General features: G+C 63.6%; 54 protein-coding genes, 1 tRNA gene, 2 rRNA genes and 1 pseudogene (2 of these 58 cut by a window edge). 29 read left to right on the forward strand and 29 right to left on the reverse strand.

The features are described 5' to 3' along the window. The 12 genes from LB519_RS13005 to LB519_RS13060 all read left to right on the forward strand — a co-directional run. A 23S ribosomal RNA gene (locus LB519_RS13005) occupies nucleotides 1–1005 on the forward strand (it extends 1817 nt beyond the left edge of the window). A gap of 266 nt (nucleotides 1006–1271) precedes the next feature. Continuing rightward, nucleotides 1272–1386: ribosomal RNA gene (rrf, locus tag LB519_RS13010) — 5S ribosomal RNA — on the forward strand. A 154-nt stretch (nucleotides 1387–1540) separates the two neighbouring features. Next, nucleotides 1541–1617: transfer RNA gene (locus tag LB519_RS13015), tRNA-Met, on the forward strand. Between the two features lie 671 nt (nucleotides 1618–2288). Then, nucleotides 2289–3320: a substrate-binding domain-containing protein gene (locus LB519_RS13020; RefSeq protein ID WP_013529471.1), complete on the forward strand. Its 1032-nt coding sequence runs from the start codon at nucleotides 2289–2291 to the stop codon at nucleotides 3318–3320. Nucleotides 3321–3413: 93 nt separating this feature from the next. After that, nucleotides 3414–4949, forward strand: coding sequence for a sugar ABC transporter ATP-binding protein (locus tag LB519_RS13025; protein ID WP_224620187.1), 1536 nt, complete (start codon nucleotides 3414–3416; stop codon nucleotides 4947–4949). Between the two features lie 76 nt (nucleotides 4950–5025). Continuing rightward, nucleotides 5026–5949, forward strand: coding sequence for an ABC transporter permease (locus LB519_RS13030; protein WP_224620220.1), 924 nt, complete (start codon nucleotides 5026–5028; stop codon nucleotides 5947–5949). Nucleotides 5950–5974: 25 nt separating this feature from the next. Next, nucleotides 5975–6955, forward strand: coding sequence for a sugar-binding transcriptional regulator (locus LB519_RS13035; RefSeq protein ID WP_027161268.1), 981 nt, complete (start codon nucleotides 5975–5977; stop codon nucleotides 6953–6955). Beyond that, entirely contained in the window at nucleotides 6952–7947 is a 996-nt protein-coding gene (locus tag LB519_RS13040; RefSeq protein ID WP_013529475.1) for an aldo/keto reductase, read from the forward strand. Before LB519_RS13035 ends, LB519_RS13040 begins: the two co-directional genes overlap by 4 nt. A gap of 20 nt (nucleotides 7948–7967) precedes the next feature. Further along, nucleotides 7968–9665 (forward strand): glycerol-3-phosphate dehydrogenase/oxidase, encoded by a 1698-nt coding sequence (locus LB519_RS13045; RefSeq protein ID WP_224620188.1) that lies wholly within the window; start codon nucleotides 7968–7970, stop codon nucleotides 9663–9665. Between the two features lie 14 nt (nucleotides 9666–9679). Then, on the forward strand, nucleotides 9680–10498 hold the full coding sequence (locus LB519_RS13050; RefSeq protein ID WP_024504448.1) for a class I fructose-bisphosphate aldolase: 819 nt from the start codon (nucleotides 9680–9682) through the stop codon (nucleotides 10496–10498). Between the two features lie 22 nt (nucleotides 10499–10520). Beyond that, on the forward strand, nucleotides 10521–12035 hold the full coding sequence (locus tag LB519_RS13055; RefSeq protein ID WP_224620189.1) for an FGGY-family carbohydrate kinase: 1515 nt from the start codon (nucleotides 10521–10523) through the stop codon (nucleotides 12033–12035). Then, nucleotides 12032–13648: a GMC family oxidoreductase gene (locus LB519_RS13060; protein ID WP_224620190.1), complete on the forward strand. Its 1617-nt coding sequence runs from the start codon at nucleotides 12032–12034 to the stop codon at nucleotides 13646–13648. Before LB519_RS13055 ends, LB519_RS13060 begins: the two co-directional genes overlap by 4 nt. Before the next feature lie 12 nt (nucleotides 13649–13660). On the opposite strand, the gene LB519_RS13065 is transcribed toward LB519_RS13060, so the two are convergent. Beyond that, nucleotides 13661–14578, reverse strand: a complete 918-nt coding sequence (locus LB519_RS13065; RefSeq protein ID WP_224620221.1) for a LysR family transcriptional regulator — start codon at nucleotides 14576–14578, stop codon at nucleotides 13661–13663. 135 nt (nucleotides 14579–14713) lie between these two features. Here LB519_RS13065 and LB519_RS13070 point away from each other — a divergent pair, with 135 nt between their 5' ends. Together LB519_RS13070 and LB519_RS13075 are read left to right on the forward strand one after the other, a co-directional pair. Beyond that, a complete protein-coding gene (locus LB519_RS13070) occupies nucleotides 14714–15352 on the forward strand; it encodes a DsbA family protein (RefSeq protein WP_224620191.1) in 639 nt (212 codons plus the stop codon). Between the two features lie 37 nt (nucleotides 15353–15389). Continuing rightward, on the forward strand, nucleotides 15390–16001 hold the full coding sequence (locus LB519_RS13075; protein ID WP_224620192.1) for an NAD(P)-dependent oxidoreductase: 612 nt from the start codon (nucleotides 15390–15392) through the stop codon (nucleotides 15999–16001). A 25-nt stretch (nucleotides 16002–16026) separates the two neighbouring features. On the opposite strand, the gene LB519_RS13080 is transcribed toward LB519_RS13075, so the two are convergent. From LB519_RS13080 to LB519_RS13100, 5 genes are all read right to left on the reverse strand, one after another. After that, a complete protein-coding gene (locus LB519_RS13080) occupies nucleotides 16027–16827 on the reverse strand; it encodes an ABC transporter ATP-binding protein (protein ID WP_013529483.1) in 801 nt (266 codons plus the stop codon). Continuing rightward, entirely contained in the window at nucleotides 16824–17726 is a 903-nt protein-coding gene (locus tag LB519_RS13085; RefSeq protein ID WP_224620193.1) for an ABC transporter ATP-binding protein, read from the reverse strand. The genes LB519_RS13080 and LB519_RS13085 overlap by 4 nt, the downstream gene beginning before the upstream one ends. Beyond that, entirely contained in the window at nucleotides 17723–18553 is an 831-nt protein-coding gene (locus LB519_RS13090; RefSeq protein ID WP_127365902.1) for an ABC transporter permease, read from the reverse strand. Before LB519_RS13090 ends, LB519_RS13085 begins: the two co-directional genes overlap by 4 nt. Beyond that, the gene (locus tag LB519_RS13095) at nucleotides 18550–19536 is read right to left on the reverse strand and encodes an ABC transporter permease (protein ID WP_224620194.1); all 987 of its coding nucleotides are present in this window, start codon (nucleotides 19534–19536) and stop codon (nucleotides 18550–18552) included. Before LB519_RS13095 ends, LB519_RS13090 begins: the two co-directional genes overlap by 4 nt. A gap of 252 nt (nucleotides 19537–19788) precedes the next feature. After that, complete coding sequence (locus LB519_RS13100) at nucleotides 19789–21399, reverse strand: ABC transporter substrate-binding protein (RefSeq protein WP_224620195.1); 1611 nt, start codon at nucleotides 21397–21399, stop codon at nucleotides 19789–19791. 90 nt (nucleotides 21400–21489) lie between these two features. Between LB519_RS13100 and LB519_RS13105 the strand changes: the two genes are divergently transcribed. Beyond that, nucleotides 21490–21711, forward strand: a complete 222-nt coding sequence (locus LB519_RS13105) for a hypothetical protein (protein WP_224620196.1) — start codon at nucleotides 21490–21492, stop codon at nucleotides 21709–21711. Nucleotides 21712–21773: 62 nt separating this feature from the next. Next, on the forward strand, nucleotides 21774–22964 hold the full coding sequence (locus LB519_RS13110; protein ID WP_224620197.1) for a M24 family metallopeptidase: 1191 nt from the start codon (nucleotides 21774–21776) through the stop codon (nucleotides 22962–22964). A 110-nt stretch (nucleotides 22965–23074) separates the two neighbouring features. On the opposite strand, the gene LB519_RS13115 is transcribed toward LB519_RS13110, so the two are convergent. From LB519_RS13115 to LB519_RS13125, 3 genes are read right to left on the reverse strand one after another with little or no spacing between them, the layout of a single operon-like run. After that, the gene (locus LB519_RS13115; protein ID WP_013529490.1) at nucleotides 23075–23491 is read right to left on the reverse strand and encodes a cupin domain-containing protein; all 417 of its coding nucleotides are present in this window, start codon (nucleotides 23489–23491) and stop codon (nucleotides 23075–23077) included. A gap of 5 nt (nucleotides 23492–23496) precedes the next feature. After that, entirely contained in the window at nucleotides 23497–24363 is an 867-nt protein-coding gene (locus tag LB519_RS13120; RefSeq protein ID WP_224620198.1) for a phosphoenolpyruvate hydrolase family protein, read from the reverse strand. A 14-nt stretch (nucleotides 24364–24377) separates the two neighbouring features. Next, the gene (locus LB519_RS13125) at nucleotides 24378–25574 is read right to left on the reverse strand and encodes a Tm-1-like ATP-binding domain-containing protein (RefSeq protein WP_013529492.1); all 1197 of its coding nucleotides are present in this window, start codon (nucleotides 25572–25574) and stop codon (nucleotides 24378–24380) included. A gap of 109 nt (nucleotides 25575–25683) precedes the next feature. Between LB519_RS13125 and LB519_RS13130 the strand changes: the two genes are divergently transcribed. The 7 genes from LB519_RS13130 to LB519_RS13160 all read left to right on the forward strand — a co-directional run bounded on the left by LB519_RS13130 (nucleotide 25684) and on the right by LB519_RS13160 (nucleotide 32390). Then, entirely contained in the window at nucleotides 25684–26379 is a 696-nt protein-coding gene (locus LB519_RS13130) for a TetR/AcrR family transcriptional regulator (RefSeq protein WP_013529493.1), read from the forward strand. Between the two features lie 359 nt (nucleotides 26380–26738). After that, nucleotides 26739–28055: an ABC transporter substrate-binding protein gene (locus LB519_RS13135; RefSeq protein ID WP_013529494.1), complete on the forward strand. Its 1317-nt coding sequence runs from the start codon at nucleotides 26739–26741 to the stop codon at nucleotides 28053–28055. Between the two features lie 65 nt (nucleotides 28056–28120). Then, entirely contained in the window at nucleotides 28121–29026 is a 906-nt protein-coding gene (locus LB519_RS13140; protein ID WP_013529495.1) for a carbohydrate ABC transporter permease, read from the forward strand. A 1-nt stretch (nucleotide 29027) separates the two neighbouring features. Next, nucleotides 29028–29987, forward strand: coding sequence for a carbohydrate ABC transporter permease (locus tag LB519_RS13145; protein WP_013529496.1), 960 nt, complete (start codon nucleotides 29028–29030; stop codon nucleotides 29985–29987). Continuing rightward, nucleotides 29984–30205, forward strand: coding sequence for a hypothetical protein (locus tag LB519_RS13150; protein WP_013529497.1), 222 nt, complete (start codon nucleotides 29984–29986; stop codon nucleotides 30203–30205). Before LB519_RS13145 ends, LB519_RS13150 begins: the two co-directional genes overlap by 4 nt. Further along, nucleotides 30202–31305, forward strand: coding sequence for an ABC transporter ATP-binding protein (locus LB519_RS13155; protein ID WP_224620199.1), 1104 nt, complete (start codon nucleotides 30202–30204; stop codon nucleotides 31303–31305). Before LB519_RS13150 ends, LB519_RS13155 begins: the two co-directional genes overlap by 4 nt. Next, nucleotides 31305–32390, forward strand: a complete 1086-nt coding sequence (locus LB519_RS13160; RefSeq protein WP_013529499.1) for an ABC transporter ATP-binding protein — start codon at nucleotides 31305–31307, stop codon at nucleotides 32388–32390. The genes LB519_RS13155 and LB519_RS13160 overlap by 1 nt, the downstream gene beginning before the upstream one ends. 12 nt (nucleotides 32391–32402) lie before the next feature. Here LB519_RS13160 and LB519_RS13165 read toward each other — a convergent pair whose 3' ends face one another. After that, a complete protein-coding gene (locus LB519_RS13165) occupies nucleotides 32403–32834 on the reverse strand; it encodes a DUF4437 domain-containing protein (RefSeq protein WP_013529500.1) in 432 nt (143 codons plus the stop codon). A gap of 139 nt (nucleotides 32835–32973) precedes the next feature. Between LB519_RS13165 and LB519_RS13170 the strand changes: the two are divergent. Then, nucleotides 32974–33765 (forward strand): annotated as a pseudogene (locus LB519_RS13170) (MFS transporter); the annotation flags it as partial. 96 nt (nucleotides 33766–33861) lie between these two features. Here LB519_RS13170 and LB519_RS13175 read toward each other — a convergent pair. Then, a complete protein-coding gene (locus LB519_RS13175; RefSeq protein ID WP_224620200.1) occupies nucleotides 33862–34209 on the reverse strand; it encodes a GFA family protein in 348 nt (115 codons plus the stop codon). A gap of 119 nt (nucleotides 34210–34328) precedes the next feature. Here LB519_RS13175 and LB519_RS13180 point away from each other — a divergent pair, with 119 nt between their 5' ends. After that, on the forward strand, nucleotides 34329–35624 hold the full coding sequence (locus LB519_RS13180; RefSeq protein ID WP_224620201.1) for an amidase: 1296 nt from the start codon (nucleotides 34329–34331) through the stop codon (nucleotides 35622–35624). Nucleotides 35625–35642: 18 nt separating this feature from the next. Here LB519_RS13180 and LB519_RS13185 read toward each other — a convergent pair whose 3' ends face one another. Genes LB519_RS13185 through LB519_RS13205 form a run of 5 tightly spaced genes read right to left on the reverse strand, consistent with a single transcriptional unit; the run spans nucleotide 35643 to nucleotide 39893 of the window. Continuing rightward, entirely contained in the window at nucleotides 35643–36029 is a 387-nt protein-coding gene (locus LB519_RS13185) for a hypothetical protein (protein WP_224620202.1), read from the reverse strand. A gap of 42 nt (nucleotides 36030–36071) precedes the next feature. Further along, nucleotides 36072–37052, reverse strand: a complete 981-nt coding sequence (locus LB519_RS13190; protein ID WP_224620203.1) for a hydroxyacid dehydrogenase — start codon at nucleotides 37050–37052, stop codon at nucleotides 36072–36074. 5 nt (nucleotides 37053–37057) lie between these two features. After that, nucleotides 37058–37774 (reverse strand): FadR/GntR family transcriptional regulator, encoded by a 717-nt coding sequence (locus tag LB519_RS13195; RefSeq protein ID WP_013529506.1) that lies wholly within the window; start codon nucleotides 37772–37774, stop codon nucleotides 37058–37060. Between the two features lie 2 nt (nucleotides 37775–37776). Then, nucleotides 37777–38946 (reverse strand): mandelate racemase/muconate lactonizing enzyme family protein, encoded by a 1170-nt coding sequence (locus LB519_RS13200; RefSeq protein ID WP_023812460.1) that lies wholly within the window; start codon nucleotides 38944–38946, stop codon nucleotides 37777–37779. A gap of 59 nt (nucleotides 38947–39005) precedes the next feature. Continuing rightward, complete coding sequence (locus LB519_RS13205; protein WP_013529508.1) at nucleotides 39006–39893, reverse strand: sugar phosphate isomerase/epimerase family protein; 888 nt, start codon at nucleotides 39891–39893, stop codon at nucleotides 39006–39008. A gap of 400 nt (nucleotides 39894–40293) precedes the next feature. Between LB519_RS13205 and LB519_RS13210 the strand changes: the two genes are divergently transcribed. From LB519_RS13210 to LB519_RS13225, 4 genes are all read left to right on the forward strand, one after another. Then, nucleotides 40294–41349 carry a sugar phosphate isomerase/epimerase family protein gene (locus LB519_RS13210; RefSeq protein WP_224620204.1) on the forward strand — a complete coding sequence of 352 codons (1056 nt, stop codon included), beginning with the start codon at nucleotides 40294–40296 and terminating at the stop codon, nucleotides 41347–41349. Nucleotides 41350–41493: 144 nt separating this feature from the next. Next, nucleotides 41494–42681: a Gfo/Idh/MocA family protein gene (locus LB519_RS13215; protein ID WP_224620205.1), complete on the forward strand. Its 1188-nt coding sequence runs from the start codon at nucleotides 41494–41496 to the stop codon at nucleotides 42679–42681. A gap of 224 nt (nucleotides 42682–42905) precedes the next feature. Next, on the forward strand, nucleotides 42906–43757 hold the full coding sequence (locus LB519_RS13220) for a sugar phosphate isomerase/epimerase family protein (protein WP_224620206.1): 852 nt from the start codon (nucleotides 42906–42908) through the stop codon (nucleotides 43755–43757). Nucleotides 43758–44031: 274 nt separating this feature from the next. Beyond that, the gene (locus LB519_RS13225) at nucleotides 44032–44970 is read left to right on the forward strand and encodes an IS110 family transposase (protein ID WP_063172372.1); all 939 of its coding nucleotides are present in this window, start codon (nucleotides 44032–44034) and stop codon (nucleotides 44968–44970) included. 213 nt (nucleotides 44971–45183) lie between these two features. Here the strand turns inward: LB519_RS13225 and phnE (LB519_RS13230) are convergent, their stop codons facing one another. The 13 genes from phnE (LB519_RS13230) to phnG all read right to left on the reverse strand — a co-directional run. Continuing rightward, nucleotides 45184–46551: a phosphonate ABC transporter, permease protein PhnE gene (gene phnE, locus LB519_RS13230; protein WP_224620207.1), complete on the reverse strand. Its 1368-nt coding sequence runs from the start codon at nucleotides 46549–46551 to the stop codon at nucleotides 45184–45186. A 2-nt stretch (nucleotides 46552–46553) separates the two neighbouring features. Further along, complete coding sequence (phnE, locus tag LB519_RS13235; protein WP_224620208.1) at nucleotides 46554–47510, reverse strand: phosphonate ABC transporter, permease protein PhnE; 957 nt, start codon at nucleotides 47508–47510, stop codon at nucleotides 46554–46556. Between the two features lie 57 nt (nucleotides 47511–47567). Further along, nucleotides 47568–48476, reverse strand: a complete 909-nt coding sequence (gene phnD / locus LB519_RS13240; RefSeq protein WP_224620209.1) for a phosphonate ABC transporter substrate-binding protein — start codon at nucleotides 48474–48476, stop codon at nucleotides 47568–47570. A gap of 92 nt (nucleotides 48477–48568) precedes the next feature. After that, nucleotides 48569–49426, reverse strand: coding sequence for a phosphonate ABC transporter ATP-binding protein (phnC, locus tag LB519_RS13245; RefSeq protein WP_063173113.1), 858 nt, complete (start codon nucleotides 49424–49426; stop codon nucleotides 48569–48571). 373 nt (nucleotides 49427–49799) lie between these two features. Then, nucleotides 49800–50417, reverse strand: coding sequence for a DapH/DapD/GlmU-related protein (locus LB519_RS13250; RefSeq protein WP_224620210.1), 618 nt, complete (start codon nucleotides 50415–50417; stop codon nucleotides 49800–49802). Beyond that, nucleotides 50414–51121 (reverse strand): phosphonate C-P lyase system protein PhnL, encoded by a 708-nt coding sequence (gene phnL, locus LB519_RS13255; RefSeq protein ID WP_224620211.1) that lies wholly within the window; start codon nucleotides 51119–51121, stop codon nucleotides 50414–50416. The genes LB519_RS13250 and phnL overlap by 4 nt, the downstream gene beginning before the upstream one ends. 208 nt (nucleotides 51122–51329) lie before the next feature. Then, nucleotides 51330–52106 (reverse strand): phosphonate C-P lyase system protein PhnK, encoded by a 777-nt coding sequence (gene phnK / locus LB519_RS13260; RefSeq protein WP_224620212.1) that lies wholly within the window; start codon nucleotides 52104–52106, stop codon nucleotides 51330–51332. Further along, nucleotides 52103–53002: an alpha-D-ribose 1-methylphosphonate 5-phosphate C-P-lyase PhnJ gene (locus tag LB519_RS13265; RefSeq protein ID WP_224620213.1), complete on the reverse strand. Its 900-nt coding sequence runs from the start codon at nucleotides 53000–53002 to the stop codon at nucleotides 52103–52105. Before LB519_RS13265 ends, phnK begins: the two co-directional genes overlap by 4 nt. A 5-nt stretch (nucleotides 53003–53007) precedes the next feature. Further along, on the reverse strand, nucleotides 53008–53283 hold the full coding sequence (locus LB519_RS13270) for a hypothetical protein (RefSeq protein ID WP_224620214.1): 276 nt from the start codon (nucleotides 53281–53283) through the stop codon (nucleotides 53008–53010). Beyond that, complete coding sequence (gene fosX, locus LB519_RS13275; RefSeq protein ID WP_013529521.1) at nucleotides 53280–53699, reverse strand: FosX/FosE/FosI family fosfomycin resistance hydrolase; 420 nt, start codon at nucleotides 53697–53699, stop codon at nucleotides 53280–53282. Before fosX ends, LB519_RS13270 begins: the two co-directional genes overlap by 4 nt. Next, nucleotides 53696–54808: a carbon-phosphorus lyase complex subunit PhnI gene (locus LB519_RS13280; RefSeq protein WP_224620215.1), complete on the reverse strand. Its 1113-nt coding sequence runs from the start codon at nucleotides 54806–54808 to the stop codon at nucleotides 53696–53698. The genes fosX and LB519_RS13280 overlap by 4 nt, the downstream gene beginning before the upstream one ends. 1 nt (nucleotide 54809) lies before the next feature. Continuing rightward, nucleotides 54810–55421 carry a phosphonate C-P lyase system protein PhnH gene (phnH, locus tag LB519_RS13285; RefSeq protein WP_063173108.1) on the reverse strand — a complete coding sequence of 204 codons (612 nt, stop codon included), beginning with the start codon at nucleotides 55419–55421 and terminating at the stop codon, nucleotides 54810–54812. Next, nucleotides 55421–55881: the 3' portion of a phosphonate C-P lyase system protein PhnG gene (phnG, locus tag LB519_RS13290; protein ID WP_063173107.1), read on the reverse strand. It continues 1 nt past the right edge of the window; the window shows 461 of its 462 coding nt (coding positions 2–462); the start codon is cut by the window's right edge — 2 of its three bases fall inside, at nucleotides 55880–55881; the stop codon is at nucleotides 55421–55423. The genes phnH and phnG overlap by 1 nt, the downstream gene beginning before the upstream one ends.

The raw sequence follows: 55881 nt of genomic DNA on the forward strand, positions 1-55881 counted from the left end.
TGAATCGAAGCCCCAGTAAACGGCGGCCGTAACTATAACGGTCCTAAGGTAGCGAAATTCCTTGTCGGGTAAGTTCCGACCTGCACGAATGGCGTAACGACTTCCCCGCTGTCTCCAGCATAGACTCAGTGAAATTGAATTCCCCGTGAAGATGCGGGGTTCCTGCGGTTAGACGGAAAGACCCCGTGCACCTTTACTATAGCTTTACATTGGCATTCGTAGTGGCATGTGTAGGATAGGTGGTAGGCTTTGAAACCTGGGCGCCAGCTCAGGTGGAGCCACCCTTGAAATACCACCCTTATTACTATGGATGTCTAACCGCGGCCCGTTATCCGGGTCCGGGACAATGTATGGTGGGTAGTTTGACTGGGGCGGTCGCCTCCTAAAGAGTAACGGAGGCGCGCGATGGTGGGCTCAGAACGGTCGGAAATCGTTCGCTGAGTGCAATGGCATAAGCCTGCCTGACTGCGAGACTGACAAGTCGAGCAGAGACGAAAGTCGGTCATAGTGATCCGGTGGTCCCGCGTGGAAGGGCCATCGCTCAACGGATAAAAGGTACGCCGGGGATAACAGGCTGATGACCCCCAAGAGTCCATATCGACGGGGTTGTTTGGCACCTCGATGTCGACTCATCGCATCCTGGGGCTGGAGCAGGTCCCAAGGGTATGGCTGTTCGCCATTTAAAGCGGTACGTGAGTTGGGTTCAGAACGTCGTGAGACAGTTCGGTCCCTATCTGCCGTGGGTGTAGGAATATTGAAAGGATCTGTCCCTAGTACGAGAGGACCGGGATGGACGGATCTCTGGTGGACCTGTTGTGGCGCCAGCCGCATAGCAGGGTAGCTATATCCGGACGGGATAACCGCTGAAGGCATCTAAGCGGGAAACCCACCTTAAAACGAGTATTCCCTGAGAACCGTGGAAGACGACCACGTTGATAGGCCGGGTGTGGAAGAGCGGCAACGCTTGAAGCTTACCGGTACTAATAGTTCGATCGGCTTGATCGTTCTCATTCCTTATGCCCATCTGACAAAGTCAGATGGTCTGTTCTTACTCACGCTTGTTCCGCCCTGCGGGCGGCGCTACGTGAGTGCGGCGCATCAGCGCCGACGGTCGACCTTGCGAAGCTTCGCTTCGAAAGGCGCCAGACCAAGAACCGTAAAGGCACACAAAGACCAGCGAACAGCCCCGAGAGGCACCCGACAGCTCCGCTGCCGATGTCTCTTTGTGCGCCTTCGCTCAAAAGCTTCTCGAACAACGTGCGTTTTGCCGACCTGGTGGTTATGGCGGAGCGGCTGCACCCGATCCCATTCCGAACTCGGCCGTGAAACGCTCCAGCGCTGATGGTACTTCGTCTCAAGACGCGGGAGAGTAGGTCGCTGCCAGGTCTGCCAAACGCACGTTGATCTCACATCCAAATCGGATGGAGAGAAATCTTCTCTTTATGAAATGGCCCGCCAAGGGATCACGGGCCGCGTAAGCGGCCCTTTCATTTGGTCAGCCATATACCTATCTGTAGGCCTCGGCTTACACAAAAATTGACGCGGGGTGGAGCAGCCCGGTAGCTCGTCAGGCTCATAACCTGAAGGTCACAGGTTCAAATCCTGTCCCCGCAACCAAATTCAAAAAAGCCCGCCATCGTGCGGGCTCTTTTGTATTGTGCCGTGGCGCCGGCGATCTAACCTGTCATCAGGCGCCCGCAACCAGCCAAGCCAAGCCGCCAGACAGAAAACAAATCCTCTCCCCAAAACCAAACTTCAAAAACAGCCCGCCAGCCACAAATGCCCGCGCGCCGTTTTGATATGCGGCTGGGGTGGCCATCGATCTGCCCAGGCTCAGGCCCCCGAAAGCGAAGCCGAAGCTGCAGCCGACTTTCTGGCCAAGCGGACATATGGAGAGCGTCACGCTGCGCCCGGAACAGATCTATCAAAGACAGGATCGGGGGCTTCAGGCGATAAAGACGCGGCCGGCGGGAGGGTACCATGCGAGCCCCCGTGCGGATACTCCACCACCCTCTCCGGTTTCGCGGCCAAAGGCCGGTAAGGCCTTGCCCAGCCCGTACGGCATCTTGGCGGCCGCGACCAGCCTCGTCGACCGGAGCGTAGAAATCCCCTTGAAGGAGACTATGAAATATATTTCACTATGTGAATTATATTGACAATGCGCGCCCGGGCTGTAATGTCCCGATCGTCGGCTTTCGGAGGAAGGTCGGCATCATCAAATCCATACGGCAGCGCTCACTGAGTGCCTGCGACGGTCATTGAGGATGGCTTCGGCCAAGGGAGGAAACTTGCGCAAATTTCTGAGCACGCTCGCAATCGCGGCGGCTGCATCGACCTGCTTTGGGTCGATGCAGGTACGCGCCGAAACCCCTAACCCGTTCAAATGCGAGCCGGGTGAAAAATACGTCATGAACGTGATGGTCTCGGGCGTCGAATACTGGTTCCCGGTCTATGAAATGTTCAAGCAGGCCGGCCAGCAATTCGGCTGCGAGACCGCCTATACGGGTACGCCGGAATACGACGTCAACAAGCAGATCGCCACCTTCGACCAGGCGCTGGCGCAGAAGCCTGCCGGCATACTGGTACACCCGATGAACTCCGATCCGTTCATCGAGCCGATCAACCGCGCCATCGAGCAGGGCACCGCGGTGGTGACCTTCGCCGCCGACTCGCCGAATTCCAAGCGCGTCTCCTACATCACCTCCGACAACAATGCCGAAGGCACCTATGCCGCCGACGCCGTTGCCAAGGCGATGGATGGCAAGGGCGAATATGCGGTGCTGGAGAATCCCGGTCAGGACAACCACGACAAGCGCGTCAACGCCTTCGTTGCCCGCATGGAAGCCAAATGGCCTGACATGAAGCTCGTCGGCCGCGCCGCTTCGAACCAGGATCCGACCAAGGCCTATCAGGCGGTTCTGAGCCTGGCGCAGGCGCATCCGGACCTCGGCGCCGTGTTCATGCCGGAGGCCAACTCGGCCATCGGTGCTGCCCAGGCCGCCAAGGAAGGCGGCGGCAAGATCCGCGTCATGCTCGCCGACGTCAACGCCAAGATCCTCGACATGATCAAGGCCGGCGAGATCTTCGGCTCGGTCAATCCCAACCAGGGCATGCAGGGCTATATGGGCTTCATGCTGTTGTGGATGGCCAAGCATCCCGGCCTGATCGATCCGATGAACGACGCCAAGCGTTCGGGTTTCAACCCGATGAGCGTGCCCTTCGTCGACAATGGCTTCTCCATCGTCTCCAAGGACAATGCGGACGACTTCTACTGGGACAAGTACCTCAAGCGTCGCGGCACCAAGGGCATCGAGGAATAGTCTCGATCGCCGCCCCGGCCTCCACAAGGCCGGACCAACCGGGAAGGAGGCTTCGGCCTCCTTCCTCCCCCGCAAGCATCGCAGGAGCATGGCGTGACCCAGGCGCCCATTCTTGAAATCCGCGGCCTGTCCAAGGCGTTCGGCCCGGTCAAGGCACTGAGCGACGTGCGGTTCGAGCTGCGGCGCGGCGAAATCCATGCGCTGTGCGGCGAGAACGGCGCCGGCAAGTCGACGCTGATGAACATGATCGCCGGTGTATTGCAGCCCGACGAGGGCGACATCCTGATCGATGGTGAGCGCATTTCGATTCACTCGCCTGCGGCCGCCCAACGTCTCGGCATCGCGCTCGTCCACCAGGAGATCGCGCTGTGTCAGGACGCCACGGTTGCCGAAAACATCTACATGGCCGCGATCAACTGCCGGCGCGCGCCGCTGATGAATTTCCAGAAGCTCTACGCTGACGCCCAGAAGGTCATGGACCTGCTCGCGCCCATTCCGGTGCGCACCAGGGTCGCCGACCTCTCCATTTCCAACCAGCAGCTCGTCGAGATCGCCAAGGCGCTGACGCTCGACTGCAAGGTGCTGATGCTCGACGAGCCGACCGCCGCACTCACCGAAAGCGAAGCGCAACGCCTGTTCTCGATCGTGCGCGGGCTTAGGGAACGTGGCATTTCGGTGGTCTATATCAGCCACCGCATGGCCGAGATATTCTCGCTCTGCGACCGCGTCACCGTCTTCCGCGACGGCCGCTACGTGGCGACCGATGCGATAGCCGCCGTTTCACCCGACGATGTCGTGCGCAAGATGGTCGGCCGCGAAATCACCCAGCTCTATCCCGACAAGCTGGCGTCGCAAGAGCCGGGGCGTCTGCTCCTGTCGGTCAAGGGGCTTTCCGATGGGCGCCGCTTCGCCGACGTCGATCTGCAGCTTCGCGACGGCGAAATTCTGGGCATAGGCGGCCTGATCGGCGCCGGCCGCAGCGAGATCGCACAGACGGTCTGCGGCCTCAGGCCAATGACCTCTGGAACCGTCGCGCTCGACGGAAAGCAGCTGCGGCTGCGCAGTTATGGCGATGCGGTCAAGGCGGGGCTGGTCTATCTCTCTGAGGATCGCAAAGGCTCCGGCGTGTTCCTCGATCTGCCGATCGCGGCGAACATATCGGCGCTCGACCTCGGCCGGCTCACCGGGCGCCTCGGCCTGCTCGACCGCAAGGCCGAGGATCGTCAGGCGCGGGAGCTGACCGGCAGGCTCGGCGTGCGCATGGCCGGCATCGAGGCCACTGTGTCGACGCTGAGCGGTGGCAACCAGCAGAAGGTTGCCATCGCCAAGCAGCTGTCCGTCAGTCCCAAGGTCATCATCATGGACGAGCCGACGCGCGGGATCGATGTCGGCGCCAAGGTCGAGATTCACCGGCTGCTGCGCCAGCTAGCCGGCAGCGGTGTCGGCGTCATCATCATCTCGTCCGAACTGCCGGAGCTGATTGGCTTGTGCGACCGCGTTCTTGTGGTGCGCGAAGGCAGGATCGCCGGCGAACTCGCCGCCAGCGAGCTCGGTGAAGAAGCCATCATCATGCTCGCCTCGGGCGTCCAGGACAGTTCAATTCAAAGGCAGGCCCAGAATGTCGCCTAGGGAATCAGGAGAAGCGCTCGTGCACGCCGAGATCAAGTCCGCCGGGCGGCGCATCAACTTCGCTCACCTCGCCTCGATGCGCGAGGCCGGGCTGATCGTCATCATCCTGGCGCTGTGCATCGCCATGAGCTTCGCCTCGCCGCACTTCCTGACATGGGGCAATTTCCGCGCCATGCTGATGAGCTTCTCCATCGAAGGCATCGTCGTCGTCGGCATGACCGTCCTGCTCATCGTTGGCGGCATCGACCTTTCCGTCGGCTCCGTCGTGTGTTTCTCGATGGTGGTCTCGGGTGCGCTGTTCCTCGCCGGGCTCGATCCCTGGACGGCAAGCCTGATCGGCATCGGCGTCAGCGCGCTGATCGGCGCGGCCATGGGCTTCTTCGTGACCGTGATAGGGCTCAATCATTTCATCACGTCGCTTGCGGCCATGGTCATCGTGCGCGGCATGTGCCTGGTGGTCACCAAGGGCACGCCGCTTTCGCTGTTCACCCTGCCGCCGACCTTCAAGGCCATCGGCCAGGGCAGCTTCAACAACATCCCCTATGTCATCCTGATCTTCGTCGTCGTGGTGGCGATCTTCGACTTCCTGCTGCGCCGCGCCACGGCCTTCCGCAAGGTTTTCTACACCGGCTCCAATGAGAAGGCCGCGCAGTTCTCCGGCATCAGGACCAATCAGGTGAAGTTCTGGGTCACGGTGCTGTGCTCGACCCTCGCCGGAGTGGCCGGCGTCATCTACATGGCGCGCTTCGGCGCGGCGACGCCGACCTTCGGCGCCGGCATGGAGCTCAACATTATCGCCGCGGCCGTCATCGGCGGCGCCTCGCTGAATGGCGGCTCGGGCACCATCTTCGGGGCGATCCTCGGCATGGCTCTGCTGTCGGTGGTGACGAGCTCGCTTATCCTGCTCGATGTCTCGGTCTATTGGCAGGACATGATCAAGGGATGCATCCTGCTGGCAGCGGTGTCGATCGATCACTTCCTGCACCGCAAGAAGTCCTGAACCTCAAAGGCGGCGAAGCAAGACCATGGCCCCTCCCAACACCCGCGACGACATCGCCGCTGTTCGTCAGATGCACCAGGCGCTTGTCCTGCATTATGTCGAAGGCAAGACCCAGGCCGAGATCGCCGGGGAACTCGGCATCTCACACGCGACCGTCAACCGGCTGATCAAGCGCGGTCACCAGCTCGGTCTCGTCGAGATCAAGATCAAGTCGCCGATCGATCATCTGGTCGACCTGGAAGCGCGGCTGGTGGCGCTGGGCGGCATCGAGCGGGCGATGGTGGTGCCGTCGGTCTCCGAAAATCCGCACACCGCCCTGCAGCGGGTCGGCGAGGCGGCGGCTGGGCTGCTGCTCGACACCATCAAGGACGGCGACACGATTTCGATCACCGGCGGCAAGGGCGTCAGCGCGCTGGTCGCCGGTCTCAAGCCGGGGCGCCGCTACGACGTCGAAATCATTCCCGCCACCGGGCTGGTGCAGGGCAAGCACTACACCGATGTCAACCACGTCGCCTCGCTGATGGCCGACAAGCTCGGCGGCCGCGCCTACCAGATCCATGCGCCGTTGTTTGCGGACACCGCGCAGCAGCGCGAGATGCTGATGGGCATCAGCTCCGTCGCCGACGTGTTTCGCAAGGCGCGCGAGGCCGATGTCGCGGTGGTGGGTGTCGGCTCCATCCTGACCGACGATTCCAGCTACTACGATTTGCATCCGTCCTCGAATGCCGATCGCCAGGCGATCGAGAAGTCCGGGGCAACAGGCGAGCTGCTCGCCCATCTCATCGACCGCCGGGGCAAGCTCTGCAACTACTCGCTCAACCGTTCACTGGTCTCGCTGACGCTGGACGAGTTCGCGACCATCCCGCGCTCGATCGGCATTGCAAGTGGCGCCAGCAAGGTCGCGCCGATCCTCGCCGCCCTGCGCGGCAACCATCTCGACACCATCGTCACGGACGAGGCCACGGGGCTCCAGATCCTCGAGCTGGCCGAACAGGAGGCAGCATGAATTCTCGACAGATCCAGCGGCAGATCGGCAAGTCCGGCATATCGGCGTCGGCCGTGGGCCTGGGCACCTGGGCGATTGGCGGATGGATGTGGGGCGGCACCGACGAAAAGGAGTCGGTGCGGGCGATCGAAGCCTCGATCGATGCCGGCCTCAGCCTGATCGACACAGCGCCGGCCTACGGTCTTGGCCGCAGCGAGGCGATCGTCGGCACCGCCATCAAGGGCAAGCGCGACAAGGTGGTGATCGCGACCAAATGCGGGCTGAACTGGCATTCGGGCAAGGGCGGGCATTTCTTCGACCAGGACGACAAGCCAGTGCATCGCTATCTCGGCGCCGACGGCATCGCCTATGAGGTCGAGCAGAGCCTGCGGCGTCTCGGCACCGATCATATCGACCTCTACATCACCCATTGGCAGGACCCGACGACGCCGATCGCCGAGACGATGGCGGCATTGGAAAAGCTCAAGGCAGCCGGCAAGATCCGCGCCATCGGCGCCAGCAATATCAGCGCCGAGGATCTCGGCCATTATATCGATGCCGGCCAGCTCGATGCGATCCAGGAGCGCTATTCGATGATCGACCGCGACATCGAGAGCAGCCTGCTGCCGATTGCTCGCGCGCACGACATCGCCACCCTCAGCTATTCGTCGCTGGCGCTGGGCCTGCTCACCGGCACGGTCGAACCCGGCCGCACATTCGGCGGCGACGACCAGCGCAAGGACAACCCGCGCTTTTCCACGGCCAACCGGCAGAAGGTGGCAAAGCTGAAAGAGGCCATCGCCCCTATCGCCGAGAGCCACCAGGCGTCGACGGCGCAGATCGTCATCGCCTGGACGCTCGCCCAGCCGGGCATCACCTTCGCCCTGTGCGGCGCGCGCAATCCCGAACAGGCGCTCGACAATGCACGGGCCGGGGAGATCACGCTTGCGGCAGGCGAGCTTGCGGCAATCGACGCCGCGGCAGCCGCGCATCTCACTGCGATGGATGCCTGAGAAAAAAGGCAACAGCCCCGATGAACCGTAGCCATACGTTAGCCGGTCTGCGCGACCGGCCTGATATCGCCGTGCTCGTCATCGGTGGCGGCATCAACGGCATCAGCGTCTTTCGCGAACTGGCGCTGCAAGGCGTCGATGTCGTGCTGGCGGAAAAGGGCGATTATTGCAGCGGCGCCAGTGCCGCCCTTTCACGCATGGTGCATGGCGGCCTGCGTTATCTCGAAAACGGCGAATTCAAACTGGTGCGCGAATCGCTGCTCGAACGTGACCGGCTGCTGAGGAATGCCCCGCACTATGTGGCCCCGTTGCCGACGACGGTGCCGATCTTCGACATTTTCTCCGGCCTTGCCAACGGTGCGGTGCGTTTCCTGGGTCTGACGCGGCGGCCGAGCCGGCGTGGTGCGCTGGTCATCAAGACCGGCCTTGCCATGTACGACCTGTTCACCGCCGCACGGCGTTTGATGCCGACGCACAGGTTCAGGGGCCGCGCCGAAACCTTGAGAAAATGGCCGGCGATCAATCCGGCGATCCGCAATTCGGCGACCTATTACGACGCCTGGGTGAGCCGGCCCGAACGCCTCGGCCTGGAGATGCTGCTGGACGCCACGGCGAGCGCGGCGAACGCCCGCGCCTTGAACTACGCTCAGGTATCGTCGACAGGTGATAGCCTCGCCATTACCGACACGCTGACGGGCGAACAACTGCCGGTACGGGCGCAATTGGTCATCAACGCTACTGGCGGCTGGATCGACCTGACCAACAAGGCCATCGGGGCGGCGGCGCAGACGATGATGGGCGGCACCAAGGGCTCGCATCTCATCGTCGACAATGCAGAACTGTTCGACGCGCTCGGCGCCCATATGGTCTATTACGAGAACGAGGACGGGCGCATCTGCATCCTGTTTCCCTATCTCGGCAAGGTGCTGATAGGCTCGACCGACATCCGGGTCGACGATCCGGACAAGGTCCGTTGCGAGAAGGACGAGCAGCGCTACATCCTGCAGTCGCTCGCCTTTGTATTCCCCTCGATCAAAGTAGCTGAAAACCAGATCGTGTTCCGCTTCGCCGGCGTGCGACCCTTGCCCGCCAGCGAGGACAGTTTTACCAGCCGCATACCGCGCGATCATTTTTGCGAGTTCGTAGAAGCGAGCGGGCATCTGCCGGCGACACTGTGCATGATCGGCGGCAAGTGGACCACCTTCCGTTCGTTTGGAGCGCTGGCCGCCGACATGGCACTGAAGCGGCTCGGCCTCGCGCGCAGCCAGGGCACGCAGGACATGGCCATCGGTGGCGGCCGTGATTTTCCGGCCGACCCGGACGCCTGGTGCGCGTCATTCGCCGCCGAGCATGGCCTGACGGTCGAGCGCGCGCAAACGCTTCTGCAGCGCTATGGCACGTCGGCCAGGGATTTCGTTTCGCACCCGGCGGGCGAACAGATGCTGCCGCAGTCGGACTATTCGGCAAGCGAGATGGGGCGCATCATCGAGCGCGAGCAGGTCGAGTGCCTTGCCGACCTGTTCTTGCGCCGCACCACCATCGCCATTTCAGGCGGTCTCAGCTTCGACCTCGTCAACGCCGTTCTCGACATGCTGGCGGCGCACAAGGACTGGAGCGCCAGCGAGGCTGCCACCGAGCGCTCGACCTTCCTCGCCTTGCTGGCCGACCGGCACGGCATCGACCTCCAGACACATCAAAGGAGCGCCCTATGCGCGTAAACAAGAAAGTCCGTATGAACCGGCTGTTCGGCGGCGGCCGCTGCCTCGACGTCGCCATCGATCATGGCGTCTGCAACGAGCCGAGTTTCCTTGCCGGGCTGGAAGACATGGCCAGCGTGGTCAACCAGCTGGTCAAGGCCGGCCCCGACGCCATCCAGATGAACTACGGCCAGGCTGACCTGCTGCAGGCCGTGCCTGGCAAGGACAAGCCGGCGCTGGTGATGCGCATCGACATGGGCAATCCCTATAACAGGATACGCCACCGGGCGATGTGGGCGGTGCTGCAGAACGAAGCCGAGCCCTTGCTTGGCGCCATCGAGATGGATGCGGCTTGCGTCGTGGTCAATCTGTTCATGCTACCCGACGAGCCGGACCTGTTCCGGCAATGCGTGCAGAACATCGCCCGCGTGCGCGCCGATTGCGAGAAATACGGCCTGCCGCTGATGATCGAGCCGCTGGCCATGCTGCCGGTCACCGAGCATGGCGGCTACATGGTCGACGGCGACGCCGATAAGATCGTCACCTTGACCCGGCTTGCCCGCGAGATGGGTGCCGATATCGTCAAGGCCGACCCGACCACCGATCCCAACGACTTCCACCGCGTTGTCGAGGCGGCGCGCTGCCCGGTGCTGGTGCGCGGCGGCGGCAAGGAGGATCTGCGTGCCGTGTTCGACAAGTCGGCCGCCTTGATGGCACAGGGTGCGCTTGGCATGGTCTATGGCCGCAACATCTACCAGCATGCCAACCCGAGCGCTGTCGTGCGCGGGCTGATGGCAATCATTCACGACGATGCCGATGGCGGCGCAGCCTGGGATCTGTACAACCAGGCATAGGCTGCGGCCTCGGGAGGCGCCAATGGCAAGCTATACCCTCGGTCTCGATGCCGGCAACACCGTCATCAAGGCCATCCTCTTCGACCTGTCGGGCCGCGAACTGGCATTCGCCGCCCGTGACGGCCGCTCGTCCATGCCAAAGCCCGGACATGTCGAACGCGACCTCGACGAACTCTGGCGCAATGCGGTCTCGGTCATTGGTCAATGCATCGCTGAGGCCGGTATCGACGCCGGCGAGATCGTCGCCATCGGCTGCGCCGGCCATGGCAACGGGCTCTACGCGCTCGATCGTGCGGGCGCGCCATTGATCGGCATCCAGTCGCTCGACACACGCGCCGTCGACATCGTTGCCGAATGGGCAGAACAGAATGTCGGCGACCGCACCTACGCACATTGCCTGCAGCGGCCGTGGGCGGCGCAGACGCCGACCCTGCTTGCCTGGCTCAAGCGCTTTTCGCCGGCTTTGTTTGCCAGCATCGGAACTGTGTTCTTGTGCAAGGATTTCGTCGTCAACCGCCTGACAGGTGCGCGCAGCAGCGATACTTCAGATATGTCGGGCTGCGGCCTGCTGCAGATGCAGGACCGCCGCTACGAGCCGGACCTGCTTGCCGCCTATGGGCTCGGCGATTGCATGGACCTACTGCCGCCAGTGCTGGAATCGGCCGACATTGCCGGCCATGTCAGCGCGGAGGTGGCGGCCCTGACGGGACTGCGCGCCGGCACGCCGGTCGTTGCCGGGCTGTTCGATGTCGTCGCCAGCGCGGTCGGTTCGGGCGTGACCAGAACCGGTGCCGCCTCGGTCATCGCCGGAACCTGGAGCATCAACCAGGTCATCACCGACAAGCCGATCCGCGACCCTTCGATCTTCATGCTGTCGACTTTCGATCGCCAGCGCTATCTGGCGATCGAATCCAGTGCCACCTCGGCCGCCAATCTCGAATGGATCGTTCGCGAATTCCTCGAACATGGCGGCGAAGCCGGCAAGTCGCCATTCGAATTGTGCAGCGAACTGGTGGCGTCCGTCGATCCCAACAGCGACATCCCGATCTATCATCCCTTCCTTTATGGCTCGCAGCAGAATGGCCATGCGCGCGCCGGCTTCTACGGCATCGCCGGCTGGCACAGCCGAGCCCATCTGCTGCGTGCGCTGTTCGAGGGGGTCGCCTTCGAGCATAAGCGCCATGTCGAGACCTTGCACAAAGCGGGCGCCGATTTCGACCAGGTGGTGCTGTCCGGCGGCGGCTCGCGCAGCAGCGTCTGGCCGCAGATTTTCGCCGATGTGCTCGGCGTGCCCGTCACCGTGGCGCGCAGCCGCGAAACCGGCGCGCTGGGAGCGGCGATCGCGGCGGGCACCGGCGTCGGCATTTTCGCGGACTACAGTGCCGGTGCAACCGCCATGACAGCGGCCGCCCGACATTTTGTACCCAACGAGACGGTTGCTCACGCATACGCACGGCGGTATCGACTCTATGGCGAGATCAACCAGGCGATGACCCCGATGTGGGAGCGCATCGCCGGACAGCAGGCGCGCACGTGACCGAAGCTTCACCGTCTCCGTTCGGCAGTTACGACTACGTCATCGTCGGTGCCGGCTCCGCCGGCTGCGTGCTCGCCAACCGGCTCTCGGCCGATCCGCGCAACAAGGTGCTGCTGCTCGAGGCCGGCGGCAGCGACCGCTATCACTGGGTCGATATCCCGATCGGCTACCTCTTCTGCATGGGCAACCCGCGTACCGACTGGATGATGAAGACCGAGCCGGAAGCCGGTCTCAACGGACGCAGCCTCAACTATCCGCGCGGCAAGGTGCTTGGCGGCTGTTCATCGATCAACGGCATGATCTACATGCGCGGCCAGGCTGCCGACTATGATGGCTGGCGCCAGGCCGGCAATGCAGGCTGGGGCTGGGACGATGTCCTGCCTTACTTCCTCAAGTCGGAAGACTTCCATGGTGGCAAGAGCGCCATGCACGGCAGCGGCGGCGAGTGGCGGGTCGAACGGCAGCGGCTTTCATGGCCGATCCTCGACGCCTTCCGAGACGCGGCCGAGGAACTCGGCATTCCGCGCACCGAAGACTTCAACACCGGCACCAATGAAGGCTCGGGCTATTTCGAGGTCAACCAGAGGAAGGGCGTCCGCTGGAACACATCGAAGGCGTTTTTGCGCGGTATAGCGGGGCGCAAGAACCTGCGCGTAGTGCTCGGCGCGGAAACCGAACGGCTCGAATTCGACGGCCGGCGCGTCACCGGACTGGTTTTCCGCCAAGGCGGCCGCCTGCATCAGGTCCGCGCTGGACAGACGATCCTTGCGGCCGGCGCCATCAACTCGCCCAAGCTGCTCGAACTGTCGGGGGTGGGGCGCCCCGACCTGCTCTCGGGCATCGGCGTGGATGTCCGTCACGCGCTGCCGGGTGTCGGTGAAAATCTGCAGGACCATCTGCAGATACGCACCGTCTTCAAGGTCGCCAACACCGCCACACTCAACCAGCGCTACCACAATCTGGTCAGCCGTGCGTCGATGGGGCTGGAATACGCGCTCAAGCGCAGCGGGCCGCTGTCGATGGCGCCAAGCCAGCTCGGCATCTTCGCCAGGAGCGATCCGCGCCTCGCAACGCCCGATCTGGAATATCATGTGCAACCGCTGAGCACCGACCGTCTGGGCGAGCCGCTGCATCGCTTTCCCGCGGTCACCGTCTCGGTCTGCAATCTGCGTCCGGAAAGCCGGGGCAGCGTGCACATGGGTTCGTCCGACGCGCGGGAGACGGCGAAGATCCGGCCGAACTATCTTTCCACCGAGGGAGACCGCAGCGTGGCCGTCGCGTCGTTGCGCCATGTCCGCAGTTTGATGAAGGCTCGGGCGGTGGCGCGCTTTGCGCCGGAAGAGATGCTGCCCGGCACGCAGTATGACGGCGATGAAGAGCTCATCCGCAAGGCCGGCGATATCGGCACGACGATCTTCCACCCCGTCGGCACCTGCAAGATGGGTTCGGATACGATGGCGGTGGTCGACGACGGCCTGCGTGTTCACGGGCTTGCCGGGCTGCGCGTGGTCGATGCCTCGATCATGCCGACAATCGTCTCGGGCAACACCAACTCGCCGGTCGTCATGATCGCGGAGAAGGCAGCCGAGATGATCCTGCAAGAGGCCCGCTGACCGCTATCGGCTTCAAGCCGTGGCGACGCCGCGCGATCGCCGCTTCTCGGCCGCCGCGAGCAGATCGACGAAGGTGCGAACCTTGGCGGGCCGGAACCGGGCCGGCGGAAAGACTGCGTGGATGCCGCCTGACGGCAGGCTCCAGTCGGCAAATACCGGCACCAGCCGCCCCTCGGCGATATCGTCGCTGACGCTGTAGTCCGGAAAGACGCCCAGCCCGATGCCGACGAGCACGCAAGCAAGGGCGGCGGGGCTCTTGTCGCACATGAGGACCGGATTGAGCTCGGTCAGCACCGTTTCGCCATCCCTGGAAAACAGCCATTGGCCGATGCCGCGCAACTGGGTGTTGCCGACCCAGGCCAGCGATCTTGCCTGGTGCGGCGTCAGGTCGGGCGGCAGGCTCGCCGCGAAGCCAGGGCTCGCCACCACGATTTGCCGGATCGTCCCCAGCCGCCGCGCCTGGTTCGAGGAATCGGTGAGCCAGCCGACGCGGATGCCGAGATCGATCTGCTCGTCCACCAGATTGCTGACGGCGTCGTCGAAGATCGCCTCGACGCGCATCTGCGGATAGGTTCTGAGATAGGCCGCCATGACCGGAGCCACCATCTTGGTGCCGTAGTCGAGCGGCGCCGTCAGCCTCAGCGTTCCGCTCGGTTCGACGGTCCCGCGCGAGATTTCGCCATAGGCGGCCTCCGCTTCCCGCAGGATGATCATCGCGCGGTCATAGAAGAGGCGACCCTCTTCGGTCGGCGTGACACGCCGGGTCGTGCGCTGCAGCAGCGTTGCGCCCAGTTCCTCTTCGAGCTTGCCGATCTGATGGCTGACCACGGCCTTGGCGACGCCAAGCCGGTTGGCTGCGGCCGTGAACGAGCCGGTTTCCATCACCGTGGTGAAGTAGGCGAGCCGATTGAGGTTCAGAAGTTCGGCCAAGCTGGCTGCCATTTGTATGATCAGATCATACAGTTTGTATTATTGGGTGCCATTTATCGCAAGACCCCCACCTGCCACATATCAGCCAACGGCATTCGATCAAGCCGGCAGCCGGGATCATGGGTAGCAGCGATTATGAACAATTCAGAAGTGACCTATCTTTTCGATCCGCTCTGTGGCTGGTGCTATGGTGCCACCCGGATGCTCGGCCGGTTGTCGGCCACCGGCGTGCGCGTCGAGCTGCTGCCGACCGGCCTGTTTTCCGGCGCCGGCGCGCGTCCGATGGATGAAGGTTTTGCGGCGCACGCCTGGGCGAACGACCAGCGCATCGAGCGCCTGACCGGACAATCGTTCACGCCGGCCTACCGGCACAATGTCCTCAATGTCCGTGGCACCCTGCTCGACTCACATGCCGCCACACTCGGCATCACTGCCGCTGGCCTGGAGGACCCTAGCCGCCGGTTTGCGGCGCTGAAGACGATCCAGCATGCGCGCTATGTAGAAGGACGCGATGTCGTGACGATCGGCGGTGTGGCCGAGGTGCTCGCCGCCGACGGCATGGCGGACGCCGCCGAAATGCTCAAGGCGCCGACCGAAACATTGCTGGCGGCTCACCGCGATCAGGTTGGCCGTGGCCGTGCGCTGTTCCAGCGCCTGCATGCCGATGGCGTGCCTTCGCTCGCGGTCATCCGCAACGATGCGCCCCGGCTCATCGGTTCGAACGCGCTGTTCGGCAGCTTCGACAATCTCGTCGCCCACATCGCGGCGGCGTGACCCCATCCTCCAGACCCCCAAGCATAAGGAAACAGACATGGCAAAAGTCGCTCTCATTGGTGCATCGGGCGCTGTCGGTTCGCGCCTTCTCAGGGAACTCTCCGATGGCGGCCATACCGTCACGGGCATCGCGCGCAACCCGGAAAAGATTGTCGCGCTTCCGGGCGTGACGGCCAGGAAGGGCGATGTCTTCGACACAGAAGGTCTCGCGGACCTGATCCGCGGCCATGACGCTGTGATCAGCTCTGTGCATTTCCTGGACAGCGATACCGATGCGCTGATCGAGGCGGTGCGCGCCTCCGGCGTGAAGCGCTATCTCGTCGTCGGCGGCGCCGGCAGTCTCGAAGTCGCGCCCGGCAAGCGGCTGGTCGATAGCCCCAACTTCCCGGCGATCTACAAGGCAGAAGCGCAGAAGGGCGCCGACTTCCTGGACAGATTGAAGACGGTCGAGGACCTCGACTGGACGTTCCTGTCGCCATCCGCCATGTTCGTGCCTGGCGAGCGCACCGGCAAATTCCGCCTCGGCAAGGACACGCTTCTCGCCTCCGACAAGGGCAGCAGCATTTCCTTCGAGGACTACGCGATCGTCATGGTCGACGAGATCGAGAAGCCGGCCCATATCAGGCAGCGCTTCACCGTCGGCTATTGAGCGAACGGGTGGTGGCGGCCGGGTCTCAATCGAGGCCGGCCGACGCCAGCCGCATCAGGGTCCGGTTCAATCTCGGTGCTGCCGCCACCAGCGCCTTTCCAATGGCCGATTGCGGTGCGTCGATGACGGTTCGGGCATCGCCGTTCTCGGCAACCCGGCCGGCGTCGAGAAGGATAACGCGGTGGGCGATCGACCGGATGACGCCGAGATCATGTGAAATGAAGAGATAGGCGATCTTTTCCTGGCGCTGCAGGTCGAGCAAAAGCTCGAGGATCTCCCCGCGCACGGAAACGTCGAGCGCCGACACCGCTTCATCGAGCACGATCAGCGACGGCTTCGTGGCGATGGCGCGGGCAATGGCGACGCGCTGCCGCTGACCGCCTGAAATTTCGTGGATGGCACGCGGGGCGAGGTCCGCCGTCAGCCCGACGCGCTCCAGCAAGGCGGCGATGCGGCGCGGGCGCTCGCTGCGGGAAGCGATGCCATGGATGCGCAAGGGATCGTCGAGCACACGCGCCACCGTGGCGCGCGGGTTGAAGGCGGCAAGCGGGTCCTGGAACACCATTTGCAGGCGCGCGCGGCGGGCACGCAGTGCTGCGCTGCGCAGGGCCAGGAAATCGTCGCCTTCGAACTCGATGCGTCCGTCGTCCGGCTCGATCAATCGCAGCACCACCCGCGCGATCGTCGATTTGCCGCTGCCGGAGGGTCCGGCCAACGCCAGCGTTTCACCCGGCTCGATGTGAAAGGAGACATCGTCGACTGCAGCGATGGTGTTGTCGCCGCGACGGTAGCGCTTGGTGAGGTTGGACACCGCCAGCAGGCTCATGCGTGGAGCCCGGCTCGGTTCAGCAGCGGCTTGGTGTCGAGGCCGATATCGGCATCAAGCAATGCGCGCGTATAGGGCTGGGCCGGGGCGCCGACAATCTGCGCCGTCATGCCAAGCTCGACCAACTGCCCATGGCGGAAAACGGCGATGCGCCCGGCAAGCTCGGCCGCCAGCGCGATGTCATGGCTGATGAACAGCAGCGTCATGCCGTCCTCGGTCACCAGGCGTCGGATCAAGGCGACGATCTCGGCCTGCACGATGGTATCGAGCGCGCTGGTCGCTTCGTCGGCGATCAGCAATTTCGGACCGGCCGCAATGGCGGCGGCGATCGCCACACGCTGCTTCTGGCCGCCGGAAAGCTGGTGCGGGAAGGCGCGCAAGGCCGAGTCAGGATCGGGCAGCCGGACGCGTTCGAGCAGGGTTTTTGCTTGCGTGTATGCCTGCGGCCAGGTGAGGCCGAGATGGGTGCGGGCGACTTCGGCGATTTGTTTGCCGATTGGCATTACGGGGTCGAGGCTGGCGGATGGGTCCTGGAAGACGAAGCCAATATCGCGGCCGCCGCGGGGAGGGTGACTTGATCTGGTGAAGAGCTTTTGCGGTCTATGCTCTACGAGGCCCCCCTCTGTCCTGCCGGACATGTCCGGCAGGACAGAGGGGGGTGCCTTGGCGCCCAACGTCGACGGTAGGAACCAATCGATCTTTCCTTCAGTCTTGGTGCTTGCCGGCAGCAGCCCTGCAATAGCCAGCGCCAGCGTGCTCTTGCCCGAACCGCTTTCGCCGATGATGGCCAAGCGCTCGCCAGCCTCTATGTCGAGGCCGACATCCTTCAGCGCCGCCACCTCGTTGCCGTCGCGGCGGTAGGTCACCGTCAGGTCGCGGATCGAAGCCAGCGCGGTCACGACAGGCCTCTCCTGACCGCCGTCGTCTCGACGATGCCTTCACCGGCGAGATAGACGCCGAGCACGGTCAGCACCAGCGCTATGCCCGGGACGATCGACAGGAAGGGCGCGGTGCGCAGGACAGCGCGGCCTTCGGCAATCATGCCGCCCCAGGTGACCCGGTTGGGATCGCCCAGGCCGAGGAACGACAAGGCCGCCTCGGTGAGGATCGCCGCGGCGACGATCACCGACGACATCGCCAGCACCGGCGGCAAGGCATTGGGCAGCACCTCGCGAAAGGCGATCGCCAGCGGGTGCATGCCGATGACCCTGGCGCCGGCGACATAATCGCGTTCGCGAATGGAGAGGACTTCCGCGCGGGCGACACGGGCTGGTCCGGTCCAGGTGCCGAGCGCGATGGCGATCACGACGATGCCGAGCGACGGTCCGACGACGCTGACGAAGGCCAGTGCCAGCAGGAAGCTCGGCACGGTCTGGAAGGCGTCGGTGATGCGCATCAGCACCTCGTCGACGAGGCCGCCGGCAAAGCCGGCCAATGTGCCGACCACTGCCCCGATGACAAGTGCGGCGGCCGCGGCGGCGATCCCGACAGCCAGCGATGTGCGGGCGCCATGAAAAAGCTCGGCCAGCACGTCGCGGCCAAGCCGATCGGTGCCAAGCGGCAGCGACCAGTCCTGGAACGGCGGCAGCAGCGCCGGCCCGGCAATCGCTTGCGGATCGCCGGGAAACAGCAGCGACGCCGACAGCGCCATGGCGATCAGCGCCGCCAGGAGGATGGCGCCGGCGACCGCCTCGGGCGTGCGCAGAAAGCGGCGGAGGGCACTCATGCGCCGGCCTCGCTGGCGCCGACGCGCGGGTCGAGGAAGGCATAGGCGATGTCGACGGCAAGGTTGATGACAATGACCAGGACGGCGCTGGTGAGAATAATGCCGAGCAGAAGCGGCGTATCGCGGGAGGCGACTGCCTCCTGCGCCAGCCGGCCGAGGCCGGGCACGGAAAAGACGCTCTCGATGACGACACTGCCGCCGAGCATCTGCGCCGACTGCAGGCCGAGCATGGTGACCAGCGGCAGCAGTGCATTGCGGGCGACGTGGGCGAGCACGATGCGGCGGCGTGATAATCCCTTGGCGCGCGTGGCCAAGACGAAATCCTGCCGCCAGACCTCGGCCATGCCGGCGCGCATCATGCGCAGATAGAGCGCCAGGTAGATGAAGCCGAGGGCCGAAACAGGCAGGATAAGATGGACGGCGATGTCGGCTGCGCGGTCAAGGCCGGTCTTGTCGGAAGCCAGGGTCTCGATGCCGCCGATCGGCAGCCAGCGCAGGTCGACGGCAAAGACGACGATCAGCACCAGTCCGAGCCAGAAACCCGGCACGGCATAGAGCGCCAGCGAGCCGATCGACAGGAAGCGGTCGCGCAAACTCCCGGGCCGCGCACCGGCATAGATGCCGAGTGCCGAGCCGAGCCCGAAGGAGAGCGCGGTGGCGCTGACCATCAACAGCAGCGTGTTGGGCAGGCGTTCGAGGATCACGTCGCGGATCGGCCTGGAGAAGGTCACCGACTGCCCGAGGTCGAGATGCAACAGCGCCCAGAGATAGTTGGCCAGCCGCGTCAGCTCCGACTGGTCGAGGCCCCAGCGATGGCGCAACAATTCGATCATGCCGGCGTCGCCGCCGGTCGAGACGATATAGGCATCGACCGCGTCGCCAGGGGCGGCCTCGAGCAAAAGGAACGTGCCGATGACGACGATCAGCAGCACGAAGATGCTGCCGACGAGGCGATGGCGGATGAGAGTGAGCGCGCGAGTCATTGGGGCGTCGCAGCGATACGCTGGTCAGGATTGCGCCTAGGCACCCCCCTCTGTCCTGCCGGACATCTCCCCCTCAAGGGGGGAGATCGGCTGTCTCTTTTGGCTTCGCCAATCTCCAACGTTGAAGAATTCGCGGGACAGACAAGCGGCCAATCTCCCCCCTTGAGGGGGAGATGTCCGGTAGGACAGAGGGGGACCTCGTAGAACTCAACGCCTACGATGATTTCGCGAATTCTCATCCGCGCAATTCTGTCACGATTCCAGATACGTGTCCGCCCAGTTCGACACCGCCCAGCGCGGGTTGTTGGCGATGTTGCCGACGGTGTCGCGCGCGACGCTGATGAAACTCCATTCGGCGACGTTGATCAGCGGCAGGTCGGCAGCCACCGCCTTCTGGAATTCCTTGTAGAGGTCGGTGCGGGCTGATGCGTCGAGCGTCTCCGATGCCTTGGCGATGAGCGCATCGAGCGCATCGTTCTTGTAGCCGCCCTGGTTGGAGAACGGCACGCCGTCGGGAATGCCGCTCTGCACCAGGATGGTGGTCGAGATCGCCGGATCGCCGCGGAACACCGGCGGACCGACCGCGAGATCGAAGGCGTGGTCGGTGTAGACCGCCTTGATGTGCGCGGCCGAGTCGTTGTTGACCAGCTCAGCGTCGATGCCGATGGCGGCGAGCGCCTGGCGCAGATAGTCGCCGAACTGTTTTGTCTCGTTGAAATAGGGCGCAGGCAGCAGTTTCAGCGTGAAGCGCTTGCCGTCCGGGCCTTTCTTGTAGCCGGCTTCATCGAGCAGCGCGTTGGCCTTGGCGACGTCGAAGGCATAGGTCGGCACATCGGCGGTGTAGAATTGTGGATCGTTCTTCGGCACCGGGCCGGTGGCTGTCGCGGCATAGCCGAGGAACACCGTCTTGACGACGAAATCCTTGTCGATGGCATGCGCGATCGCCTGGCGCACTTTGACGTCGGCCAGTTCCTTGCGGCGATGGTTGATCTCGACGACGAGTTGATAGGTCAGCCCTTCGTAACCCTTGGTGATCACTTTCAGGCCCGGCACTTTCGAGATGCGGTCGAGGTCGGCCAGCGGCACGGCGGAAAAGGCCGCCAGCTGGATCTCTCCGGCCTCCAGCGCGCTGGCCGCGGACGTGCGATCCGGCAGCACCTGATAGATGATCTCGTCGAGATAGGGCTCGTCCTTGCCCCAGTAGTCGGTGTTTTTGGTCAGCCGGTAATACTGGCCGGCCTTGTACTCGCCGAATTTGAACGGTCCGGTGCCGATGGGCGCGTTGTTGGCCGGGTTGTCCTCGATCTTGCCAACCTCGTAGATGTGCTTCGGCACCACGCTGCTCAGCGCCGGCAGCGCGTTGCGGATCAGCTGGAACGGCGTCGGCTTGGCGAATTTGAACACGGCGGTGAGATCGTCGGGGGTGTCGACGCTGGCCAGATCCTTGAACACGGTGCGGCCGAGATTCTGCAGCGGCTTCCAGATTTGCAGCGCCGAGAAGGCGACGTCGGCCGAGGTGAACGGCTTGCCGTCATGCCATTTGACGCCGTCGCGCAGTTTGAACGTCACCGAGAGCCCGTCGGCGGCACCCTCCCAGCTCAGCGCCAGCCTTGGCGCGAGTCCGTCCTTGCCGTCGTAGGAGGCTTCGGCCAGCGTTTCGACGATCTTGCTGGAGATGAAGAAGACGCCGTTGGAGGCGACGATCGCCGGGTTGAGGTTGCGCGGTTCGGAATCGGCTGCAAGCACCAGTCGTCCGCCCTTCTTCGGCGTCTGCACCCAGCCCGGTGTCGGCATGGCGGTGGAGGCCAGCAGCATTGCCGAGCCGGAAAGCATCGTGCGTCTGGAAATCGTGAAACCTGACATGATCGAACTCCGTCCTCTCCGCCACCCGGTTGGGCGCGCCAATACCCCTCGAACGCCGGCAAGCCCGCCAGCATCCTTGCGGCGGCGATTATGAGCCTTGCCGAGGGTTTCGCCAGAGACGGAATTGGCGCATCCTCGCTTGGCTTTGAAATTTTCGTCCGCTGGACCAGTTTGGAGCATGCGCTTCTATCACGTCAATCTGGTAGGACCAAATTGATGGGATATGCGACAGACAAAGGTATGATGACATCGAACGGTGCTGTTTGCCCTATTTCTGGCTGGACCAGAGCGGGCAAGATGGTGCAGATTTGAGTCATGGCCAGGGGATCGCGAGCGGAACGGCCGGCGGTCCCAGGCAATTCAGGGAGAGAGAGATGAACATTGCTCCGGGCAAGAATGCCGTCGGCAATATCCCGTTCGACCAGGCAAGGGTCGACCGGCTGATGGAGGAGGCCGGCATCGATGTGCTGCTCGCCACCTCCAAGCACAACACGCGATACCTGCTGGGCGGTTACAAGTTCATCTTCTTCGCCGCCATGGATGCGATCGGCCACAGCCGGTACCTGCCGATCGTCGTGTACGAAAAGGGCGGGCCGGACCATGCCGCCTATATCGGCAACCGCATGGAGGGCGGCGAGCACCAGAACAATCCGTTCTGGACGCCGACGCTGCACGCCGCCTGCTGGGGCACGCTCGACGCCGCCAACCTTGCGGTCGAGCACCTGCAGAAGATCGGCAAGGCCGGCGCGCGCATCGGCATCGAGCCTGGCTTCCTGCCATCGGACGCCTATACGCTGATCCGCAAGGCGTTGCCGGATGCCAGGCTGATCGATGCTACCGACATGCTGGAGCGTATGCGCGCCATCAAGACCGATGCGGAGCTGGAGAAGCTGCGCACGGCCTCCGAACTGATCACCGATTCCATGCTGGCGACCATTGCCTGGGCGCGTGAAGGCACGACTAAAAGCGAGATCATCGAGCAGCTGCGGCGCGAGGAAACCAATCGCGGCATCCATTTCGAATATTGCCTGCTGACGCTGGGTGCCAGCCACAACCGCGCCGCTTCACCGCAGGCGTGGGAAAAAGGCGAGGTGCTGTCAATCGATTCCGGCGGCAATTATCACGGCTATATAGGGGACCTCTGCCGGATGGGCATTCTCGGCGAACCGGATGCCGAGCTCGAAGATCTGCTGGCCGAGGTCGAGACGGTGCAGCAGGCGGCCTTCTCAAAAGTCAAAGCGGGCACGCTGGGCGGCGACATGATTTCGCATGCCGAGGGCGTGCTGAAGGCTTCGAAGGTCGCGCCCTACACGGATTTCTTCGCCCATGGCATGGGCCTGATCACGCACGAGGCGCCGTTCCTGATGACCAACCATCCGGTGACCTATGAAGGCACCTATGCGGCCAAACCGCTGGAGAAGAACATGGTGCTGTCGGTGGAGACGACCATGCTTCACCCGACACGGGGCTTCATCAAGCTGGAAGACACGCTGGCGGTCACCGACACTGGTTATTTGATGTTCGGCGACCGGGGCAGGGGATGGAACAGGGGTGCGACCGCCTAGCTGGTATTGAGGCTGCTGCCCCCTCACCCGGATTGCCATCCGGGAAAAGCAATTCGGGGCAATCCGATCTCTCCCCGAGGGGAGAGGAGGGAGCCGGAACCGAGGAAAGATCACTGCCCCGGCGGGATCAGCCTGAAATCCGGCAGCTCACGCAAAACCAGTTCAGGTCCTGCCGGCGAATAGACGACGAACAGCTGCATCGGCCCGTCGCCGGTGTTGAGCGTCGAATGAAAGCGGCTTTCCGGCACGTAGATGGTGCAGCCGGGGCCGACCTTCTCGACCATCGGATTGCCCTTCTCGTCCTCGACCATCTGTTCGCCATGGCCTGAGATGACGAAGATGATTTCTTCCGCGCCCGGATGGTTGTGGCGCGTGTGGCCCTTGCCGGAAGGCAGGTCGACGACGCCGCCGGAAAAGCGGGTTGCGCCATTCACTTCGGGCGCCACCGTCAGCGCCAATTTTCCCCAGTCGAAGCCGAAGGCGCTGACGTCCTTCGGGTACACGAACACTTTGCTCTTGTCGGTCATCTCTCTCATCCCTTCTTTTTCTTGAATGTGATCTTCTGGCCGCCGAGCGCGACGGCCTTGAAATCGGCCGTCTGCTTGGCGATCGCGGCTTCCGCCGGCAGCCGTTCCATCGAGCTGGCGCCATAGAAGCCGTGCAGGCCCTTGGCCTGGGAGAGAATGTAACGGGCGTCGTCGGGCATCGAAATCGGGCCGCCATGGCAAAGCAGGATGACATCCTTGCGCACCGAGCGCGCCGCGTTGGCGATGGCGTCGATCTCCTGAACGCAGTCGTCGAGCGACTTGGCCGACGTGGCGCCGATCGAGCCGCCTGTCGTCACACCCATATGGGCGACGACGATGTCGGCGCCGGCCTTGGTCATGGCGCGCGCCTCATCCGGGTTGAAGACGTAGGGCGTGGTCAAGAGGTCGAGATTGTGCGCCTCGGCGATCATGTCGACCTCGAGGCCGAAGCCCATGCCGGTCTCCTCGAAGCTCTGCCGCATGCTGCCGTCGAACAGGCCGATGGTGGGAAAATTCTGCACGCCGGAAAAGCCCATCGTCTTCAGCTCTGCCAGCAGCAGCGGCATGATGACGAACGGGTCGGTGCCGTTGACGCCGGCCAGCACCGGCGTGTGTCTGACCACCGGCAGCACCTCATAGGCCATTTCCCTTACGATCTCGTTGGCGTTGCCATAGGCGAGCAGGCCGGCGGCCGAGCCGCGCCCGGCCATGCGGTAGCGGCCGGAATTGTAGATGATGATGAGGTCGATGCCACCGGCCTCCTCGGCCTTCGCCGACAGGCCGGTGCCGGCGCCGCCGCCGACGATCGGCACGCCCTTGTCGATCATTCCCCTGAATTTCTTCAAGATGTCCTTGCGCGGTATGGCGGGCATTTTTTTGAGGTCTCTCACTGTCTGGCGATGTCGAGGAAGGCCGCTGTTGCTGCCTTTGCGAATTCCGGGTCGTTGATATGCAGCGGCAGGCGCGTCACGCGGCGCTTGCCGTTGGGCTTGATGGTGCGCTCGATGGCATCGAACAGAACGGCGTCGGCTTCCGGGTCGAAGAAGGCGCCGCCTTCGATGTCGAGCGCCGAGACGCCTTTTTCCGGGATGAGAAAATGCACCGGTCCCCCGCAGCGGGCGAGCCTGGTGCCGATCCACTCGCCGATCGCACGGCATTCGTCCGCCGTGGTGCGCATCAGCGTGACATTGGGATTGTGTTCGTAGAACAGCCGGTCGCGATAGTGTTCCGGGATGGTCGAAGGCGCCCAGAAGTTCACCATATCGAGCGCGCCGACGGAGCCGACATAGGGCAGCCCCGTGCGTGCGACGGCGCCGAAACGATCCTCCGTCGCCGGCAGCACGCCGCCGAACAGAAGATCGCAGACTTCGGTCGTGGTGATGTCGACGACGCCGGACAGCAAGCCGCTGTCGGCCAGCTTTTCCATGCTGCGGCCGCCGGTGCCGGTGGCGTGGAAGACCATGCAGTCATATCCGGAACGGAGCTGGTCGGCGATGGCGGTCACGCAAGGCGTGGTGACGCCGAACATGGTGAGGCCGATCGATGGCTTGCCGTCGGGCGGTGGCGCCGGGCTGGCCGCCATGCCTGATATGGCTTGAGCCGCGTTGTGCAACACGACACGGGAGAGCCGGTTCAGTCCGGCCATGTCGGTCACAGAAGGCATCATGATGATGTCGGAGACATCGACGTAGGGAGCGGTATCGCCGGAGGCGAGCGTCGAGACCATGATCTTGGGCAGGCCGAGCGGCAGGGCGCGCATGCCCGACGTGACGATCGATGTGCCGCCACCGCCGCCGATGCCGATCATGGCCGCGATGTCGTTGCGCGATTGGGCAAAGCGGGCGAAGGCGATGCCCATTGCGGCGACCGCGGCGCCGCGATCATTGCCGCCGAGCACGGTTTCACGGCCGCCGGGATGATGGTCGGCGATTTCCCTCGCGCTGATATCGACGGGGATGGTTGCGTCGCGCGTTCCGACATCGACACGACAAACGAGGGCGCCCGCAGCAGTGATCGCATCGGCCAGGAAGGCGAGTTCCTCGCCCTTGGTGTCCGCGGTACCCACCACATAAATACGCTTCATTGCGCTCTCCTAATCCTGGCAGGCGCGATGCCGCCCCCATCGCTCATTGCCCGGGCCACTTGACGATGCGGACCATTGCAAATTTTTGAGACGCGCGTATCGTATTGGTATGAATGTCTCACGTCAACAATCCGCTGCGAGCGACGAGGCTGAACGGGCAACCGGCCCAGTGCCCGAACGTGGGCCGCGCGCGCGGACCAAACGGCTGATGCTGGAGACGGCAACAAGGCTGATGCAGGCGGGCGTCACGCCCTCAGTCAGCGAGGTCGCCGAGGCGGCCGAGGTTTCCCGCGCCACCGCCTATCGTTACTTCCCGAGCCAGTCGGCACTGGTGCAGGCCGTCGTCGACGAGGGGCTGGGGCCAATCCTCACCTGGCAATCGACCTCCGCCGATGCCGAGCGCCGGGTCGCCGAGCTGTTCGACACGGCCATGCCGCGCATCGAGGCCTTCGAGGCTACGTTCAAGGCAGCACTGAAGCTGTCGCTCGATCAATGGGCGCGGCGTCAGGCCGGCACGCTGGGCGGTGAGCCCGCCTTTACGCGTGGCCACCGCATCGACCTGCTGAAGGATGCGATCGCGCCGCTCAAGGGCCGTTTGCCGCCGCGCGACTTCAAGCGGCTGGCACAGGCGCTGTCGCTTATCTTCGGCGTCGAGGTGCTGATCGTGCTCAAGGATATCTGGGGGCTGGACAGCCGCCGGACGATGTCGGTCGCACAGTGGGCGGCCGGGGCGCTGGTGCGTGCGGCAGTGGCGGAATCGGTCGATGAAGGAGGCAGCCTCGATCCGAAGGCAGTCGTGAAATAGAGCCCAACTGGTTCGACCAGATTGGCATGCACACTACTGATCTTAGCGGTTGGGTGGGGTATTGGACAATACCCGATCATATCACTGAGTAGGAAAATCTTGGTAAAACAGGCAGATAAAGCGGTAATCCGATGGAAATGGCCACGTCAAGCTGCCAAGAAAGGGCTTGACGCGCATGCAAAATTGGTAATACCAGATTGGATCAGAAAAGCGGATCGAAAGTGAGGGCTGCGATCCATTTTCCGGCGGGGCGAGGAGGCTCGAAACCGGAAAGGTGCGATCACGGGAGGAACTACCAGGGCCGGCCACGTTGCCGGCTCGCACGATAAGGTAGAACGCGCACAAGGGAGGAAATCATTATGCGCAAGTTAGTGACCAGCGTACTTGCTGGTATCGGCTTAACGCTTGCCTGCGGAACGTCCGTTTACGCGCAGGAAAAGTCACTCACCATCTTCTGGGCTGAATGGGATCCCGCAAACTATCTGCAGGAGCTCGGCAACGAGTACGAGAAGCAAACCGGCGTCAAGATCACGGTGGAAACCACCCCGTGGGCCGACTTCCAGACCAAGGCCTTTACCGAGTTCAACGCCAAGGGCAGCGCCTATGACCTGGTCGTCGGCGACTCGCAATGGCTTGGTGCCGCCTCCGAGGGCGGTCACTATGTCGACCTCACCGACTTCGTCAAAGAGAACAAGGTTCTCGACAAGATGGCTCCGGCGACGGTCAAGTTCTACTCCGAATATCCCGGCAACAGCGGCAAATACTGGTCGATCCCGGCCGAGGGCGACGCCGTGGGCTGGGCCTACCGCAAGGACTGGTTCGAGGATCCGAAGGAAATGGAAGCGTTCAAGGCCAAGTATGGCTACGACCTTGCCGTTCCGAAGACCTTCAAGGAAATGACCGACATCGCGGAGTTCTTCAACAGGCCCGACCAGAACCGCTACGGCATCGCCATCTACACACAGAACCAGTATGACGGCCTGGCGATGGGCTTCGAGAACGCGCTGTTCTCGTATGGCGGTGAGCTCGGCGACTTCGGCACCTACAAGGTCGACGGCATCATCAACTCGGACAAGGCGGTGGCCGCGGCGGAAAACTACCGCAAGCTGTTCGGCTTCACGCCTCCGGGCTGGACCAACGCCTTTTTCGTCGAGAACAACCAGGCCATCACCGAAGGCCTGGCGGCGATGAGCATGAACTACTTCGCCTTCTTCCCCTCGTTGATCAACGAGGCGTCGAACCCGAACGCCAAGAACACCGGCTTCTTCGCCAACCCGGCAGGTCCAGGTGGCGAGCAGTTCGCCGCGCTCGGCGGCCAGGGCATTTCCGTCGTCTCCTATTCCAACAACAAGGAAGAGGCGATGAAATTCCTGAAGTGGTTCATCCAGGACGATACGCAGAAGAAGTGGGCGGCCCTCGGCGGCTACACCTGCAACAAGGCCGTGCTGGAATCGGCCGAGTTCCAGAACGCCACGCCCTACAACAAGGCCTTCTACGACACGATGTTCAAGGTCAAGGACTTCTGGGCGGTGCCGGAGTATGCGGAACTGCTGCAGCAGCTCAACCAGCGTGTCTATCCGTACATCGTAAACGGCGATGGTACGGCCAAGGAAATGCTGGATGCGCTGGCGAAGGATTGGGACGCCACGTTCAAGAAATACGGCCGCGGCCAATAACCGACATGTAGTGCGGAGGAGGCCTGCGCCTCCTCCGTTTTCTTTTTCAGGAATGGGAGCAGGTCTTGGCGACCACAATGATCACACCGCTGAATACCTCCTCCAGAGCCGCCTCTCGCGGCCTCAGCGACATTTCGATACGCAACCTCTTCATCATCCCGACGATCGTGTTCCTGATCGTCTTCAACATCTTTCCGCTGATCTATTCGCTCGGCTATTCCTTCACCGACTTCCGCGCATCGACCAATGCGCCGGCCAATTTCGTCGGACTGAAGAACTATCGCGAGCTCCTCAGCGACCCTTATATCTGGAACAATTTCGCGGTGACCGCGAAATACGTCATCGTCTCGGTCGTCGGTCAGGTTGTCGTCGGCTTTGGAACGGCAATGCTGCTCAATCGCACCATTCCGCTCAAGGGCCTGATCACGACATTGCTGCTCTTGCCGATGATGCTCTCGATGGCGGTGGTCGGCCTGTTCTGGAAGCTGCTCTACGATCCGTCCTGGGGTGTCATCAACTACGTGCTCGACCTCGGCAAATTCCAATGGCTCGGCGACCCGAAGATGGCGCTCTACGCGGTCGCGTTCACGGACATCTGGATGTGGTCGCCCTTCGTCATGCTGTTGTCGCTCGCCGGGCTTTCGGCGGTGCCGAAGCATCTTTACGAAGCTGCCGCGATCGACCGCGCCGGGCCGTTCTATACCTTCTTCCGCATCACGCTGCCGCTGGTCGCGCCGATCCTGATGATCGCGGTCATCTTCCGCACCATGGAAGCCTTCAAGACTTTCGATCTTGCCTATGTGCTGTCGACGCAGCCGAGCACGGAGGTGATTTCCATCCGTCTCTACAAGATGGCTTTCCAGGAATGGCAGACGGGGCGCTCCTGCGCGCTTGCCTATATCGTGCTGATCATGGTGCTGGCGATCACCAACATCTATGTGAAATACCTCAACAAAGTTAAGGAGCGCTGAGATGGCGGCCGTCCAGACTTCGGGTGAACGGGCGCTCAACAAGGTCGCTATTGTCGCCGTCCTTTTGGTGACGATCATCTTCCTGGCGCCGATCTACTGGATCGTGGCGACCTCGTTCAAGCCACGCAACCTGGCCACGACGATCCCGCCGACGGTGATGTTCGAGCCGACCATCTCGCCTTTCGTCAAACTTTTCACAAAGCGCTCACAGTTGCGCAGCCCGCCGTCGGCCGAAGAATATGCCGCCGCCCCGTGGTGGGAGCGCGTCGTGTTCGACGGCGGCGAGAAGATCGTGCGCGACGGCAAGGGCCAGGTGCAATGGTCGGGATATCCGAGCCGCTTCCTGAACTCGCTCATCATCGCCATCACCTCGACGGTGTTGGCGGTCGGCATGGGGACATTCACCGCCTATGGCTTCTCGCGCTTCAAGGTGAAGGGGGAAGCGGACCTGCTCTTCTTCATCCTGTCGACGCGCATGTTGCCGGCGGTGGTGGTCGCCATCCCGATGTTCCTGATGTACCGGGCAGTCGGGCTCAACGATACGCATCTGGGCCTGATCATTCTCTACACCGCCTTCAACCTGTCCTTCTCCGTGTGGCTGATGAAGGGTTTCATGGACGAGATTCCGAAGGAATATGAGGAGGCCGCGCTTGTCGACGGCTACACGCGCATGGAGGCGTTCTTCAAGATCGTGCTGCCGGAGGCCGCAACGGGCATCGCCGCCACCGCCGTGTTCTGTTTCATCACCGCATGGAACGAATACGCCTTTGCGCTGATCATGACCAACCGCCGCGCCCAGACCGCGCCTCCCTTCATCCCGAGCCAGGTCGGTTCGGGCCTGCCGGACTGGACGGTGATCGCCTCCGGAACCTTCCTGTTCCTGCTGCCGGTCGCCATCTTCACCTTCCTGCTTCGCAATCATCTGCTGCGCGGCATGTCCTTCGGAGCGATCCGCAAATGAGTTTTCGCGCCTTCAACCAGAAATACCTTGAACCTGGGTCGCAGATATTGATGGTGCTCGGCATCGTCGCGCTCTGCCAGCCCTGGAACATGCTGCTGCACAGCTATGGCCTGACCATCATCCTGATCGGGCTCGTCGGCTTCAACGTAACCTCCAAGATCGCGCCCGAGGAGAAGGCCGGCACCGGCCAGGTGCGCAATCCGGGAGCACAGCATTGACCCAGATCGAGCTTCGCGGCGTCCAGAAATTCTTCGGCGCCGTCCAGGTCATCAAGGACCTGAACCTCAAGATCGCCGACAACGAGTTCATCGTGCTGCTCGGCCAATCGGGCTGCGGCAAGACGACGACGCTGCGCGCCATCGCCGGGCTGGAAACCATCGACGAGGGCGACATCTTCATCGACGGCAAGCCGGTGCAGCATTTGAAGGCCGCCGATCGCGACATCGCCATGGTGTTCCAGTCGTTCTCGCTCTATCCGCATATGAGCGTCTACGAGAACATCGCCTTCCCCTTGCGCGCCACGCGCAAGAGCAAGACGGAGATCGACAGCGAGGTGCGCTCCGTCGCCAAGACGCTGCAGATCACCGACCTGCTGGACAAGAAGCCGTCGGCGCTCTCCGGTGGCGACATGCAGCGCGTCGCCATTGGCCGCGCTCTGGTGCGGCGGCCGAAAGCCATGCTGATGGATGAGCCGATCGGCGCGCTCGACGCCAAGCTGCGCGAGGAGATGCGCGCGGAAATCAAGCGGCTGCACATCAAGCAGGGCTCGACCACCATCTATGTCACGCACGACCAGATCGAGGCCATGAGCCTGGCCGACCGCATCGTCATCATGCACGCAGGCGTCTTGCAGCAGGTCGGCACGCCCGACGAGGTCTATTCGCAGCCGGCAAATCTGTTCGTGGCGCAATTCGTCGGCAGCCCGGTGATGAATGTCACCGATGCGGCGGTGGCCGAGACGGCGTCCTCGGTTTCGGTGACGGTCGGTGGAGCCGCCGCCGGCTTCGAGTTCCCGCGAGCGCTGCTGTCGAAGCTCAACGGCCATGCCGGCGGCCAGTTGGCGCTTGGCATACGGCCGGAAGGCGTGCTCATCCGGCGCGAGGCGACCGAGGGCTTCGTGCCTGTCGACACACATATCGTCGAGCCGCTCGGCTCCTTCGACATCGTCGATCTCAAGGTCGGAACCGAGTTGCTGCGGGTCCGCACCAAGAGCGGCTTCGTTGCCGGACCCGGTGAAAGGGTCTTCGCCAGGATCGACCCGACCCAGGCGCATTTCTTCGACAAGGCAAGCGGCAAGTCGCTCGAGGTGAGACTCTGATGGCCCATATCCAGCTCAAGAACATCTCGAAGACCTTCGGCAACCACACGGCGCTCACCGGGCTCGATCTCGATATTGCCGATGGCGAGTTCTTCGTGCTGCTGGGCGAGACGGGCGCCGGCAAGACGACGACGCTGCGGCTTATCGCCGGCTTGGAAAAGCCCAGCGAAGGCCAGGTCTTCATCGACGGCGTCGACGTTGCCGACTGGGGTGCGGCCGAGCGTGACGTGGCGCTGGTGCTGCAGCAATATTCGCTCTATCCGCGCTACACGGTGCGCGAAAATCTCGAATTCCCGCTGAAGCCGAAAATTCGCCGGCTGCCCGACGCCGAGATCAAGGACCGTGTCGACCGTGCCGCCCGTACGCTGCGGATCGAGCATCTGCTCGACCGCAAGACGGATCGGCTGTCCGGCGGCGAGATGCAGCGCGTCTCGATCGGCCGCGCCATTGTGCGCAAGCCGCGTGTGTTCCTGATGGACGAGCCGCTGTCTGCGCTCGACGCCAAGCTGCGCGAGGCGCTGCGGACTGAACTGAAGAACCTGCAGATACAGCTCGGCGCCACCTTCCTGTTCGTCACCCACGATCAGATCGAGGCGATGTCGATGGGTGACAAGGTCGGCGTGCTCAACCATGGCCGAATCGTCCAGACCGGCACACCGCATGAGATCTACAACAATCCACGCGACACCTATGTGGCGAGCTTCGTCGGTTCGCCGCCGATGAACCTCATCGACGGCAAGCTCGTGAACGGCCGCGCGGTGATGGCGCCGCTGAATTTCGAATTGCCTTTTTCAGGGGGAGCCAAAGCGGGCGGGGCGACCGATGGTCGCCCGCTCGTCTTCGGCATTCGTCCCGAGGACGTCTATCTCGAGAGCGGCGCGCCGGTCGAGGCGCGTGTCCACGACGTCGAGAACCACGGCGTCGAAAAGATCCTGACGCTGCGCGTCGGCGACGCGACACTGCGTGCAACCGTGCCGGCCAGGACCGACGTCGCCATCGAGCAGGCGGTGCGCTTTGCCTGGAACCCCGACAAGGTGGTGCTGTTCGACAAGGGCAGCGGCGTCAGCTTGCGTCACGCCTCGTAGCCGCATCCCAGCCTATTTCTGGAAGTAGGTTTCGTAGGGCGTGTCGTTGATCAGCAGGATCACGCATTCCGTGTCGGAGACGCAGGCGTCGTCATGCATCTCATTGGCTTTCTGGGTCCAGTAGGATCCAGGAGGCAGTTCGACCTTGGTCGCCTCGCCGCCATCCATCTGCCAGTGCGCCCACATCCCCTTTATGACCACCGCACGATAATCCGCGGTGTGCGCATGGACCGGTGCGCGCCAGTTGCCGGGAACCTTCAGCAACGTGCCTGCCGGACCCTTGGCCCGCTCGCCCCACAATGGGCCAAGACGATGCGGCTGGTCGGGTACTTCCGCCACATAGGGGATCTTGTCGGCCGGCAGGTAGCTGTCCTCGAGGGCAAAGGCGCGCCCGGGAACCGCAAGCATGACGGCGAGTGCGATGAGCTTCGGATGATTTGGCATTGGTTCTCCTCTTCGGGCCGACTGGACGCCGGCCTCTCGCTGCCTGGTTCTGGCAAGCTATTGCATGCGGGTAGCCCGGCAATGGCATTGCGTCCGGAAGGCTTGGCAATTCATCCAGACCCGGCAATCCACGGCCACGCTGCGGCTGGTGCCGATGCGATTGATGCCGCGCGCCATGTCGATCATCCTGACCGGCGTTTCGCTGGCGACCGTCTGTGCGGCGCCGGTCGGCGCCTATGTCGGTGACATCTGGGGCTGGCGCACGGCCTTCATGATTGCGACCGTGGTCGCCGCCCTGGCACTGCTGGTGCAGCTGGCCACCATTTCGAAATTGCCCCCCGTGGGTGTGGCAAGCTTCCGCACCTTGCTCGACGTGCTGAAGCGTCCGTCGATCCGGGTGGCGCTGCTGGTCGTGCTGCTGGTCGCTTCGGGACACTTTGCCGGCTTCACCTATGTCCGTCCCTTCCTCGAGAAGGTCCCCGTGCTCGACATCGAGACGATCTCGCTGGTGCTGCTGGCCTATGGCATTGGCGGCTTCTTCGGCAATGTCGCCGGCGGCATCCTGGCCGAGAGCAGCCTCAAGGCAGCCGTTGGGCTGGCGCCCTTGCTGATCGCACCGGCCGCCGCCTCGATGCTGGTTTTCGGAGCTTCGCCGACGATCGCCGCTGCCGCCGTTGCGGTCTGGGGCTTTGCTTTCGGCGCGGTTCCGGTCGGGCTGCAGAGCTGGCTGGTGCGGGCAGCACCCGACCAGGCAGAAAGCGCCGGCGGACTGATGGTGGCGACGTTCCAGGTGGCGATCGCGCTCGGCGCCGTCTTCGGCGGCCTGCTGGTCGACCACACCGGCGTCGCCAGTGCCTTCGCCTATTGCGGCGCGGCGACATTGCTGGCGGCCAGCGTGGTGTTCCTGCGCGGCCCGAAGCAGACCGAGTAGCCTCGCCGCAATCAGGCTTCCCTGACACCTGCGCGTCGGCCCGAGAACCATCACGGTTTTCGGTCGACGCCGTTGTGACGGCAGCAACGAACGAACTCAGGCCGACCGCCCGTCGAAATCGAAGACCGACAGGATCGAGGGGTCGAGATCGGCCACGCAGTTGATGTTGATGTAGGCGCTGCGTTCACGGCCCTCGCGGACATCCTCCGCAAAGGGATGGATACCGCAGGCCCGGCAGAACCGGTGCGCGATGGTATGATTGCCGAATGTGTAGGTGCCCAAATCGTCGCCCCAGGCCAGGACCCGCAAGGTCTCGTGCGGGATGGCACACAACAGGGCGCCCTTGCGCGAGCAGATCGAGCAATTGCACCTGATGGCGCCGGTCAGTTCGGCCTTGAATTCGAAGGCGACCTTGCCGCAGTGGCAGCTGCCTTTGTAGAGCATCGGATTTTCCTCGCATTCGACAGGGTGCAAAACCGCCTGCGCCGGGTTAAGTCTCGGCAAGCCAGGCACTGGCCGCTATCCCTTAAGACGTTCAAGGCGTCCGGAGTCCGACACCGAAAATGCAATCCGTCCGTGATCATCTGGAAATCATCCTTGCGCGCCTCGCCGCCCGTGCCGGCGAAGAGCGTGTGTTCACGAAGCTCTATGCCGAAGCCGCGAGGGCCGCGGCCGATGCCAGCGATGCGCGCAGCCAAGCCGGCGTGACGCTCGGGCCGCTCGACGGCACCATCGTCTCGATCAAGGATTTGTTCGATGTCGCCGGCGAGCCAACCACGGCCGGCTCGCTGATGCTCAAGACCGCAGCACCTCCGCTGCGCGATGCCGCGATCGTCAGCCGGCTGCGGCAGGCCGGCGCGGTTATCACCGGCAAGACCAACATGACCGAATTCGCCTTCACCGCGATCGGCGACAACCAGCATTTCGGCACGCCTGGCAATGCCGTGGACACCAATCGCATTCCGGGTGGTTCTTCCTCAGGCGCCGGCGTTTCCGTCGGCGAGCGCACGAGCGAAATATCGATCGGTTCCGACACCGGCGGTTCGATACGCATTCCGGCTTCACTCAACGGTGTCGTCGGCTTCAAGCCGACGGCGCGACGTGTGCCGCTCGCCGGCGCGTTCCCACTGTCGGCCACGCTGGACTCGATCGGTCCGCTTGCCCGAACCGTCGCCCAGTGTGCCGCCGCCGACGCCGTGATGGCCGGTGAGGTGCCGACCGCGCTGACGCCGATTGCCCTGGCAGGGCTTCGCATAGGCATTCCGCGTGGCGTCCTTTTCGAAGAGACGGAAGACGAGGTGGCGACCGCGTTCGACCGCTGCCTTGGCAAGATCGAGCAGACGGGCGCGCGGATCGCGGAACTGTCGATCGACGATCTGCTTGCCGATTTGCGCGCGGCCACCAAGCGTGGTTCGATCGCCGCGATGGAGGGGGCCGAAGTGCATGCCGACTGGCTGGCGACAGGGGCATCGGTGCCGGTCGACCCGCATGTCAGCGGACCTTTGTCGCGGGCAGCCATGCTGCCGACGCCTGTCTACATCAGGGCAATGCGCCGTCGTACAGCGCTCGGCGCCGCCATGGACGAGCGGCTGTCCTCGGTCGATGTGCTGGCCTTGCCGACCACACCGGTGACGGCGCCGACCATCGTCTCGATGGCTGACCACCCTGAGTTGCGTGACCGCACCGAAGGCCTGCTGCTGCGCAACACGCAGGTTGCCAACCAGTTCGATCTCTGCGCGATCTCGCTGCCGATGCCGGGCACTCAGCTGCCCGCCGGCTTGATGCTGGTGGCGCGCAACGGCCATGACCAACGCCTGCTGCGCATAGCAGCAGAGGTGGAGCAGCTGCTTGGCGCGTGAGCAGGGCTGAACCGCCCATCAGCGCGACGAACAGTGCTTGCGTTCGCTGTCCTTGGCGGTCCGTACGATCCGGGTCGCGACCAGCCAGGGCAGATTGTACTCCTTGCCGGTGATCGTCTGGGTGCGGTGCTCGATCGAGCCCCTGACGACGATCTTGCCTGCATAAAGCGCGTCGGAAAGATCGGTTATGGCCTTGTCGGCCTGCGGCAATCCGCTGGGGTCGATCGACACGCCCTTGATGATCGCCCCGGTGGCAAGGTCGAGTGCGCTGTTGGACGGGCAGGGCGCCTTGAAGCAGCGCAGCCCGTTGTCGCAATAGACATAACTTCTCTCGGCCGCGAATGCCGGCATGGCACAGAGCGAACAGGCAGCGACAAAGAGGAAGGCGAGGCGAGGACCGGACATGGCTCTCAACGTCGCGGAGAATTGGGGCGAAACCGCGATGTGTTACAGGCGCGCCGGAAACCGCCGCCGATAGTGATCGACCACTTCTGGATTGCGCAGATTGACCGGCAGCTTGCCCGCCAGAACCAGCAGGGCTTCGCCCACCGCGCCGACGCCCATGCGCATCATCGATTCCTCGGTGATCCCCGCCATGTGCGGCGTGACGATAACATTGTCGAAGCCGAAATAGGGATGGTTCGACGGCAGCGGCTGCGTCGCAAACACGTCGAGCGCGGCGCCGCCGATGCGCCGTTTCTGCAAGGCCTCGATCAGCGCGTCGTCGTCGACGACCGGTCCGCGCGACACGTTGATCAGCAGCGCCTGCGGCTTCATGCGGGCGATCCGCTCACGGTTGATCAGGCCGCGCGTTTCCGGCGTCAACGGGCAGCACAGAACGATGATGTCGCTCTGCTCGACGAGAGCGTCGATCGACAGGAAGCCGACCTTGTCCGGCGCTGGCTGCATGCTGCGCGTCGTTGCCACCACCTTCAGGTCGAAGCCGTGCGCGGCGATATGGCCGACCGCCTGGCCGACGGCGCCGAGGCCGACAATGCCGATCGTCTTGCCGGCAAGCTCGCTGTTGGCGTTGGCGTGCTCGCGGCCGGCAAGCCAGCCTTTGGCGCGCAGGTCGCGGTCGACGACGCGGAAGTTGCGCAGCAAGGCGAGGGCCACGAACATGACGTGTTCGGCCACCGATCGGGCATTGACCGCCGGCACATTCGCCACCAGCACGCCGGCGGCCGTCGCTGCTTCCATCGGGATCATGTCGAGCCCGGCGCCATGACGGATTGCCGCCCGCAGCAGCTTTGCGCCGTCGAAAAGCTGTGGGGGCAGCGGCGCGCGCACGATGACGATGTCGGCATTCCTGGCTTCGGCGGCCAGCGTGGCCGGATCGATGGCGGAGGCGACGACGAGCTCTCCGGCGCCGGAGAGCATAGCCGAGGCGCGCGGGTGCAGGGCGTGGGTCGTGAGGATACGGGCCATGTCGGTCAAGCTTTTTCGAGCGCCGGGCTTTGCGGCTCCTCGCCATGGCCCTCGATCAGGCCCTTCCAGTAGCTCTCAGCGCCCTGCAGATGGGCGCTCATCAGCGCCTGTGCGAGATTGCCGTCGCGGCGCAGCAGCGCCTCATAGATCTGGATATGCTCGGCATGCGAGCGCACGTTGCGCTCGGGGTCGTTGAAATAGATCGGCAGGCGCTGCTCGCCCATCATGTAGTAGACGCTGCAGACATTGTGGAAGACGCTGTTCTTGGTGGCGCGCACGATTTCGAGGTGAAATTCGCGGTCTTCCCTGGCAAGCCCTTCGCCGGCGGCGATGCGCTCTTCCGAAGCCTTCAGGATTTCGCGCAGCCGCTCGAAATTTTCCTCTGTGGCACGCGAACAGGCAAGTTCGGCCGCCTTGATCTCGTGGATCTTGCGCAGTTCGACCGTCTCGTAGATCTGGATCGGGTCGAGCGGCAGGCCCGCGCGGGCAAAGAGCGCCATGGCCTCCACACTGGCCTGCTTGGTGTCGATGTAGATGCCGGACTTGGCCCGGCGCTCAACGATGCGCATGGCCTCCAGGATGGCCAGCGCCTCGCGGATCTGACCGCGGCTGACGGCGAAATGCTCCGCCAGTTCGCGCTCCGATGGCGTTCGGCCGCTCTCCTTGTCCGAATGGGAGAACAGGTAGGCAGCGAGTTCCGCGAGAAGGTTCTTTTCTTTCATCGTCAACCGCGTTGCGCGTGCGCCTCCAGGAACCGCTCCGAAATGGTGAATCCCAGACCCGGTTTTTCCGGGATCGCTATCATACCGTCCCTGGCTTCGACAGTCTCTTCGACCAGATCATGGATCATCGGGTTGGCGCCGAGCGAATATTCGACGGTGAAACTCGACGGCGAGGCGGCGCAGACATGCAAGCCTGCGAAAAAACAGGGCGCGCCGGCCCACAAATGCGGTGCAAAGCGCAGATTGAAGGCGCTGGCGATGGTGCCGATCTTCATCGCCTCGCTGATGCCGCCGCAGAAGGCGGGATCGGGCTGGAAGATGTCGGCGGCTTTGAGCACGGCAAGGTCGCGGAAGGCGTAGCGGGTCGCCTCGCTTTCGCCGGTGGCGATCGGAACGGCGCCACTTGCCCGCACTTCGGCCATGCCCGGCTTATCGTCGGCGATGATAGGTTCCTCGAACCACGCCAGGTCAAGGTCGTTGACGAGATGGATGAAGCGCTTGGCTTCAGCCACCGTGTAGGTGCCGTGCGCGTCGACCATCAGTTCGACATCGGGGCCGAGCGCCTGCCGTGCGGCGCGCACGCGGGTGGCGGAAATGTGCGCCGCGCCGTCCATGGCGCCAACCCGCATCTTCAGTGCCTTGAAACCGCCCTTGGCGATATAGGACTTCAACTGCTCGCCGATGGCGTCGGCGGCCGCCCAGCCGCCAGACGCGTAAGCCGGCATGCGATCGAGCTTGCGGCCGCCGAGCAGCCGCCAGACAGGAACGCCAAGCGATTTGCCAAGAATGTCCCACAGGGCGATGTCGACGGCGCTGATCGCCGCGATGCTCATGCCGCGCCGCGCCAGCTGCGGCATGGCGTGGCCGCCGCGTGCGGCGCTGTCGTGGCGCACGCCATTGTAGAGCATCTCCCAGATGACGCCGATGTCGGCCGGATCGCGGCCAACCAGCTGCGGCCCGACCTCATGGTTCAGCATATGGACGAGCGCACCGTAGCTGCCGGCACTGCCGGCGGCGTTCTTGCCTTCGCCCCAGCCGACCAGCCCGTCATCGGTCTCGATGCGCAGGATGGCGGCGTCGAAGGTCGTCACCTGACCGAAGTCGCTGCGGTGCTGCCGAGCGGCTTCGATCGGAACGCGGATCCACCAGGCTTGGACGGACTTGATACGCATATTCTTCCCCAGCCCTGCGCCGGTCAGGGCGGAAGGGCGAATTTCCCTGAGGCAGTCGACTACTTGATCAGCGGCAGCAACGTTTCGGCGTTGATGCGCATCTGGTCGGTGTAGAATTTCTCGGTGAGCACGCTGGAGCCGTGGTCCTGGATGAACTTCAGCTGTTCGGGCGAGATATCGACCGGATTGCGCTCGACCATGTCGGGATAGGGGGCCGCCGGCGTCCGGTCGACGGGCGCGACGAACTCGTTGGTCAACGCGCCGTCGTAGCCGATCTCGCGCAAGGTGGCGACGATCTTCGGCCAGTCGATCTGGCCGAGACCGGCGGCGAAGCGGTTGTTGTCGGCGACATGGAAGTCGAACAGGCGCTTTCCGGCCTGCCGGATCGCGTCATAGACGTTAAATTCTTCCATATGGAGGTGGTAGGCGTCGAGGCAGACACCGCATTCGGGGCTGACCGCGTCGGCCAAAGCCAGCGCCTGGGCGCCGCGATTGAACAGATAGGTCTCGAAGCGGTTGAGCGGTTCAACAGCGATCTTGACGCCGACCTTCTTGGCGTGGGTGAAGCATTCGCGGGTGGCGTCGACGACCCACTTCCATTCCTCTTCCTCGGTGCCGTCAGGCACGACCTTGCCGACGGTCGCCGGAACCAGCGTGATGATCTCGCCATCGAGTTCGCTGACCATGGTCAGCACGTCCTTGACATACTGAACGGAACGCTCGCGCTGGCCCTGGTTCCTGGCGGCAAGGTTGCGCTCGCCCAGCATCAGGGTCACCGCGCCCCAGCAACGAATGCCATGCTCCTTCAGCAGCGCCCGGGTCTCCCTGGTCTTGTACTGCTCGGGTTCGCCGGAAATCTCGATCGACTCATAGCCGAATTTCTTGATGCGCTTGAGCGTCGTTTCCAAGGGTTCCGCGCGCATCCAGTTGTGCGTCGAAAGATGCATGGTCTGTCCTTCCCAACTCGTCTCTATGGTTCGCCTGCGACATGCATCGCCAAAAGGCGACACAAAGGTTCCTCCCCAAGGCGTTCCCAGCCTTTTCTCGCAAACTGGTTCGACCAATTGGGCCTGAAGCGAGGTCTACAGCAAATTATCCGGATCGGCAAGAAGCGCCGGGATGCAACTTTCGCTGTGGAGTATTTCCTTGATTATATTGAGATATATATGCCTGCGCCGGGTGGTTTTGGGGTCATGATGGCGCATTGCAAGGCTTGACCAAAATTCCACATTTGGTAATACCAGAATGGTGGTGCGTGCAAGCGCCCGTTGAGAAAAGACCAAAGTGGCTGGCCCTGTTTCCAATCGGCGCTATGCTCGGTCGCGAGAGAAATGAGGGAGGATGCCGATGCCGACGACAATGAAGGGCCCGGGGCTGTTTCTGGCGCAGTTCGCGGGCGACGCCGCGCCGTTCAACTCACTGGCGTCGATCACCAAATGGGCGGCCGGTCTCGGCTACAAGGGCGTGCAGATCCCGACCTGGGACGCGCGGCTGTTCGATCTCAAGAAGGCAGCCTCTTCCAAGGCCTATTGCGACGAGGTGAAAGGCATTTGCGCCGACGCCGGCGTCGAGATCACGGAATTGTCGACGCATCTGCAGGGGCAATTGGTGGCGGTGCATCCTGCCTATGACGCGCAGATGGATGGCTTTGCGCCGCCATCGGTGCATAACAATCCCGCAGCCCGGCAGAAGTGGGCTGTCGAGCAGATGAAGTTCGGCGCCAAAGCATCGCGTAATCTAGGCCTGAATGCTTCAGTGTCGTTTACCGGCTCGCTGGCTTTCCCTTACCTCTATCCGTTCCCGCAGCGGCCGGCTGGACTCATTGAGGAAGCGTTTGGCGAGCTCGGCAAACGCTGGAAGCCGATTCTCGACGTGTACGAGGACAACGGCGTCGATGTCGGCTATGAAATTCACCCGTCTGAAGACGTTTTCGACGGCGCCACTTTCGAGATGTTCCTCGACGCGGTCGGCGGCCACAAGCGCTGCAACATCAATTACGATCCGTCGCATTTCCTGCTGCAGCAGCTCGACTATCTCGAATTCATCGACATCTATCACGAGCGCATCAAGGCGTTCCACGTCAAGGACGCCGAGTTCAACCCGACCGGCCGGCAAGGCGTCTATTCCGGCTATCAGAGCTGGACCAACCGCGCCGCGCGCTTCCGTTCGCTGGGCGATGGACAGGTGGATTTCGGCGGCATCTTCTCCAAGCTGACGCAGTACAATTATGATTCCTGGGCGGTGCTGGAGTGGGAGTGCTGCCTGAAGCATCCGGAGGATGGTGCGGCCGAAGGCGCGCCTTTCATCGAGCACCACATCATCCGGGTGACGGAAAAGGCATTCGACGACTTCGCCGCTGGCACCACCGACAAGAAGTTGCTGCGCGCCATGATGGGAATCTAGCTCGATTTTCCCTCCCCTTCGCGGGGAGGGTGGCCCAAAGGCCGGGTGGGTCGGTTCACACCGCACTCTGCCTCAACGACCCCACCCGATCCGCTGCGCGGATCGACCTCCCTCAAGGGGGTAAGCAACAGCGAGGAGCAAGATATGGTCGGCGCATCGAAGTCGGAAACGGGAGGCGGCCCGATCCGCTACGGCATGGTCGGCGGCGGGCAAGGCGCCTTCATCGGCGCGGTGCATCGGATCGCGGCGCGGCTGGACAACGAGTTCGTGCTGGTTGCCGGCGCTTTGTCAGCCGACCCGGCCCGTGCCAAGGCCTCGGCCGCCGAACTGGGGCTCGACCCCGCACGCAGCTACCCATCCTATGCCGAGATGGCCAAGGCCGAGGCGAAGCGCCCCGACGGCATCGAGGCGGTGGCCATAGTCACGCCCAACAATGTGCATGTGCCGGCGGCAAAAGCTTTCCTCGAGGCCGGCATCCACGTCATCTGCGACAAGCCGCTGGCGACGACGCTGGCCGAGGCGAAAAAGCTTGCGGCGATAGTCGAGAAGACCGGCAAGGTGTTCGTGCTGACGCACAACTACACCGCCTATCCGATGGTGCGGCAAGCACGCGAAATGGTCGCCAAGGGCGTGCTCGGCGACATCCGCATCGTGCAGTCCGAATATCCGCAAGACTGGCTGACCGAGGATTTGGCGGCGACAGGCCAGAAGCAGGCGGCGTGGCGCTCCGACCCCAAGCAGGCAGGTGCCGGCGGTGCGCTGGGCGATATCGGCACGCATGCCTACAACCTCGCCCGCTTCGTCTCGGGGCTGGAACTGGACTCCCTGTCGGCCGATCTCGACGCCTTCGTGCCGGGACGGTTACTGGATGATAACGTCAACGTCATGCTGCGCTTCAAGCCTACCGGCAAGACGCACCCGGCCAAGGGCATGATCTGGGCAAGCCAGGTGGCGCCCGGCCATGAGAACGGGCTGAAGCTGCGCATCTATGGCTCGAAGGGTGGGCTGGAATGGGTGCAGGCCGACCCGAACTATCTCTGGTACACGCCGTTCGGCCAGCCAAAGCAATTGATCACCCGCAACGGCGCCGGCGCGCTGCCGGTGGCGGGCCGTGTCAGCCGCGTCCCGTCGGGCCATCCCGAGGGCTATCTCGAAGGTTTCGCCAACATCTACCAGGAGGCCGCACGCGCCATCCGGGCGGCACGCCGCAAGGGCGGCAAGCCGGCAAAGGATGTCGTCTTCCCGACCATACAGGACGGCGTCGAGGGCATGGCCTTCATCGAGGCTTGCGTGAAGTCGTCGAAGAAAAACGGGGCGTGGACGAAGCTTTAGTGGCGCGGCGGGTAACGAAGACCCCCTCACCCGGATTGCCAGCCGAATTGCGAAGGGCAATTCGGGGCAATCCGACCTCTCCCCGAGGGGGAGGAGGAGGAGATGGCGCGACGCCAAGTCTCTTCTCCCCAGCGGGGAGAAGGTGGCCGCGAAGCGGCCGGATGAGGGGGCATGGCGCGAAGCTGGCGGAACAGCCAGTGCGCCGTCAAAGGGAGGGGTCGTCGATGAAAATCGGCATGTGCATGTTCTTGTGGACGACGGCGGTGTCGAAGAAACACGAGCCGCTGCTGCGCGACATCAAGGCGACCGGTTTCGATGGCGTCGAGATACCGATCTTCGCCGGCACGCCGGACGATTATAAAAAGCTCGGCGATCTGCTCGACCGCATCGGGCTGGAGCGGACTGCGGTTTCGGCCATGGGCGATCCGGCGATGAATTTGATCGCGGCCGACGCGGCAACCCGCAAGGCCGGTGTCGACTACATGAAATGGGCGATCGACTGCGCGCAGGCGCTTGGCGCCAGCACGCTGAGCGGCCCTCTGCATTCGACGCTCGGGTCCTTTTCCGGCTCTGGGCCGACGGCCGCGGAGAAGAAGCGCTCCGTCGGCTCGCAGCGCGCCATCGGCGACCATGCCGGCAACAAGGGCGTCACCATCGGGCTCGAGGCGCTGAACCGCTTCGAATGCTACCTGCTCAACACGATGGCGGACCTGTCGGAGCATATCGACGCCATCGACCGGCCGCACATCAAGGCGATGTACGACACCTTCCACGCCAATATCGAGGAGGCCGACCCGATCGGCGCCTACACGAAACACCGCAGGAATGTCGTGCATATCCATATCTCGGAGAACGATCGCGGCGTGCCGGGGCGCGGCAACATTCCGTGGACCGAAACGTTTTCCGCCATCCGCAAGAGCGGCTATGACGATTGGCTGACGATCGAGGCGTTCGGCCGCTCACTCAAGGATTTGGCGGCGGCGACCAAGGTGTGGCGGGATTTCTCAGAGACGCCGGAAGCGGTCTATCGGGAGGGGTATAGGCATATCAAGAGCGGGTGGAAGAAGGCGGCTTAGGCGCCCTGGCCCATTTTCTATTTGCGTTTGCGGCGGTTGCCAGGTGGTTCCCCCACTCCGTCTCGGCTTCGCCGAGCCACCTTGTATCTACACGAGAGAGATTTCGTGGGATTAGAGCGATTGAGCCAAGGTCCGGGCGGCCACCCGGACCTTGGCTTGGCGAAGTCGCCCGTACCATCTGAGTTACAGCCGCGGGAGAGCTTGGGATCTTCGCCTTCATCACGCACGACCGAACAGTCGCTTGGTTCCAACCGTACGCACAAGGCAGGTTACCGTGAACAGGATTATTTGTGGAGTTGATGTTTCGAAAGATTGGCTGGACGCGCATGTCTGGCCTGGCGGAGCGGCAGCGCGCTTCGCCAACGACGCGGCGGGGATCGCAGCTCTTTGGCTGTTCTGCCGCAGCCATGACGCAGCCCTTGCGGTGATGGAGGCATCGGGCGGCTATGAACGGCTGGGATTCATGCTCTTGTGGGCGCACGGCATGCCGTGCGGCGTGGTCAATGCCAAGAGCGTGCGCCGTTTCGCCGAGGCGATGGGCTATCTTGAGAAGACCGACAGGATCGACGCCGCTGTCATCGCCCACTACGGCGCAGTCAAGAACACTGTGCCGACGCCACCGCCAAGCGCCGCCCAGCAGCGGCTTGCCGCGTTGGTTGGCCGGCTTTGCCAGATTGTCGGCGATGCGACCATCAACAAGCAGCGTAGAAGTGCCGCACGCGACGCCGAGGTATGCGCCAGCATCGAGGCGATGCTGGCCTTCCTCAAGCGCGAGCAACGGCGCCTGGAAGGCGAGATTGCCTCGATGATCGATGACGATCCGCTGTGGGCCAGGCTGGAGCAGGCCTTTCGTTCGCTGAAGGGCGTGGCCGGACGCACCGTCGCCCGCCTGATGGCCGAACTGCCCGAGATCGGCCTCATCTCCAACAAGGCCATCGCCAAGCTGGCAGGCCTCGCTCCCTTCGCCAACGATAGCGGCAAGCGCACCGGCAACAGGCATGTGCGCGGCGGACGCGCCGGGCCGCGTGGCATCCTCTTCATCGTCGCAGCCATCGTGGCCAAATTCGATCCCAATCTCAAAGCTTTCGCTCAACGGTTGCAACAGGCGGGAAAGCCAAAAATGCTCATCCGCATCGCACTCGCCAGAAAACTCCTCGTCATCCTCAATGCAAAAGCACGCGATGCGCGCAACGAGTTCGCGAGTGCAACTTGACACCCCAGATAGTCGCTCTCCCCCCTCCGGAGGGAGAGGAAGGAAGCCTCGGCCTGGGAGGACACTCGGCCTAAGAGGACAGGCGTCGGCTCGGACAGCCTGGCGCTTTCCTCTACCCCGTCGATCGGGGGAGAGGTGTCGAGCGAAGCTCGACGGAGTGGGGGTCGATCCTTTGGCGCTGGTCGAGACGACTTGCGCGTCTGCATCACAAGCCTACCCCTGCTCAGCCTGGATCCTGTTGTAGTCGTGGATGGTCCGGCTCAGCCGGCGGCGCAGGAAGTTGGAGATGTTGTCGAAGATGAAGACGACGAGCAGGATCAGCAGCACCATGTAGAAGACGTTGGCCCAGTTGGAGTTGGTGCGCATCGCTTCCCACAGCTTCAGGCCGATGCCGCCGGCACCGACAGCGCCGATGATGGTGGCGCCGCGGGTGTTGGATTCCCACTGGTAGAGCGTCTGGCTGATGAACACCGGCACCACTTCCGGCAGCACGCCGTAGCGCTGCACCAGGAGGCCGTTGGCTCCGGTCGAGGTAATCCCCTCGCGCGGCTTGTCGTCGATGTTCTCCAGCGCCTCGGAATAGGTTTTGCCGAGCGTGCCGACCTCTGTGAAGAAGATCGCCGCACTGCCCGCCAGCGGTCCCGGCCCGAAGGCACGGGTGAAGAACAGCGCCCAGATCAGCATGTCGATGGAGCGCATGAAATCGAAGAAGCGCTTGAGCACCTGGTTGACCAGCCGGCTGGGCGTGATGTTACGGGCGGCGAAGAAGGCCAGCGGGAAGGCGACGATGCCGCCCAGCATGGTGCCGAGAAAGGCCATAACGATGGTCTGCAGGAGCTTCGTCCAGACATCGCCATGCTGCCACTGGGCGTTGTTCCAGATGTTGTCGCCGGCCAGCGCCAGATTTGACGTGCCTGGTTTCAGTTCCGGTCCGGAGACGATCAGCGAAGCGACTTCGCTTGCCGACTTGCCGAAGAAAGGCGAACGCGTGTCGAAGACGAAGTTTGCCCAGCCTAGAAAGCGCTTTCGGATCCTGACGCGGTCAACGGCGACGCGGGCCTCGCCGGCAAAGCCCATGTCGGCGACGACCTCATCCTCATGCGCGGTGATCCAGCCGGGAACCGGTCCCGAGATCAGCGGCTTGCCGGTGCCGAGTGCGACCGCAACGGTCTCACCGTTGGCAATTATCGTCGCTTGCGTCTTGGTGAAGGTAATCGACTTGGCGGTGCCGTCGATCAGGATCGTCACCGAACCATCGGCATTGGTCTTGACCCAGTCCGGATCCGGGTTCGGGCCGAGCACCGAGAAGCGTGGATATTTGGCAGTGATCTGCGGTTCGTCGAGGCGGAAGATCGGCTGCACGTCGTAGCTGATCCACTGGGTCAGGAACAGCGGCAGGCGCTCCCAGTGCGATTCCCGCATGACCTGCGGCAGGTTGAAGAACCACAATGCGTACAGCAGGTAGAGAAAGATGCCGCCAAGCAGCATCAGCGGCCCGAAGCGCTTGTGGAACGGCCGCTGGAATACCTGCGGGAAGCGCTCTTCGATCGACTGGATCTGATCGGCGGTCATGGTGGCCATGGTCAAGCGCTCATCACGAAAGCCTGCTCGCCGACCAGCTTGCGGCGCAGCCAGGCGGAGAACTGGTCGACGATGAAGATCGTCGTGAACAGGAGCAGCACGAGGGCTATCGTCTTGGCGCCGAAGCCGCGCGAGATCGACAGCTTCAACTCCTCGCCGATACCGCCGCCGCCGACCGCGCCCATGATGGTGGAAATGCGGACATTTATCTCAACACGCAGCAGCGTGTAGGACATGAAGTTGGGCAGCACCTGCGGCAGGCCGGCGAAGCGAACCCGCTCGAACCAGTTGGCGCCGACGGCCCTCAGGCCTTCCTCGGCGCGCATGTCGATGTTCTCGTTGATCTCGTAGAACAGCTTGCCCAGCGCGCCGATCGAGTGCAGGCCGATGGCGATGATGGCGGCGATCGGGCCGATCGAGACGATGGCGGCGAACAGGCCGGCGATGACGATCTCGGGAAAGGCGCGCAGCAGTTCCATGAGGCGCTTGACGATCAGCCGCAGCACCGGATGCGGCGTCAAATTGCGCGCCGCGATGAAGGAGAACGGCACGGCGAAGACGAAGCCGATGAAGGTCGAGACCAGGGCCACGTTGAGCGTGGTCAGCATCAGCTCGAAATATTCGGGGATGTAGAAGCTGCCCCAGACATAGGCGCGGCCAAGCGGAAAATTGAATTCCTGGGTACCGGTGTCACGCGGGGAAGTGATGTCGAACATCGCCCGCCAGACATCGTTCCAGTCCTTGGGGACGAGCCAGCTCAGGAAATCCAGCAAATGCGGCAACCGGTCGAAGAAATGCCCGGCATTGGCCTCGTCGGCGAACCACATGGTGCTGCCGAGCGCGGTGATGAGCAGGCCGACACCGATGGCGGTGTAGAGCCGGCGCAAGGACGTCTGGCGACGCCAGGCGTCGGCCATCTGATGAGTGGCGCCGGAAGGGGCTGTCACGGAAAGGGTCATGATCGGACATGCAAGAAGGGCGGCGTTTTCTCGACGCCGCCCTTCCTGATTTCGCCGTTAGCCGCCGATGGCTGCCTTACGGGCTTCGACGATGACGTTGTAGAAGTCCGCCTTAACCGGGACGTAGCCGGTAAAATCGCCGCCCTCGACGCCTTCGAAGCAAGCCTTGTCCTTCTTCGGCAACTGCGTGAAGAAGTCGGCGAGCTTGGCCGTCATTTCACTGCCGAGCGCGGTGCGCACGACCAGCGGGCCGTTCGGGATCAGGCCCGAGCGCCAGACCTCGACGAAGTCGTTGGGGTCGACGGCGCCCTTTGCGACTTCCTTGTGGAAGGTGCCCGAGGTGTAGCCGTCCTTGAAGTCGCCGATGCCGGAAGAATCGTCCACCGCCACGTCGACCTTGCCGTCACGCACGGCCAGGACGTTGTTCTCGTGACCGCCGTTGAACTGGGTCGAGGCGAAGAAGGTTTCGTTCGAAGCGCCGGTGTCCTTCGGGATCTGGGTCAGCGGGATCAGGTAGCCGGAGGTCGAATCCGGATCGGCGTAGCCGAGCTTCTTACCCTTGGCCGACTTGATGTCGGTAATGCCGGAGGATTTCAGCGCCAGGCCGATCGAATAATAGCCGGTGGCGCCGTCGGTCTGCTGGGTGGTGAGGATCGGGGTGACCGCCTTCGGGTCCTTGAGAGCGACGCTGGCGTAGCCGGAAGCGCCGAGCTCGGCGAAGTCGAGCGTGCCGCCGAGCAGGCCCTGGATGACGCCGTCATAGTCGGCGGCGGGGAACAACGAAACCTTTTCGAAGCCGAATTCGGCCTTCAGATGGTCGGCGAGGCACTGATAGTTGCGCAGCCGGTCGGTTTCGTTTTCGCCGCCGAGAATGCCGACGCGAAATTCCTTCATGTCGGCGGCATGGGCCATGCTGGTCGCCATGGCGAGCACCGAAACGGCGCCAAAGACCATCTTCCTGAACATTGGATATCTCTCCTGTAGGTTCCGGCCCCGCGCCGGCAGCGTTATCGATTTTGACAGGTGCCCTTGACGTGGGCTGGCGATCCCAACCGCTCTCAATATCCCGGGAATGCGGGCTCGAGCGGTCCGGCGGATGCGGCGATCTTTCGGCTGAAGGCAACGCTGGTCGAGGTGATGGCCTCGGAGATTTCCTGGCCATTGCTGTCGGCGCCGTAGACGAGGCGCACCGCCTCGCGGTTGAGCTCTTCCGGCGGGCCGTCGAAGACGACCTTGCCGGCAGCCATGCCGATGATGCGGTTGCAGTAGGTGCGGGCGGTGTCCAGCGTGTGCAGATTGGTGACGACGGTGATGCCTTCGCGCAAATTGATGTCCTGCAGCGAATCCATCACCACCTTGGCGTTGAGCGGGTCGAGCGAGGCGATCGGCTCGTCGGCGAGGATCACTCTGGGCTGCTGCATCATGGCACGAGCGATGGCGACGCGCTGCTGCTGGCCGCCCGACAAGGTGCCGGCGGGCTGCAGCGCGGTGCGGACGATGTCGAGCCGCTCGAGTGCCGCGACCGCCTCGGCGCATTCGGCGCGCGAGAACATGCCGAACAGGTTGGTGATGGTCGAGCGGTGGTTCAGCTTGCCGAGCAGCACATTGGTCAGCACGTCGAGGCGCGGCACCAGGTTGAACTGCTGGAAGATCATGGCGCAGTCACGCTGCCAGCGCCGCAGCGGCGAACCGCTCAGCTTCGAGACCTCGGCGCCGTCAAAAAAAATCGACCCCTGGCTGGGATCGATGAGACGGTTGATCATGCGAAGGAGGGTTGATTTGCCGGCGCCCGAACGGCCGATGACGCCAACCATCTGACCCTGCGGGATCGCGATGTTGATGTCGCTGACGGCAGTGTTCTTGCCAAATCGTCGGGTGACACCGCGGATTTCGAGCGTGGCGGAATTTGCTGGCATGGCGGCAGGTTCCAGTCCGGACCATTGATCGTCAGGCATTCGCCTAGCGCAGCCACATGAACCTGCCGTGTCGCGTTGATGTCAGTTTTGTTACGCTCCACAGGCCGGAGTCTGCGGCCGGCCCAGGATCAGCAGTCGAAGGTGATGTGGAATGCAGGCCTGGCGAGCTGGCGCCGGTGGCCAGACGGCACCACTTGATGCGCATATACTCGCCCGTCGCGCGCCGGCGATGGCGAGGCCGTCCTTCAGGCGTTCCAGACAAGGGCCGTCATGGCGTCGATGCCGGTGTCGAGAGGCACGTCATGCGGATAGCAGGGGCGGGGGCGGTTTGCCCCCGCTGCCCAGCGTCAGTGACAGCCCGTTCCTGGCGTCGCTATCCGCCATATTTCTCCAAGAACGCCTCGGCCTCGAGCTCCCGGAAGTCATCCAACGCGGCCCGCAGCCTTGCATGGTCCCAGTCCCACCAGGCCAGCGCCTGGTAGCGTTCGGCCGTGCGGCGATCGAAGCGCTCGCGGATCGGCTTTGCCGGCACGCCGGCGACGATCGTATAGGGCGCGACATCTTTCGAGACGACAGCGCCGGCGCCGACCGCGGCGCCATCGCCGATGGTGACGCCGGGCAGGATGGTCGAGCCGTGACCGAGCCAGGTGTCGTGGCCGATGGTGACCCGCTTGGCGCGGCGCTGGGCGAAGAATTCGCTCTCGTGCTCGGCATCGTCCCAGTAGTCCGAGGCGCGATAGGTGAAGTGATGCAGCGTCGGCCGCCAGGTCGGGTGGTTGGTGGCGTTGATGCGCACGCTGGCCGCGATGTTGGCGAACTTGCCGATCGTCGCGCACCAGACGGCGCAGTCCTGCATCATGTAGGAATAGTCGCCGAGTTCGCTTTCCGAGACCCGGCTGCGGTCGGCGATCTCGGTCCAACGGCCGAGCGTCGAGTTCTGCACCTCCGCCGTCGGATGGATCAACGGCGTCTCGGATAATTTCCTGGTCATGCGGCGATTTTTCCGGGCGCGAAAGCGGTGACGTCGATGATGCGGTCGGCAACCGCCTCGCGCACATCGTGGTCATGGAAGATGCCGAGCAGGGCGACACCTGCAGCCTTCTTGGCGGCGATGAGTTCGATCACGACATCGCGGTTCCTGGCATCGAGCGAGGCTGTCGGCTCGTCGAGCAACAGGATCGGATGCTCGGTGATGAAGCCGCGCGCGATGTTGACGCGCTGCTGCTCGCCGCCGGAGAAGGTCGCAGGCGGCAAGGCCCAGAGTTTCTCCGGCAGGTTGAGCTGCGCCAGCAAGGCGCGCGCCTTGCCGCGGGCAATCTCGCGATCCTCGCCGCGCTCAACCAGCGGTTCGGCGACGACGTCGAGCGCCGAGACGCGCGGCACGGTGCGCAGGAACTGGCTGACATAGCCGATCGTTTGCCGGCGTATGGCCAGCACGGTGCGCGGGCTGGCGGTGGCGAGGTCGATCAGCCCATCATCATGCGTGACGATGATCTGGCCTTCGTCGACGGCGTAGTTGCCGTAGAGCATCTTCAGGATCGAGCTCTTGCCGGCACCGGAAGGACCGCCGAGCACGGTGCATTCGCCAGCCCTCATCGAGAACGAGACACCGGCGACAACAGGCAGTTTGATGCCGTCGCGCAGGTGCATGGTGAAACTCTTGGCGACGTCGGAGACAACGAGGGGGGTTGCCATCAGAAGGGCCTCCAATTGTCGTTCGTTTGCGGGCCAACGCCTCCCTCTGCCTTGCCAGGCATCTCCCCCTCAAGGGGGGAGATCGGCAGCTTTCTCGTTGCGCTTGTTCTGCAACGTTGGAGAGTGGCGAAACCGAGGACGATAGCCAATCTCCCCCCTTGAGGGGGAGATGGCCGGCAGGCCAGAGGGGGGTGCCTTGGCGCCATCGTCAAACCTGCAGAATCGAGGAAACAAGCAATTGCGTGTAAGGCGCGCGCGGGTCGTCGAGCACGCGGTCGGTGAGACCGCTTTCGACGACGCGGCCGTCCTTCATCACCATCATGCGCTGCGACAAAAGCCGCGCCACGGCAAGGTCATGGGTGACGACGATGGCCGCCAGACCAAGATCGGTGACCAGACCGCGCAGCAGGTCGAGCAGGCGCGCCTGGACCGAGACGTCGAGGCCGCCGGTTGGCTCGTCCATGAACACCAGACGCGGGCCGGTGACGAGGTTGCGGGCAATCTGCAGGCGCTGGCGCATGCCGCCGGAAAAGGCGCGGGGCTCGTCGTCGATGCGGTCCTCGTCGATCTCGACGCGCGATAGCCAGTCGACGGCGGTGGCGCGGATCCTGCCGTAGTGGCGGTCGCCGACCGCCATCAGCCGCTCGCCGACATTGGCGCCGGCCGACACCGTCATGCGCAGGCCGTCGGCCGGGTTCTGGTGGACAAACCCCCAGTCGGTGCGCATCAGGAAGCGGCGCTCGGCCTCACTCATGCGGTAGAGCTCGCGGAACTGGGCGTCACGCATGCGGTAGCTGGCGCTGCCGGAGGAGGGCAGCAGCCGCGTCGACAGGCAGTTGAGCAATGTCGTCTTGCCGGAGCCGGACTCGCCGACCACAGCCAGGACTTCGCCCGGCCACAGGTCGAAGGAGACGTTGTCGCAGCCGACGCGCGAGCCGTAGAATTTAGAAAGTGCTGCGACACGCAGCAGCGGTTCGTCGGTCATTGCGCCGGCTCCCTTGTTCCCGAGGCAAGATGGCTTTCTGGAGCAAGGTGGCCGCGATGGCCGTCCGCCCGCCGCTTCTCGCAATGGTCCGTGTCGGAGCAGACGAACATGTGACCGCCATGGTCGTCGAGGATGACTTCGTCGAGATAGACGTTCTCGGCCGCGCACAGCGCGCAGGGCTGGTCGAAGGTCTGCACCTCGAACGGATGATCCTCGAAGTCGAGGCTGACCACTTCGGTGAAGGGCGGCACCGCATAGATGCGCTTTTCGCGCCCGGCGCCGAACAGCTGCAGCGCCGGCGAGCGGTGCATCTTGGGATTGTCGAATTTCGGCGTCGGCGACGGGTCCATCACATAGCGGCCCTCGACCTTGACCGGATAGGCATAGGTGGTGGCGATGCGGCCGTGTTTGGCGATGTCCTCGTAAAGTTTCACATGCATGAGGCCGTATTCTTCCAGCGCATGCATTTTCCGCGTTTCGGTCTCGCGTGGCTCGAGGAAGCGCAAGGGTTCCGGAATCGGCACCTGGTAGACCAGCACCTGGCCCGCCGTCAGCGGATGCTCGGGAATGCGGTGACGGGTCTGGATGATGGTGGCGCTGGCGGTGTCAGTCGTCACCGCGACGTTGGCGACCTTCTTGAAGAAGGCGCGGATCGAGACCGCGTTGGTGGTGTCGTCGGCGCCCTGGTCGATGACCTTCAGCACATCGTCCGGGCCGATGATCGAAGCGGTGACCTGGACGCCGCCAGTGCCCCAGCCATAGGGCATCGGCATTTCGCGCGAGGCGAACGGCACCTGATATCCCGGGATGGCGATGCCCTTGAGGATCGCGCGGCGGATCATCCTTTTGGTCTGTTCGTCGAGATAGGCGAAGTTGTAGGTGGCGATGTCGGTCATGGCGATCACATCCACATTGTGCTATCGAATTGGCGTCCAGGACGCGGATACAGGGGCGAATTCAGATGAACTCGACCGGATGGATGCATCTCGGAATTCTGTTGGTGGTGTTCGCCGGCGTCGTTCTCTTCTTCCTTCGGCGCATGATTTTGCCCGGCCCCAAAGAAGGCTCTCAAGGTGAGTCCCTGGGCGTCGGGAATGGTGATTACTCCGGGTATGACGGCTATGGCGGTCATTCCCACGATGGTGGCGGCCATGGTGGCGTCGGGCACTAAATTCATTCCGCAGCCTCCGATCCCCTGGCATAGCGCGCCAGCCGCTCATTGAGCGTGCCGGTGTGCAGTTCGAACATGTGGTTGTCTTCGTCGTAGAAATAGATCGAGCGGCCTTCACCCTCGACGCGCGGGCGCGGCGGGCGCATGTCGAGGCCGAGCCTGCCGATGCGCTCGGCATAGCGGTCGAAATCGGCGTCATCGATCTTGAAGGCGATGTGGTTGTAGCTGCGCTCCGGCAAGGGTTCGCCCTCCATGATGGCGACCCAGATGTCACCGATCAGGAAGAATTTTTCGGGCGACAGCGAGAACTGCCTGGCGTCGCTGGCATAGACTTCGCGTGCGTCGAATACGCCCTCGAGGATTTCGGTCATCCGCTCGAGATCGCGGACGATGAAGGTCATGTGGGAAAGGCCCTCGATCATTCCGCAGCCTCCCGCTTCTCTTCGACCTTCACGGGGTTTTCGCGCGCGTCATATTCGGTGCGCATGCGGCGTACGAGATCGAGTTCTGCCTGGAAGTCGACATAGTGCGGCAGCTTCAGATGTTCGACGAAGCCGGTCGCCTGGACATTGTCGGAATGCGAGATGACGAACTCCTCGTCCTGGGCCGCGGCGACGACATCCTCGCCGAGCTCTTTCGCGCGCAGCGCCCGGTCGCAGAGTGCCATGGCCATCGCCTTGCGCTCGCTCTGGCCGAAGACGAGGCCGTAGCCGCGGGTGAATTGCGGCGGCGCCTTGGCCGAGCCTTTGAACTGGTTGACCATCTGGCATTCCGTGACGCGGACAGTGCCGAGCGGCACCGAGAAGGGCAGTTCGGGCACGTCGAGCTCCAGCTCGACTTCGCCGATGCGGATCTCGCCGACGAAGGGGTGATTGCGGGCATAGCCGCGCTGGGTGGAATAGCCGAGCGCCAGCAGGAACCCTTCATCGCCGCGTGACAGCGCCTGCAGGCGGATGTCGCGCGCCATCGGGAATTCGAGCGGCTCGCGGGTGATGTCGCCGGGGACATGGTCCTGCGGCATGTCGCCATCCGGTTCGATCAAGCCTTCGCGGGCGAGGATCGCCGAGACGCGCGGCATGGCTTGCGCTTCCGTGTCGCGCAGCAAGGGCTCGGCGACATCGGCGCCGGCGGCAAGCTCGGGATCGAGCAGCCGGTGGGTGTAGTCGAAGGTCGGTCCGAGCAACTGGCCGCCGGGCAGATCCTTGTAGGTCGCCGAGACGCGCCGCTCGACCAGCATGTTGGCGGTGTCGATGGGCCTGGAGTAGCCGAAGCGCGGCAGCGTGGTGCGGTAGGCGCGCACCAGGAAGATCGCCTCGATCATGTCGCCGCGCGCCTGGACGATGGCGAGCGCGGCCAGTTCACGATCATAGAGCGAGCCTTCGCTCATCACCCGGTCGACGCCGAGCGCCAGCTGCTCGACGATCTGGTCGAGACGAAGGGCGGGCACCGAACGGTCGCCACGCCGGCGGTCGGCCAGCAGGCTGTGGGCGTTGGCGATTGCCGCTTCGCCACCTTTTACCGCGACATACATCTTACGCCTCCATCGTCTTGATGCGCGTCGTGCGCGGTAGGCAGGCGATGCCGCCTGATGTGGCGAGGATGATGTCGACGCCGCGCGGAAAGCGCTTGATATTCTGCTTCCACTGCTCGACGAAATGGCGTGGCATCTGCGCCGGCGCGATCGTGGCGCTGGTTTCGATGCCAGGACCTTCGAGCAATAGCGGCGTGCCGGAGACCAGATCGCTGACCTGCAGGATCAGCGTGGTCGAGCGGTCGGGATAATCCTGCGTGCCCTGCGAAAAGCCATCGAGCGCCATCATCTCGGCAGGTGCTGCGATCAAGGCGAAATGCGCATCGGCCGGTGTGTTGGCCAATGGCGCGCCGGTATGGAACCCAAGCCACGATCTGATCGCGGTGGAGGCCTGCAAAGCCGGGTCGAGCCAGAGCGGCGTGTCATTGTCGCACAGCGCCAGTGCGATGGCGCCGGCGGTAGCCGAGAGCGGCACCGGCGGGCGGGCGAAGGCCGGCAGCGGTTGCACGCTGCCCGGCCGAGCCATTGCGTCCATCACGGCGCGGAACACGGTCTGGGCGTTGAAGACCGGATCGGCGAACCCGCCCTCGATCGATTGCACAGCTGCGTCCATCAGTCTTCTCCGCGAACCATGGTGAAGAAATCCACCTTCGTTGCCGCCGTCTCGGCGCGGCGTTTTTCGTGCGCCATGGTCAGAGCCGACCGCAGAGGCGCTATCAGTCCGGTCTCGACCTCATTGCGGCGGGCAGGGTCCTGCCATAGGGCGTCGGCGATAGCCGCCAGCTTCGCCTTCTGCTTGTCGCGGCCAAGCGCATAGCAATGGCCGACCTGTCCGGACGGCAGCCGGACCGTGGCGCGGGTGACGGTCGCCTCGCCGACATTGAAGGGCGCGCCACCGCCGCCGATGCGGCCGCGCAGGGTGACCAGTCCGGTTTCGGGGCCGCGCAACAGCTCGGCGTCCGAAGGCAGTCCGGCCTCATTCCAGAGCCGCACGATGTCATCGCCGCTGGATTGCGCAAGGGTTGCCATGGCGGCCTTGCGCTCGGCCTGGTCGCGGGCTTCCTGTCCTCGCA

It is taken from the genome of Mesorhizobium sp. AD1-1 (assembly GCF_020164655.1).
In the GTDB taxonomy this organism is placed as follows: domain Bacteria; phylum Pseudomonadota; class Alphaproteobacteria; order Rhizobiales; family Rhizobiaceae; genus Mesorhizobium; species Mesorhizobium ciceri.

What these genes read in the sequence shown, in the direction of transcription:
- LB519_RS13030 (WP_224620220.1), top strand. Translation starts at nt 5,026, where the DNA reads ATGCGCGAGGCCGGGCTGATCGTCATCATCCTGGCGCTGTGCATCGCC.
- LB519_RS13035 (WP_027161268.1), top strand. Translation starts at nt 5,975, where the DNA reads ATGGCCCCTCCCAACACCCGCGACGACATCGCCGCTGTTCGTCAGATG.
- LB519_RS13040 (WP_013529475.1), top strand. Translation starts at nt 6,952, where the DNA reads ATGAATTCTCGACAGATCCAGCGGCAGATCGGCAAGTCCGGCATATCG.
- LB519_RS13045 (WP_224620188.1), top strand. Translation starts at nt 7,968, where the DNA reads ATGAACCGTAGCCATACGTTAGCCGGTCTGCGCGACCGGCCTGATATC.
- LB519_RS13050 (WP_024504448.1), top strand. Translation starts at nt 9,680, where the DNA reads ATGAACCGGCTGTTCGGCGGCGGCCGCTGCCTCGACGTCGCCATCGAT.
- LB519_RS13055 (WP_224620189.1), top strand. Translation starts at nt 10,521, where the DNA reads ATGGCAAGCTATACCCTCGGTCTCGATGCCGGCAACACCGTCATCAAG.
- LB519_RS13070 (WP_224620191.1), top strand. Translation starts at nt 14,714, where the DNA reads ATGAACAATTCAGAAGTGACCTATCTTTTCGATCCGCTCTGTGGCTGG.
- LB519_RS13075 (WP_224620192.1), top strand. Translation starts at nt 15,390, where the DNA reads ATGGCAAAAGTCGCTCTCATTGGTGCATCGGGCGCTGTCGGTTCGCGC.
- LB519_RS13080 (WP_013529483.1), bottom strand. Translation starts at nt 16,827, where the DNA reads ATGAGCCTGCTGGCGGTGTCCAACCTCACCAAGCGCTACCGTCGCGGC.
- LB519_RS13090 (WP_127365902.1), bottom strand. Translation starts at nt 18,553, where the DNA reads ATGAGTGCCCTCCGCCGCTTTCTGCGCACGCCCGAGGCGGTCGCCGGC.
- LB519_RS13095 (WP_224620194.1), bottom strand. Translation starts at nt 19,536, where the DNA reads ATGACTCGCGCGCTCACTCTCATCCGCCATCGCCTCGTCGGCAGCATC.
- LB519_RS13100 (WP_224620195.1), bottom strand. Translation starts at nt 21,399, where the DNA reads ATGTCAGGTTTCACGATTTCCAGACGCACGATGCTTTCCGGCTCGGCA.
- LB519_RS13105 (WP_224620196.1), top strand. Translation starts at nt 21,490, where the DNA reads ATGAGCCTTGCCGAGGGTTTCGCCAGAGACGGAATTGGCGCATCCTCG.
- LB519_RS13110 (WP_224620197.1), top strand. Translation starts at nt 21,774, where the DNA reads ATGAACATTGCTCCGGGCAAGAATGCCGTCGGCAATATCCCGTTCGAC.
- LB519_RS13115 (WP_013529490.1), bottom strand. Translation starts at nt 23,491, where the DNA reads ATGACCGACAAGAGCAAAGTGTTCGTGTACCCGAAGGACGTCAGCGCC.
- LB519_RS13120 (WP_224620198.1), bottom strand. Translation starts at nt 24,363, where the DNA reads ATGCCCGCCATACCGCGCAAGGACATCTTGAAGAAATTCAGGGGAATG.
- LB519_RS13125 (WP_013529492.1), bottom strand. Translation starts at nt 25,574, where the DNA reads ATGAAGCGTATTTATGTGGTGGGTACCGCGGACACCAAGGGCGAGGAA.
- LB519_RS13130 (WP_013529493.1), top strand. Translation starts at nt 25,684, where the DNA reads ATGAATGTCTCACGTCAACAATCCGCTGCGAGCGACGAGGCTGAACGG.
- LB519_RS13135 (WP_013529494.1), top strand. Translation starts at nt 26,739, where the DNA reads ATGCGCAAGTTAGTGACCAGCGTACTTGCTGGTATCGGCTTAACGCTT.
- LB519_RS13145 (WP_013529496.1), top strand. Translation starts at nt 29,028, where the DNA reads ATGGCGGCCGTCCAGACTTCGGGTGAACGGGCGCTCAACAAGGTCGCT.
- LB519_RS13150 (WP_013529497.1), top strand. Translation starts at nt 29,984, where the DNA reads ATGAGTTTTCGCGCCTTCAACCAGAAATACCTTGAACCTGGGTCGCAG.
- LB519_RS13160 (WP_013529499.1), top strand. Translation starts at nt 31,305, where the DNA reads ATGGCCCATATCCAGCTCAAGAACATCTCGAAGACCTTCGGCAACCAC.
- LB519_RS13165 (WP_013529500.1), bottom strand. Translation starts at nt 32,834, where the DNA reads ATGCCAAATCATCCGAAGCTCATCGCACTCGCCGTCATGCTTGCGGTT.
- LB519_RS13175 (WP_224620200.1), bottom strand. Translation starts at nt 34,209, where the DNA reads ATGCTCTACAAAGGCAGCTGCCACTGCGGCAAGGTCGCCTTCGAATTC.
- LB519_RS13180 (WP_224620201.1), top strand. Translation starts at nt 34,329, where the DNA reads ATGCAATCCGTCCGTGATCATCTGGAAATCATCCTTGCGCGCCTCGCC.
- LB519_RS13185 (WP_224620202.1), bottom strand. Translation starts at nt 36,029, where the DNA reads ATGTCCGGTCCTCGCCTCGCCTTCCTCTTTGTCGCTGCCTGTTCGCTC.
- LB519_RS13190 (WP_224620203.1), bottom strand. Translation starts at nt 37,052, where the DNA reads ATGGCCCGTATCCTCACGACCCACGCCCTGCACCCGCGCGCCTCGGCT.
- LB519_RS13195 (WP_013529506.1), bottom strand. Translation starts at nt 37,774, where the DNA reads ATGAAAGAAAAGAACCTTCTCGCGGAACTCGCTGCCTACCTGTTCTCC.
- LB519_RS13200 (WP_023812460.1), bottom strand. Translation starts at nt 38,946, where the DNA reads ATGCGTATCAAGTCCGTCCAAGCCTGGTGGATCCGCGTTCCGATCGAA.
- LB519_RS13205 (WP_013529508.1), bottom strand. Translation starts at nt 39,893, where the DNA reads ATGCATCTTTCGACGCACAACTGGATGCGCGCGGAACCCTTGGAAACG.
- LB519_RS13210 (WP_224620204.1), top strand. Translation starts at nt 40,294, where the DNA reads ATGCCGACGACAATGAAGGGCCCGGGGCTGTTTCTGGCGCAGTTCGCG.
- LB519_RS13215 (WP_224620205.1), top strand. Translation starts at nt 41,494, where the DNA reads ATGGTCGGCGCATCGAAGTCGGAAACGGGAGGCGGCCCGATCCGCTAC.
- LB519_RS13220 (WP_224620206.1), top strand. Translation starts at nt 42,906, where the DNA reads ATGAAAATCGGCATGTGCATGTTCTTGTGGACGACGGCGGTGTCGAAG.
- phnE (WP_224620207.1), bottom strand. Translation starts at nt 46,551, where the DNA reads ATGGCCACCATGACCGCCGATCAGATCCAGTCGATCGAAGAGCGCTTC.
- phnE (WP_224620208.1), bottom strand. Translation starts at nt 47,510, where the DNA reads ATGACCCTTTCCGTGACAGCCCCTTCCGGCGCCACTCATCAGATGGCC.
- phnD (WP_224620209.1), bottom strand. Translation starts at nt 48,476, where the DNA reads ATGTTCAGGAAGATGGTCTTTGGCGCCGTTTCGGTGCTCGCCATGGCG.
- phnC (WP_063173113.1), bottom strand. Translation starts at nt 49,426, where the DNA reads ATGCCAGCAAATTCCGCCACGCTCGAAATCCGCGGTGTCACCCGACGA.
- LB519_RS13250 (WP_224620210.1), bottom strand. Translation starts at nt 50,417, where the DNA reads ATGACCAGGAAATTATCCGAGACGCCGTTGATCCATCCGACGGCGGAG.
- phnL (WP_224620211.1), bottom strand. Translation starts at nt 51,121, where the DNA reads ATGGCAACCCCCCTCGTTGTCTCCGACGTCGCCAAGAGTTTCACCATG.
- phnK (WP_224620212.1), bottom strand. Translation starts at nt 52,106, where the DNA reads ATGACCGACGAACCGCTGCTGCGTGTCGCAGCACTTTCTAAATTCTAC.
- LB519_RS13265 (WP_224620213.1), bottom strand. Translation starts at nt 53,002, where the DNA reads ATGACCGACATCGCCACCTACAACTTCGCCTATCTCGACGAACAGACC.
- LB519_RS13270 (WP_224620214.1), bottom strand. Translation starts at nt 53,283, where the DNA reads ATGAATTTAGTGCCCGACGCCACCATGGCCGCCACCATCGTGGGAATG.
- fosX (WP_013529521.1), bottom strand. Translation starts at nt 53,699, where the DNA reads ATGATCGAGGGCCTTTCCCACATGACCTTCATCGTCCGCGATCTCGAG.
- LB519_RS13280 (WP_224620215.1), bottom strand. Translation starts at nt 54,808, where the DNA reads ATGTATGTCGCGGTAAAAGGTGGCGAAGCGGCAATCGCCAACGCCCAC.
- phnH (WP_063173108.1), bottom strand. Translation starts at nt 55,421, where the DNA reads ATGGACGCAGCTGTGCAATCGATCGAGGGCGGGTTCGCCGATCCGGTC.